We start from the raw sequence: 57,671 nt of genomic DNA, 5'->3' as shown, positions 1-57,671 counted from the left end.
CCCCAACTGGCACGTATCGAACACAGGTTCGATATGCTCGTGGTGTGCCCGTCGTCCCGTACGCCGAGCTGCACGCGCACTCGGCCTTCAGCTTCCTCGACGGCGCGAACCTCCCCGAGGAGCTCGCCGCCGAGGCGGCCCGACTGCGCCTGAGCGCCCTCGCGCTGACCGACCACGACGGTCTCTACGGCGTCGTGCGCCTCGCCGAGGCGGCCCGGACTCTCGGCCTGCCCACCGTGCTCGGCGCCGAGCTCAACCTCGGCACCTCGGGACGGGCCGGCGCCCACGAGGGCCCGGGCGGGACTCCCGGGATGAGCGGCATCCCCGACCCGGACGGCACCCACCTGCTCGTTCTCGCCAGGAGCCCCGCCGGCTACGGCCGGCTGTCCCGCACCCTCGCGCGCGGTCATCTCGACTCCGGCGTCAAGGGACGCATGTCCATCACTCTCGAGGAGGTCGCCTCCGACGCCGGAGGGGAGTGGCTGGTCCTCACCGGTTGCCGCAAGGGAGCGGTGCGGCAAGCGCTGGAAGGTGCCCCCTCCGCCGTCGGGACGCTCGACGGCGAGGCAGCCCGTCGTGAGCTGGACCGCCTGGTCACCCTCTTCGGACGGGACAACGTCGCCGTCGAGATCACCGACACCGGTTCTCCCCTGGACGCGACCCGGAACGACGCCCTGGCGGAGCTGGCCCGGGACGCCGGCCTGCCGCTGGTGGCCACCGGAGCGGTGCACTGCGCTCGGCCCGCCGACCAGCGCCTGGCCGACGTCCTCGCCGCCACCCGCGCCCGGGCCTCGCTGGAGGAGATCGACGGCTGGCTGCCCGCTGCTCCCGCCCATCTGCGCTCCGGGGCCGAGATGGCCGCCCGCCACCATCGTCACCCGCAGGCCGTGCCGAACGCGGCGGCACTGGGCGCGGAGTGCGCCTTCGACCTCCAGCTCGTCGCCCCGAACCTGCCGCCGTACCCCGTACCAGACGGGCACACCGAGGCCAGCTGGCTGCGTGAGCTCACCTACCGCGGGGCGGCCGAGCGGTACGGGCCGCGGGAGGCCGAACGGGTACCCGGTGCCTACGAGATGATCGAGCACGAGCTGGCGATCATCACCGACCTGGGGTTCCCCGGCTACTTCCTCATCGTCCACGAGATCGTGGACTTCTGCCGCAGCCAGGGCATCCTGTGCCAGGGTCGCGGGTCGGCCGCGAACTCGGCCGTCTGCTTCGCGCTCGGCATCACCGCAGTCGACGCCGTCACCCACCGGTTGCTGTTCGAGCGGTTCCTGTCTCCGGGCCGCTCCGGACCGCCCGACATCGATCTCGACATCGAGTCCAAGCGGCGCGAGGAGGTCATCCAGCACGTCTACACCCGGTACGGGCGCACCCACGCCGCCCAGGTCGCCAACGTCATCTCCTACCGGCCGAAGTCGGCCGTGCGGGACGCCGCCCGTGCCTTCGGCTACGACGTCGGCCAGCAGGACGCATGGTCCAAGAGCATCGAACGGTGGGGCTCGCTCCGCACGCACGCCGAGCCCGCCCCGTCCGGCCCGAAGACCCGCGACGGGCAGGCACCTGGGCCGGCCGACGACATCGCCGGCATCCCGGAACCGGTCATCGACGTGGCCGACCGGATGCTGAGGCTGCCTCGGCACCTGGGTATTCATTCCGGCGGCATGGTGCTGTGCGACCGGCCGGTCATCGAGGTCTGTCCGGTCGAGTGGGCCACCATGGAGGGCCGGACCGTCCTGCAGTGGGACAAGGACGACTGCGCCGACGCCGGCCTGGTCAAGTTCGATCTGCTCGGCCTCGGGATGCTCACCGCGCTGCGCCTGGCGTTCGCGTCGGTCAACGCCCACCGGGGACCCGGCGAACCGGAGCTCGGGCTGCACTCGCTCCCGCAGGAGGACCCCGCGGTCTACGCACTGCTGCAGGCCGCGGACACGGTCGGTGTCTTCCAGGTCGAGTCCCGCGCCCAGATGGCCACCCTGCCGCGGCTGCGGCCGGAGAACTTCTACGACATCGTCGTCGAGGTCGCACTCATCCGCCCGGGCCCCATCCAGGGCGACTCGGTCAACCCCTACTTGGAGCGCAGGCGGCGCCGCCAGCCCGTCACCTACCTCCACCCCCTGCTCGAGCCGGCCCTGTCCAAGACCCTCGGTGTCCCGCTGTTCCAGGAGCAGCTCATGCAGATCGCCGTCGACGTCGCCGGGTTCAGCCCCGCCGAGGCGGACCAGCTCCGCAAGGCCATGGGGGCGAAGCGGTCGGACGAGCGGATGGAGGCGTTGCACGGCCGGCTGCTGGAGGGCATGGCCCGCAACGGCATCGGCCCGGACATCGCCGAGCAGATCTACGACAAGCTCAAGGCGTTCGCGGACTTCGGCTTCCCGGAGTCCCACTCCTTCTCCTTCGCCTACCTCGTCTACGCCAGCTCCTGGCTCAAGGTCCACCATCCCGAGGCGTTCTATGCGGCGATCCTCGCCGCCCAGCCGATGGGGTTCTACTCGCCGCAGTCGCTCGTCGCCGACGCCCGCCGCCACGGCGTCGCGGTGCTGCGGGCGGACGTGAACGCCTCCGAGGTCCAGGCGTCGGTGCAGGCCCTCTCCACGCCCGAGCTGCGGGCCGAGGCCGCGCGCCGCCCGGCCATCCCTGAGGTTGCCGGCCTGGTCCACCCCGACCCCGACCTCGCGGTCCGGCTCGGTCTGGCACCGGTGCGCGGGGTGGGGGAGAAGACGGCCGAGCGCATCGTCGCCGAGCGGGACGACGGCGGACCGTACGCCGACCTCGCCGACCTGGCGCGGCGCGTGGAGCTCACCGCCGCCCAGCTCGAGTCGCTCGCCACCGCCGGTGCGCTGCGCTGCTTCGGCCTGGAGCGTCGGGAGGCGCTGTGGGTGGCGGGAGCCGTCGCGGGGGAGCACGGCCGGCGACGAGCGCGAGTGAGGGACGAACGGAGCGCGAGGAGCGGCCAGATGGAGCCCGGCCGGCGACGAGCGCGAGTGAGGGACGAACGGAGCGCGAGGAGCGGCCAGATGGAGCCCGGCCGGCGACGAGCGCGAGTGAGGGACGAGCGGAGCGCGAGCTGGTACCAGCCGCCGCTCCCGATGACCGCCGTCGGGGTGGATCCGCCCACGCTGCCTGCGATGGCCGACGTGGAGGCCGCCGTCGCCGACGTGTGGGCGACCGGCGTCTCGCCGGGAACCTTTCCCACCCAGTTCCGGCGGGCCGACCTGGACGCCGCCGGCGTGCTGCGCATCGCGGACCTGGCGGGCCGGCCGCCGGGGGAGCGGCTGCGGGTCGGCGGGGTGGTCACCCACCGGCAGCGTCCCGGTACCGCGGGCGGGGTGACGTTCCTGTCGTTGGAGGACGAGACCGGGCTGCTCAACGTCGTCTGCTCCGCCGGTCTGTGGGCGCGTCACCGGAAGGTGGCACGCACCTCGGCAGCCCTCGTGGTCCGTGGCACGCTCGAACGGGGCGACGGCGTGACCAACCTCGTGGCCGACGGGCTGGAGCCGCTCAGCCTCCTGGTGCCCTCTCGCTCGCGGGACTTCGGGTGATCCGGTCCCCGGTCCTCGGCCTCACTCGGCCGCGACGGACCTCTCGGCGGTGCGTTCCTCGTCGTCCTTCTCCAGGAGGCGGCGTCTGTCCACCTTGGGCAGGTCCTTCAGTGGTGGGTCGACCTGTCGTATCGCGGCGTAGACCGCCCACGTCACCGCGAGCACCGGGATGGCGATGATGGCGCCGATGAGGCCGGCGAGGAACGTTCCCGCCGTGACGCCGACCGCCACGATCACCGGGTGCAGCGAGACCTGCTTGCCCATCACCAGCGGTTGCAGGATGTGGCCCTCGATCTGACCGATCAGCGCGATCCCGAGGACGACGATGACGAAGTCCAGGAACCCGCCCGCCGCCAGCGCGACGACGCCGGCGATGATCATGGCGAGCGGTGCGCCGATGAGTGGGATGAAGGCACCGATGAACACCAGGACCGCGAGCGGAGCGGCGAGCGGGACGCCGACGATCGTGAGCAGCACGAACGCCATGACGCCGTCGGCGAAAGCCACGATGGCCGTTCCGCGCGCGTAGCCGGAGAACGTGTACCAGCCGGCCGTGGCGGCGAGGTGGGCCTTGGGGCGGTTCTTCGCGGGCAGCTGGTTGAGGAACCACAGCCACATCCACTCCCCACGGGCGAGGAAGAAGACCGTGAGGAACAGGCTCAGGGCGAGGATCATGAAGACGAGCGCGACCGCACCTGCGTTGTTGAGCACCTCGGTCGCGATGTTCCCGGCGTTCTCCCGCACCCATCGCGTGCCCTCGGCGACCGCGCTGTTGATCGCGTCGTAGATCTCCGCCTGGGTGACGTGGACGGGCAGCGGCCCCTCTTCGAGGAAGGTGAGCGTGGAGTCCAGGATGGTCTGCATGCCGTCCTGGAACTCGTCCGCCAACGTCGCCCACTGCCCGACCACAGAGGAGACGACGTAGGTCAGCAGTCCGGCGATGACCAGGAACGACCCGAGCAGCGAGATGACGACGGCGAGCGGGCGGGGCATCCAGCGGGCCAGGCCGCTGACGATCGGGTAGAGCACCGAGGTGATCACCAGCGCCAGGAAGACCGCGATGAACACCATCTGGATGCGGGCCGTGGCAAAGACGACCATGCCCACGACGATGACGATGCCGATGAGGAACCACGCCGCCGTCCCGTAGGTGCGGATCCAGCGCGGGACGCCGTCGGGCGCGGCATCGACGTGCACCGCGCGGTCCGGCATGCGGCGCACGCTCGGCTGTGAAGCCCGAGAAGGCCGGAAGCCGCGCCCGGTCGAGCCGGGCGAGGACGCCGTGGTCGTCGGGACCAGCAAGGTGGGGGAGACGATCTGGTCCACGGACGTGGTGCGCAACGGGCGGACGCGCTGCCGCACGCGACTGATCTGCCGGCCTACCCGGCTCAGCAGCCGCCGTGGGTTCTGCTTCTCCGCCATCGAGGCAAGTGTGCACCACGGCCGCTGGTCACACCGCTAGGCGCGACCACTCCCTCGCCTCACGCAGCTGATTCAGCGCCCCGTCCCGGTCGGCGACCTCCTCGGCCAGCCAGAGCGCCGACTCGACCATCCGCGCGAGTCCCCAGGCGGCCACACGCGCCGGATCCAGTCCGGTGGCGCCGCACACCACGGCGGTTCGCGCCCGGAGCAGCCCGGTGACGTCCTCCTCGCGGAACGGGTCGGCCACCTGCGCGATGAGCGGCACCGGGTCGTACGCCGGGTCGCCGAGCATCGGCTTGGGGTCGATCGCCACCCAGCCGCGGCGGCCGTCGCGGTCCTCGGCCAGCAGGTTGCCCGGGTTGAAGTCGCCGTGCACCACCGTGCCGGCCCTCTCGGCGGGCAGGACCTCGAGGAGATGGGCGGCCTCGGCGAGCAGCCCGGGGTCCGCCTCGAGCGAGGCGGCGTGCCGCCCGGCACGCTCACGCAGCAGTCCCGCGAGGCGTGCCGTGTAGTCGGCCAGCTCCGGCAGCTCGGCGGACCCGGGCGCGGCGGCGTGCAGGCGGCCGAGCAGCTCGCTGGCGACCTCGAGCCGATCCTCGGGCCGCCGCTGTCCGAGCTCGTGGTCCGCCTCGAGCACGTGGCCCGGGCGGACGCGACGCAGCAGCAGGGACCAGGACTCGCGGTGGTGGTCGAGCAGCTCGGGTCCGCCGCGGCCGGACCAGATCCGCAGGCCGTCCACCTCGGCCACGGCCTCCTCGTGCGGGAAGGAGATCTTGACGACGACGTCCTCACCGTCCGCGGTACGGCCCGGCGCGGTCCAGCCGGCGCTTCCGTCGGTGAACGGCGACCCGAGGCTCAGTCCCCACCGGGAGCGGGCGTCCGCGACGAGCCCGGGGAGCCGCTCCAGCCAGGCCGCGCCGTCGGCCGTCCGGCCGATCTGGGAGGCCAGGGCCGGGGTGATCTCCGGTCCGCTCATGAGGCGAGGCGCGCCCCGAGCAGCGTGGCGAGCTCGGCGCTGGAGCCGACGACCGCAGCCGCTCCGGCCTCCTCGCCGGGGCGTCCGTAGCCCCAGGCGGCGAGCACGACGGCGATCCCGTTGGCCGCGGCACCGGCGACGTCGTGGTGCCGGTCGCCGACCATCACCGCGTGGGTGAGATCGGCGCCGGCCGCGGCCAGCTCGGCGAGGGCGCGCGCGATGACACCGGCCTTGACCTCGATCCCGGGGATGTCGTGCCGTTCCTCCGGCGGCGCCCCGCAGATCGCCGTGAAGTACGGCGTCAGGCCGACGTGCTCGAGGACGGGCTCGGCCATGTGCTGCGGCTTCGCTGTCGCCACGGCGAGCGGCACCCCCGCGGCGTGCCAGGACCGGACGAGCTCGAGGATGCCCGGGTAGAGCGGCACGTCGAGCATCCGGCGCCCGTACCGGTCGCGGTACTCGTCGACCATCGCGTCGATGTCGCTCTCGGCTACGCCGGCGATCTCGCGCAGGCCCTCGCGCACGGGTGGGCCGACGAACCGGAGCATGGTGTCCGGGTCGAGGGCGGGGTAGCCGAACGTGGCGAGCGTCTCGGCGATGGACGCGGTGATGGCGGGCGCCGAGTCCGTCAGCGTTCCGTCCAGGTCGAGCAGCACGGCGGTGGCGCGCAGCTCGTCGAGGGCAGGGGAGGTCATCCAGGATCCTCTCGGGGGGTTCTGCACCCAGCCTACGTGGCGCCGGCGTGGCACGCTGGGAGCCACGGCAAGGGAGGAAGCATGGGACGGCTCGGCACGATCGTGAAGGTCGCCGCGGTGGCCGGTCCGACGGTCTGGAAGGTCGTGCAGGCGGTCGGTCCGACGTTGATGAAGCTCCGGAAGGAGAACCCGGAGGTCTTCGCCGCCGTCGAGAAGCAGGTGCAGCGGCTCGGTGAGGCCCGCCGGAAGGGGCGCAGCCCGGAGGGACTGCGGCTGCGGATCGCCGCGCTGCGCGACCAGGTCTCCTACCTGCGCGCCTCCGCCGACGACGAGGCCGAGCGCGCCCGGGCCGAGGCCTGGCGCAACCAGCTCGACCGGATCGAGGCGTCGCTGCCACTGCTCGGGGCGATGAGCGAGAAGACGTCCCGCCGGGAGCGCAAGCACGTCGACCACCGGATCGACGAGCTCTCCGCCGAGATCCTGGCGGCGTTCATCGACGAGCGGGACGAGGACGCCGAACGCGGCACCACGCCGCGCCTGGAGGGCTGAGTTCGTGGTGCCTGCGACGACGCCTCTGCCCGACGTGCCCGGCCTGCCGGCCGGGGTGACGCTCGAGAACGGCGAGGGCGGGCTGCCGGTGCTGCGGGTGGAGACTGCGCGCGCCACGGGGGAGGTCTACCTCCACGGCGGCCAGGTCACCGGGTGGACGCCGGCCGGGCACGCGCCGGTGATCTGGACCAGCCCGCGGGCGCGCTTCGAACCGGATGCCGCCATCCGCGGCGGGATCCCGCTCTGCTTCCCCTGGTTCGGTCCCGGGCGGGAGCCGGAGATGCGGCCCGCGCACGGTTTCGCCCGGCTCGCGGACTTCACCCTGCTCGAGGCGCGCGAGGACGACGGCGACGTCGCGCTGACCCTGCGGCTCACCGACGAGGACGCCGCCGGGCTGCCGGGCACCGACGTGTGGCCGTTCCCGTTCGAGCTCACCTGCCAGGTGAGGTTCGGCAGCACCCTGCGGGTCGCGGTGACCACACGGAACACCTCCGCGCACGTGCGCTCCTACGAGGAGGCCCAGCACGCCTACCTGGCGGTCCAGGACGTGCGGGACGTCCGGATCACGGGCCTCGACGGCGCGCCGTACCTCGACAAGGTCGGCACGCCCGGCCCGCACACCCAACGTGGTGAGCTGACCTTCGCCGGGGAGACCGACCGGATCTACGGCTCCACCTCGGACGTCACGGTGCACGATCCGGGCCTCGGCCGCCGGCTCACCGTCACCAAGCAGGGCTCGGCCAGCACGATCGTGTGGTCCCCGTGGTCGGCCAAGGCCGCCGCCATGGCGGACCTCGGCGAGGAGCACTGGACCGGCATGGTCTGCGTGGAACCCGCCAACGTCCTGCACGACGGGATCGTGCTGGAGCCCGGCGCGAGCCACACCACGACCGTGACGTACGCCGTCGAGCGGAGCTGACCGCGCGGGCCGCCCGGCTAGGCCAGGCCGAGCGAGACCGTGACGAATGCGGCCGGCGGAAGATCCAGGGTGAGCCGCCCGCCGTCGAGCCGTGCGCCGTCGTACTCCTGCGGCGCGACGACGTCGGGGGCCGCCGCGGTGTTGTGGGCGGCGACGTCGTCGGCGACCAGGACCCGGCCGTGCGCGTCCCCGGCCCGGCAGCCGCGGAGCCCCAGCTCGAGCGTCGCGGGGGCGTCCGGGTCGAGGTTGGCGGCCGAGACGGTGACCCGGCCGTCCGTGGTGGAGGCCGTCGTCGAGACGGTCGGGACCTCCACGCCGTCCACCTCGCGCGTGGGCACCGCGCCGACCGGATGGACCCGGAGGGCCCGGGCGTCGTGGTGCGCGGAGCTCATCTCGAAGGCGTGGTAGGTCGGCGTGAGGACCATCCGGGTGCCGTCGGTGAGGACCATGGCCTGCAGCACGTTGACGGTCTGGGCGATGTTGGCCAGCCGCAGCCGGTCGGCGTGGTCGTGGAAGGCGTCGAAGTGGACGGCGGCCACCAGGGCGTCGCGCATGGTGTTCTGCTGGTACAGGAATCCCGGGTTGGTGCCGGGCTCCACGTTCCACCAGGTACCCCACTCGTCCAGGGCGAGCCCGATCTTCTTCGTCGGGTCGTAGGCATCCATGACGGCGGCGTGCCCGGCGATGAGCTCGCGCACGTGCTGGGCGCGGCGGACGGTGGTCCAGTACTCGTCGCGGCTGAACTCGGTGGCGGAGCCCTTGTCCGACCAGGCCCCGGACATCGTGTAGTAGTGGAAGGAGATCGCCTGGAAGAGCTCGCGCGGGTTGCGGTCGCCGAGGCCCGTCGTGACCTGCTTCATGAGCGTCTCGGTCCAGTGGTAGTCACCGTCCGCGGCGCCCGCGGCGATCCGGTAGAGCGGGCGCTCGCCGTGGTTGCGCGCGTAGGTGGCGTGCTGCCGGGCCAGTGGGGCGAACTGCTCGGCGCGGAGGTTCCCGCCACAACCCCAGGGCTCGTTGCCGATGCCGAAGAACCGGACGTCCCAGGGCTCCGGGTGGCCGTTCTGGCCGCGCAGCCGTGCCATGGGGGAGTCGCCCGCCCGGGTCAGGTACTCGACCCAGTCACTGGTCTCCTTCACCGAGCCGGAGCCGACGTTGGCCGAGATGTACGGCTCGGTCTCGAGCAGCTCGCACAGCGCCATGAACTCGTGCGTGCCGAAGTGGTTGTTCTCCTCGACGTCGCCCCAGTGGGTGTTGACCATGCGGGGCCGCTGCTCGCGCGGACCGATCCCGTCCTGCCAGTGGTACTCGTCGGCGAAGCAGCCGCCGGGCCAGCGCAGGTTCGGGATCCGGATCGCCCGGAGCGACTCGACCACGTCCCGGCGGATGCCGCCCTCGTTCGGCACGTCCGAGTCCTCGCCGACCCAGAACCCGCCGTAGATGCACCTGCCGAGGTGCTCGGCGAAGTGGCCGTACAGGTGACGGCTGATCACCGGGCCGGGGACGTCCAGGTCGACGACGGCGGACAGCGAGGGGGTCATGGTTCTCCTTGATGGTTGCGGTCGATGGCCCGCGACGAGGGTTTCACGCCCGCGTCAGGGGACCTGGTCGTGTCGACTCCCGCTCGACGAGCTCGAACGGTGCGACCTCCTGGCGGCCGGGGCTTCTCTCACCCTCCACCCGGGCGACGAGCAGCTCGACGGCGCGACGTGCGGTCCAGTCGTGGTCCGGTGCGACGGTGGTGATCGACGGGATCGTGTACTTGCCCTGGGGGATGTCGTCGAACGCCGCGAGGAGGATGTCGTCGGGAGCCGTCAGGCCGTGGTCTGCGAGACCGCGGAGCACGCCGATCGCCAGCTCGTCGGTGACCACGACTGCCGCGTCCGCGCCGGACTCCCGGAGACGGGCTGCGCTGCGCCGCCCCTCCGCCATGGTCAGCGGCCGGCTCGGCACGATCAGTTCCGGGTCACCGGCGATCCCGGCCTGGTCCAGTGCGGCGACGTACCCCTCGAGCCGTGGACGCAGCGTGTCGTCGGCCTCGTCGGGGTCGACCCCGACGAAGGCGATGCGGCGGCAGCCTCGCGCGAGCATCAGCTCGGTCGCCGCCTTGGCGCCGGCGCGGTTCGGCAGCGTGATGTGATCGATGTCGGCGTGCAGCTCGCGCTCACCCAGCAGGACGATCGGCGGGGTGCCCAGCTCGTGGACCTCGAGCCTCACGGCGCTGAGGATCAGTCCGTCGTAGTCGAGCGCCCGTGAGAGCGCGATGGCGGCCATCTCGCGTTCGGCGCCCGCGCCGGTCTCCTCGACGACGACCCGGTAGCCGTGGTCCGCTGCGGCCGTGGTGACCAACGTGCCCAGGTGCCCGAAGTACGCACTGTCCAACGTCGGGACCGCCAGGCCGATGACCCCGCTGCGGCCGGCGCGCAGGTTCCGCGCCGAGACGTTCATGCGGTAGCCGGAGCGGGCGAGCTCCGCCTCGACGCGGCGCCGGACCTCCTCGCCGACGCCGGGACGGCCGTTGACGACGTTGGACACCGTCATCGCGGAGACACCGACGGCGCGTGCGACATCGTTCATCGTGACCAACAGATGCCTCCCGAGTCCTGGTCTCGCCGCCGGGAACGACACGACGAGTCCCCTCGGGATCGTATGCGCCGAGGTGCGCCGCCCGGCCTGGCTCGACCGGTCCGCCCGCATCCGTGCTTGACCACTGGGTGTGCCGACCGTACGCTCACCACTTGATCGTTAAAGTAGCAGATGCTGCGGCCGCTCACGAGGAGGTGAGAAGGTGACCGCGCACGACGCGCCGGCGGTGCTCGGCCCGAGTGTCGCCGCGTCCCGGGGAGACGGCGGCTCCCCGGTCGACGACCCGCGAGAGCCGCTGAAGAGGACGAGCGGGTGGCGCCGCGCGCTGCGCAACTACTGGCAGCTGTACGTGCTGCTGCTGGTGCCGCTGGTGTGGTTCGTCGTGTTCCGGTACGTGCCCATGGCGGGCAACGTGATCGCCTTCCGGCGGTTCGTACCCGGCGGGAGCCTGTTCGGTGAGCAATGGGTCGGCCTGCAGTACGTCGAGATGTTCATCAACGACCCGACGTTCTGGAAGGTCTTCCGCAACACCGCGATCCTGGGCTTCCTGACGCTGCTGGTGAGCTTTCCGGCGCCCATCATCTTGGCTCTTGCGCTGAACGAGGTCCGATCGTCGCGGTTCAAGCGCTTCGTGCAGACGACGTCATACCTTCCGCACTTCCTCTCGGTCGTGATCGTCGCCGGGATGGTGATGCAGCTGACGTCCTCCAGCGGCACGATCAACCAGATCCTCACCGGCCTCGGCGCCGACCGGATCAACTTCATGCAGGAGGCCGGCTGGTTCCGGACGATCTACGTGACGTCCGACGTCTGGCAGACCGTGGGGTGGGGGACGATCCTCTACCTCGCGGCGCTGACGCAGATCGACGAGCAGCTCTACGAGGCCGCCCAGATCGACGGCGCAGGACGGTGGCGGCAGACGTGGCACGTGACGCTGCCGGGCATCGCCCCGACGATCATCGTGCTGCTGATCCTCAACATCGGGACGTTCCTGGCGGTCGGCTTCGAGAAGGTCCTGCTCCTCTACAACCCCCTCACGTACGAGACGGCCGACGTCATCTCGACGTACCTGTACCGCGTGGGTCTGGAGTCGAGCAACTTCAGCTACGCCACGGCCATCGGGTTGTTCGAGGCCCTCATCGGTCTGACGCTCGTCCTCTCGGCGAACGCGATCTCGCGACGGGTCACCGGAGCGAGCCTGTGGTGACCCCCGTCGGCGCCCGCAGCTCCGCGGGGCGCAAGGTCTTCGTCGCGGTCAACACGACGTACCTGCTGGCCATCGTCGCCGTGACGCTCTATCCGTTCCTGAACGTGGTGGCGCAGTCGTTCTCCAGCGAGGCAGCGATCAACGCGGGGACGGTCAACCTGGTCCCGCGCGGCTTCAACGTCGAGACCTACCGGTTCGTCATGGCGGACGCCATGTTCTGGATCAACTACAAGAACACCGTCGTCTACACCGTGGTCGCGACCGCGATCTCGCTGACGCTGACGACGATGTTCGCCTACGCGGTCTCCAGGAGATACCTCCCGGGCCGCCAGTTCTTCATCGGGGTCGCCGTCTTCACCATGTTCTTCAGCGGCGGCATCATCCCGAACTACGTCCTGATCTCGACCCTCGGCATGAAGGACACCATCTGGTCGGTGGTGATCCCAGGCGCCATCAACGTGTTCAACCTGCTGGTGATGAAGACGTTCTTCGAGAACCTGCCCACCGAGCTCGAGGAAGCGGCGATGATCGACGGTCTCGGTCATTTCCGCACGCTGCTGAGCATCGTGCTGCCGTTGAGCAAGGCGATCGTCGCGACCATGTTGTTGTTCTACGCGGTCGCGCACTGGAACTCCTGGTTCCCGGCCTTCCTGTACCTGAGCGACAGGGAGGCGTTCCCCATCACCGTCTACCTGCGCAACCTCATCGCGGGGGCGGCGAACACCGGCACCGGGGCCGGGGGAGCGTCCGGTCTGGTGAGCATCGCCTCGAACATCAAGGCGGTGACGATGTTCCTGACCGTTCTTCCGATCCTCTTCGTCTACCCGTTCATCCAGAAGCACTTCGTCTCCGGCGTCATGCTCGGCGCCGTCAAGGGGTGAGCGGGGTCCACATGCACGAGCCGTCCAGGACCGGCGCCGAGGGTGGCGCCGCCGTGAATCACCTTCGGAGGAAATGATGAGCAGGTCGAGCTCGGCCTTCTGGCCCATGTCACCCGTGTCCCGCCGCACGATGCTGAGGACCTCGCTGGCCGTGTCCGCCGCGGCGGCCCTCACGGGAGCCTGTTCCGGCGGCGATGGCGGGGGTGAGCCGGGCGATCCCGGTGACCTCTCCGGCGTCGAGGAGGGGGCGATGCCGGACTTCCAGGCCGGGCAGCAGTTCCAGGCGACCCAGGACCTGACCTTCACCATGCTCTTCCCCGAGTGGCCGGAGGTACCGTTCCGCCGCGACTGGATGATCTGGGAGGAGATCGCTCGGCGCACGCGGGTTTCGCTGGACTGCACGATCGTGCCGCTGAGCGACTACGTCAACAAGCGAAGCCTCCTGCTCAACGCGGGCGACGCGCCGATGCTCATCCCTCTGACTTACCCGGGCGAGGAGACCCCCTTCGCGCCGTCCAACTCGATCCTCCCGGTCAGCGACTACATCGACCTGATGCCGAACCTCCGCGCCCGGATCCAGGAGTGGAACCTGGAGCCCGACATCGACCGGCTGCGCCAGACGGACGGCCGGTACTACGTCCTTCCGGGTCTGTACGAGGTGCCCGAGCCGGGCTTCAGCCTCATCTACCGGCTGGACGTCCTCGACGAGCTCGGACTGCCCGTTCCTGAGACGTGGGACGACGTCAGGGCGTCGCTGGAGGCGATGAAGGAGCGCTATCCGGACGTGGCGTACCCGTTCTCGGACATGTACCAGGGCAACGCCACGCTGAGCTTCGCCGCGGTGACCTTCGGTGCGCGTGCGGGGTGGGGGCTCGGCTCCGGGGCGATGTTCGACCAGGACTCCGAGTCCTTCATCTACGGACCGGCCACGCCGCAGTACCGGGAGCTCGTGGACTTCTTCCGCGGTCTGGTGGCGGACGGCCTGATGGACCCGGAGTCGTTCACGCAGGAGACCGAGGTCGCACAGCGGAAGTTCGCCACCGGCAGGTCGCTCGTCACGAGCACCGACGCCGCTACCGTCCCCACGTTCCAGCGGCAGCTGACCGACAGCCTCGGCGAGGGCAACTTCGCCGTCGCGAAGATCCCCACCCCGGCCGGCCCGGCCGGTCCGCTGATGGGCGCTGGGCGGCTCTGGCACGGGTTCGTGCTCCCTGCGAGCGTGCGGGAGAACCCGAACTTCGTCGCGATGCTGCAGTTCGTCGACTGGCTGTTCTACGACATGGCGACGAAGGAGTTCCTCATCTGGGGCGTGGAGGGGACCACGTACACCAAGGACTCCTCGGGGGACCGGACGCTCAGCGAGGACATCACGTACATGGGCATCAACCCCTCCGGGGGTCAGGACCTGGAGGTGGAGTACGGGTTCGGTCTGAACATCTTCGCCGACGGCGGCACCGAGGACCTCATCCGCTCACGGTTGTCGGAGGACGAGGTCGCGTACCAGGAGGCCATGCTCGAGACGCGCGAGGTCGTCCCCGAGGACCCGCCCGCGCCGCTCACCGCCCCGGAGCAGGAGCAGGCGACGCTGCTGAGCACACCGCTGACCGACACGGTGAACACCAGCACGCTCGAGTTCATCCTGGGACGCCAGCCGATGAGCCAGTGGGACGCCTACGTGGACCGGCTCAACAGCAACGGCGTCGACCAGTATCTCGACCTCATGAACAGCGCCTACGAGCGCTTCCAGGAGGAGAACGCCTGACGCCGCGGCGCAACCCGGTACGACGACGTCTCGCGACATGGTCGTGATTTGGACTCGTTCCAGAAAACGTGATGTGCTGACGTCGTGTCAGTTACCGAGGCGCCCCGCCGCGAGGAGCACGTCGCCCTGCTCCGCGGGGCCGGCCTGCGGGTGACGGCACCGCGCCTGGCGGCCCTCGCCGAGCTGGCCGAGCACCCGCACGCCGACGCCGAGACGATCCGCGCGGGCGTCGTCGCGCGTCTCGGCACAGTCTCTACCCAGGCGGTCTACGACGTGCTCCACGCCCTCACCGGCGCCGGGCTGCTGCGGCGGATCGAACCCGACGGCTCACCGGGCCGGTACGAGCTCGCGCGCGAGGACGACAACCACCACCACGCCGTGTGCCGCGCGTGCGGCGCCGTGGAGGACGTCCCGTGCGCCGTCGGGCACGCGCCGTGCCTGTCCCCCTCGGAGGACCACGGCTTCGTGATCGAGGCCGCCGAGGTCATCTACTGGGGCACCTGCCGCGCCTGCCTCGCCGCGGGCGCCGGCACCACCCACGACCCGACCACAGCATCAACCGCACCCATGAAGGAGAACGCATGACGGACGGCAACGGCCTGACGCAGCAGGGATCGACCACGGTCGGCGGCGCACCGGCGCCCAGCGACCGCAACAGCCTCACCGCCGGCCCGGACGGCCCGATCATGCTCCACGACGTCCACTTCGTGGAGCAGATGGCCCACTTCGACCGCGAGCGGGTTCCGGAGCGCGTCGTGCACGCCAAGGGCGCCGGCGCGTTCGGCACCTTCAAGGTGACCGGGAACGTCTCGCAGTACACCAAGGCGGCACTCTTCCAGCCCGGCGCCGAGACCGAGCTCCTCCTGCGGTTCTCCACCGTGGCCGGGGAGCAGGGCTCGCCCGACACCTGGCGCGACCCGCGCGGCTTCGCGGTGAAGTTCTACACCACAGAGGGCAACTACGACCTCGTCGGCAACAACACCCCGATCTTCTTCATCCGGGACGCGATCAAGTTCCCGCACTTCATCCGCTCGCAGAAGCGGCGCGGCGGCTCGGGTCTGCGCGACAACCACATGCAGTGGGACTTCTGGACGCTCAACCCCGAGTCCGCACACCAGGTCACCTACCTCATGGGATCTCGCGGCATCCCGAAGACCTACCGCCACATGAACGGCTACGGCTCCCACACCTACATGTGGGTCAACGCGGCGGGGGAGAAGTTCTGGGTCAAGTACCACTTCATCTCCGACCAGGGGGTCGAGGGTCTGTCCGGTGAGGAGGCCGCGACGATCGCCGGCGCGGACGCGGACTACCACCGCCGCGACCTGTACGACGCGATCGAGCGCGGGGAGCACCCGAGCTGGACGCTCAAGGTCCAGGTCATCCCGTACGAGGAGGGCAAGACCTACAAGATCAACCCGTTCGACGTCACCAAGACCGTCTCGCACCAGGACTACCCCCTGATCGAGGTCGGCACGATGACGCTGAACAAGAACCCGGAGAACTTCTTCGCGGAGATCGAGCAGGCCGCCTTCTCGCCCGCCTCGGTGGTCCCCGGCATCGGGTTCAGCCCGGACAAGATGCTCCTGGGGCGCACCTTCTCCTACCCGGACACCCACCGGCACCGCATCGGTCCGAACTACCTGCAGCTGCCGGTGAACCGCCCGCGTGCCGCACGGGTGAACACCTACGCGTTCGACGGCCCGATGGCCTACGAGCACAGCGGGGACGCCCCGGTCTACGCGCCCAACACCGCGGGCCGGCCGTACTCGGAGCTGACCGGTCCCGCCGAGGACGGCTGGGAGGTGGACGGCGACCTCGTGCGCGCCGCGCAGACCGTGCGCTCGGAGGAGGACACGGACTTCCACCAGGCCGGTGTGCTGGTCCGTGAGGTCTTCGACGACGCCGAGCGGGAGGAGTTCGTCGCGACGGTCTCCGGCCACCTGCTCGAGGGTGTCCACGGCGACGTCCTCCAGCGCGCCTTCCAGTACTGGAAGAACGTCGACGCCGAGATCGGCGAGCGCATCGAGGCCGCCTACCACGCGGCCAAGGGACAGCCGGACCCGGGCAAGGAGGCCGAGGCGGCCGCCGCCACGGCGCACGCCTGATCCTCCAGCGGTCCACGAGGGCCCCGGCGCTGCGGCGTCGGGGCCCTCGTCATGCCGGGCGAGGCTTGACGGCGATCACGGGTACCCGCGACTGGAGCAGGATCTGCTGGGCCTGGCTGCCGAGCAGCAGCTTGCCCACCGGGGACCTTCGGCGCAGCCCGATCACGATGAGCTCGGCGGAGATCTCCGCGGCCAGATCCAGCAGCCAGCCCGCGGCGTCGGGCTCGTTGCGGTCCGGTCTGCGGACCTCGACCGGGACGTCGTCCGCCGCCACCTCGGGGTCGGCCCCCGACATCACCAGGACGGCCACGCCGGTGGAGCGCCGTCGGGCCTCCTCGAGGCCGAAGGCGAGGGCGGCCGCGCCCTCCGGGGTCTCCGCGTAGCCGACGAGAACGGTCACGGTCACTCCTTCGTGGTGATTGTGGCGCCCGGGGCCCACAGACTACGGTGACGCGGGTCCCCAGGCACCCGGCGTGCCCGCCAGTTCCGACGACGTGACGAGGAGGGCCGACGTGGCGAAGGTCGGCAAGGTCGTCTACGGGCTCGTGGTCCTCGTGGTCGTCGGCCTCGCCGTGACGTTCTCGGTGCGTTCGGCCGGTGCCGGCACGGACGTGCGGGCGAACCTCACCCTCATCGCGCCGGCCGGGGCCGGCGGCGGCTGGGACTCCTTCACCCGGGAGGCGCAGCAGGCCATGCGGACCGGCGGCATGGTCAACAACGCCCAGGTCGTCAACATCCCGGGCGCGGGCGGCACCATCGGGCTCGGCCGGGTCAGCACCATGGACGGTGACGCGACCACGCTGCTGGCCACGGGCTCGGCCATGACCGGCGGCATCGAGCTGAACAGGTCGCCGGTCGGCTACGACGACGTCGTGCCGATCGCCGCGATGGCGGAGGACTTCGACGTGGTCACGGTGCCCGCGGACTCGCCGTACGAGACCATCGACGACCTGGTCGAGGCCTGGGCCGAGGACCCGGCCGGCTTCCCGCTCACCGGGGGCTCCGCGGGTTCGATCGACCACCTCGTCCTGGCCGACCTGGCGCTGGAGGCCGGCATCGACCCGGCCGAGATCTCCTTCATCCCCGCCGCCGGCGGCGGGGAGGCCGTCCAGACCATGCTCTCCGGCGCGGCCGAGGCCGCGGCGACGGGGTACAACGAGATCAGCGACCAGGTGGAGGCGGGCCGCGTGCGGGCGCTGGGGATCTCCGCCCCCGAGCCGGTCGAGGGCGTCGACGTCCCCACGCTCGTGGAGCAGGGCTACGACACCGACCTGACGAACTGGCGCGGGTTCCTCGCGCCGCCGGGCATCTCGGCCGAGGAGGAAGAGGCCATCCTGCGGCTCGTCCGGGAGCTTGTCCGCAGCCCGGAGTGGGAGGACGCCATGGCGCGCAACCGGTGGGAGCCGGCGTACCTCGAGGGTGCGGAGCTCGACGCGTTCCTGGCCGAGGACCTGGAGCAGACCCGGCGGCTGCTCGAGGAGCTGGGCCTGTGAGCGCCCGCTGGTGGTCCGGCCGCTCCGGGCTCGTGCTCGCGCTCGTCCTGGCGGTCTTCTCGACCTACCTCCTGCACGGCGTGGTCACCATGCGCGTCACCGAGAACCCTGATCTGCTCGGCCCCGCGTTCTACCCCACGATCGTCCTGGTGGCGGGGTACGTCGTCGCGGCGCTGCTGCTCGTCGAGCAGGTGCGCCGACCCGAGCCGGTGCAGACCGGGGCGCACCGGACGTACAGCGACTGGCGGGCGCTGGGATGGTGCGCCGGTGGGTTCGCCGCGTTCGCCGCGCTGCTGACCGTCCTCGGCTGGGTGCTCGCGGCTGCGCTGCTGTTCTGGTGCGTCGCCAGGGGCGTCGGCAGCCGGCGCGGGCTCTTCGACGTCACCCTCGCGCTCCTCGTCTCCTCGCTGGTCTACCTGGCCTTCGGCGTCGTCCTCGGTCTGAGCCTGCCGTCCGGCGTCCTGGGAGGTCTGTGATGGAGGCCCTCACCAGCCTGGCCGAGGGCTTCGGCCACGCGCTGACGCCGATCAACCTCCTGTGGGTGGTCGTCGGCTGCCTGCTGGGCACGGCTGTCGGGGTGCTGCCCGGGCTCGGCTCGTCGATGGCCGTGGCGCTGCTGCTGCCGATGACGTTCGCCCTGGACCCGACGGCGGCCTTCATCGTCTTCTCCGGCGTGTACTTCGGCGGGCTCTTCGGCGACTCGACCACCGGGATCCTGCTCAACACACCCGGGCAGGTCTCGGCGATCGCCTCGACGTTCGAGGGCCATCGCATGGCGAAGGCCGGCCGGGCGCCGCAGGCCCTGGCCACCGCCGCCATCGGCGCCTTCATCGGTGGCGTCGTCTCCTCCGTGGTCGTGGTCTTCCTGGCCCCGGCCCTCGCGGACTTCTCCGCGAACTTCGGCCCCGCCGAGTTCTTCGCCCTGGCCCTGTTCGCCTTCGTCGCCACCTCCTCGGTGGTGTCCGACTCGGCGCTCAAGGGACTGGCCGCCCTCGTGCTGGGGCTGGGCATCGCGGCCGTCGGGATCGACCCGATCACGGGTACCGAGCGGTTCAGCCTGGGCGTGCCCCAGCTGTTCGACGGCATCTCCCTCGTCACGGTCACCGTCGCGCTGCTCGCCCTCGGCGAGGTGTTCCACATCGCCTCCCGGATCCGGCGCGAACGAGCACTCACCGACATCGAGACGACCGGACGCCCGTGGCTGAGCCGAACGGAGCTGCGCGAGGCGGCGCCCGCGTGGGCGCGAGGCACGGCGATCGGCCTCCCGTTCGGCGTGGTGCCCGTCGGCGGGGCGGACGTGCCGACCTTCATCGCCTACGACGTCGAACGGCGCCTGGACCGCCGTCGCGACGAACCGCAGTTCGGCACCGGGGCCATCCGCGGCCTCGCGGCACCGGAGGCGGCGGGCAACGCGACCACCGGGACGTCGATGGGGGCGCTGCTGGCGCTCGGCCTGCCCGTCTCGGCCACGGCGGCGATCATGCTCGCCGCGTTCCAGCAGTACGGGCTCCAGCCCGGCCCCCTCCTGTTCGACCGGGCGCCGGACCTGGTCTGGGCGCTGCTCGCGAGCTTCTTCATCGCGATGGTGGTCCTGCTGATCCTCAACCTGCCGTTCGCGCCGTTGTGGGCCAAGCTGCTGCTGGTCCCACGCCCCTACCTCTACGCCGGCATCGCGGTCTTCTGCGCGCTGGGCGTGTACGCCACCTCGGCGTCGGTCTTCGACCTCTTCCTGCTGCTCGGCCTCGGCCTGCTCGGCTTCGCGATGCGCCGCCACGGCGTGCCGCTCGCGCCGCTGCTCATCGGGATGGTCCTGGGTCCGCTGGCCGAGCAGAGCCTCCGCGAGGCCCTGCTCAGCTCGAACGGGGACGCGGGCGTGCTCGTGGCCGGCCCGATCACCGCGGTGCTGTACGTGGTCCTCGTCGTCGTGCTCGCCGGCAGCGTGGTCTCACGGGTCCGGCGCCGCGCGCGGCGTGACGTGTGACGCCGACGCCGCACCCTTCACGGCGTCGCTAGGGTTGGAGACTGCGACACGTCACACGCCCGTAACCGGGGGTAACTCTCCAGACATCCGACTCCCGCTACTGTCCCACCCAGTGCTATGTCACATCGTCCACGGTGACGTGACCCGCCCTCCCGAGATGAGGACCACACCATGACCAGTCAGCGACGACTCGCCGCGGTCTTCGCCGCCTCGACCGCCTTGGTGCTCGCCGCCTGCTCCGGCGGCGGGGGAGGCGCGGGCGGCCCTGACGGCGGCGCCGTGGAGACCGACGAGAACGGCTTCGCGTCGTACACCGGTGACCCCCAGGAGGGGGGCGTCGTCACCGTGCTCGGCGGCGTCGACTTCTCCCACCTCGACCCCGCCATGGGCAACGACGGCAACGTCAACAACCTCTACCAGCTCATCTACCGGAACCTCACCACCTACCGGTACGAGCCGGGGAGCGAGCAGCCGGAGCTCGTGCCCGACCTGGCCACCGACCTGGGCACCTCCAACGACGACGCGACGGTGTGGACCTTCACCCTCAAGGAGGGCGTCACCTTCCAGGACGGCAGCCCGATCACCGCCGAGGACGTGAAGTTCGGCATCGAGCGCGCCTTCGACCCGTCCCTCGCCATCGGCTCGGACTACCTGCAGACCTACATCGAGGGCGCCCTGGACTACCCGGGCGTCTTCGAGGCGCCGGAAGGGCTGGACTCGATCCGCGTCGTGGACGAGCGGACCATCGAGTTCCACCTCAACCAGCCGCTCGCCGCCTTCCCCTACGTGCTCGCCACCCCGCCCGGCGTGCCGTTCCCCGCCGACCAGGTGACCAGCCCGCAGCAGATCCAGGAGGAGCCCATCGCCTCCGGGCCGTACCGGGTGGAGAGCTACGAGCGCGGCGAGGCGCTGACCCTGGTGCGCAACGAGGAGTGGGACCGTGAGACGGACGAGGTCCGACCCGCCCGGCCGGACGGGTTCGAGTTCCTCCTCGGCCTCGACCAGAACACGATCGACCAGCGCATGCTCTCCGGGCAGGGCGAGGATGCCAACGCGCTGGCCTCCAGCACGAACCCGCTCCTCGCGGCGACCCTCTCGCGCGTCCAGCAGGATCCGCGCCTGATGGAGCGCACCATCCAGGACCTGCCGACCTGCACCATGTACATGGCGATGAACACCACGGTCGAGCCGCTGAACGACCCGCAGGTGCGTCAGGCCATCAACTACGCGGTCGACAAGACCAGCGTCGTCAACGCCACGGGCGGCCCGCTCCTCGCGACCACCGCGCACGACATGCTGCTGCCGAGCGTCCCTGGCCGCGAGGAGTTCAACCTCTACGAGACCCCGGACGACGCGGGAGACCCGCAGCGCGCGCGGCAGATGCTCGCCGACGCCGGACACCCGAACGGCTTCGACCTGACCATGGACGTCCGGGCCATCCCGAAGTGGCAGGCGCAGGCCGAGGCGGTCCAGCAGTCCCTCGCCCAGGTCGGCATCAACGTCCGGCTCAACGTCATCGACGCCGCCACGTACTACGAGGCGATCGCCACCACCAGCCAGCAGAACGACCTCGCCATCACCGGCTGGTGCTCGGGCGGCTGGTACTCCGGCGCACCGCTGCTCGGGCCGCTGTTCGACGGCGACCGGATCACCGAGACCGGCAACACGAACATCGCCCAGCTGGACGACGAGCACATCAACGCCCGCTTCGACGAGATCGCCCAGATCACCGACCTCGACCAGCAGAACGCCGAGTACGCCGAGCTGAACCGCGAGATCATGGAGCTCGCGCCGGTGGTGCCCCTGGTCCGCGAGACGCCGCTGCAGATGGTCGGCGAGAACATCGGCGGGGCGTTCGCCCACCCGGCCCGCACGGGCTACATCGACTACGGCTCGGTCGGTCTGCTGGACCCGGAGGGCTGACGCGGTATGGCCGTCTCGGCATCCACCACGCTCGAGGAGATCGAGACCGGGAAGGGGCCGGACGACGGACGGCGCCCGGGCGCGCCGACCTGGCGTGGCATGCTGCGCCGTCCGTCGGTGGTTCTGTCGGTGGGGTTCCTGGTCCTCGTCACCGTGATGGCGCTCTTCGCGCCGCTCATCACCATGGTGAGCGGGTGGGGGCCCTACCAGTTCGACGAGAGCGCCATCGAGCCCGCCGCCGGCGGCCTGCCGCACGGCCCGCTGGGCGGCATCAGCGCCGAGCACTGGTTCGGCGTCGAGCCGCAGAACGGCCGTGACCTCTTCGCGCGGATCGTCTACGGGGCCCGGGTCTCTATGCTCATCGGCCTGTCCGCGACCCTCATGACCAGCCTGCTGGGGGTGAGCCTTGGCATGCTCGCCGGCTTCTTCGGCGGAGTGGTCGACCAGGTGATCTCCCGCGTCATGGACTTCCTCATGGCCTTCCCCGCGCTGATCTTCATGATCGCGGTGCTCTCGGCCATCCCGCAGGGCAACCGGCCCCTGCTGCTCGTGCTGGTGCTGAGCCTGTTCAGCTGGCCGGCCACCGCCCGCGTGATCCGCGGGCAGACGCTCTCGCTGGCGAACCGTGAGTTCGTGGAGGCCGCCCGGGCCTCCGGCGCCACCCGGCCGGCCATCGTGTTCCGCGAGATCCTGCCGAACCTCTCCGGCACGGTCATCGTCATGGCGACCCTCTCGGTGCCGACCTTCATCGCCACGGAGGCGGGGCTGTCGTTCCTGGGCGTCGGCGTCACCCCGCCGACCGCCTCGTGGGGCCAGATGATCTCCACGGCCGTCCCGTGGTACGCCGTCGACCCGATGTTCTTCGCCATCCCCGGCACGTTCCTCTTCCTCACGGTGTTCTCCTTCACCGTCCTCGGGGACAACCTGCAACGCTTCTGGGCGAGCGGGGGGCGGTCGTGATCTTCTACGTCGTGCGGCGCCTGCTGGCCGCGCTGCTCATCCTGCTCGCCGTCGTGTTCTTCACGTTCGTCGTCTTCTTCGTCCTCACGCCCGACCCCGCGACCAGCATCTGCGGGCAGACCTGCACGCCGGAGCGGATCGAGGCGATCCACCACCAGCTCGGCCTGGACCAGCCGTTCTTCGCCCAGTTCCTCACGTTCCTCACCGGCATCGTCGCCGGCCGGACGTACGGCTCGGGTGCCTCGGCGGTCTTCTGCGAGGCACCGTGCATCGGCCACAGCTTCCAGACCCGCGAGGACGTGCTGTCCATGATCCTGGACCGGCTGCCGGTCTCGGTCACGGTCGCCCTCGGCGCCGCCGTGCTGTGGCTGCTCGTCGGGGTCTCGGCCGGCATGGTCAGCGCGGTCCGTCGCGGCACGTGGTGGGACAAGGGCGCGATGATGGTCGCGCTCGCGGGTATCTCGCTGCCGAACTACTTCGTCGCGCTCGTGCTGCAGTACCTGCTGGTGGTGCAGCTGCAGTGGCTGCCCTTCCCTGCCGTGGTGCCCTTCGGCGAGGACCCCGTGGCCTGGTTCCAGGCGTACCTCATGCCGTGGCTGGTCCTCGCCCTGATGTACGCCTCGATGTATGCGCGCCTGACCCGGTCCAACATGCTCGACACGCTGGACGAGAACTTCATGCGCACGGCCCGCGCCAAGGGCCTGCCGCGCCGGCCCATCCTGTTCCGCCACGCCCTGCGTCCGTCGCTCACGCCCGTGGTGACGCTGCTGGGCATGGACTTCGCCACCCTGCTCGGCGGCGCTCTCATCACCGAGACGGTCTTCGGCCTGAACGGAATCGGCAAGCTCGCCTACGACGCGATCGGCACCAACGACCAGCCGGTCATCATGGGCGTCACCCTGGTGGCGGCCTTCGCCGTCGTCCTCGCGAACATCGTCGTCGACCTCACCTACACGGTCCTCGATCCCCGCGTCCGGGTGGGGGGTGCCCGATGACGTCCGATGCCGGCGAGAAGGCCATGCTCGAGGTCGAGGACCTCACGGTCACCTTCCGGGCCACCGCGAGCACGGTCGTGCAGGACATGACCTTCCGGATCGACAAGGGCGCCACGCTCGGCCTCGTGGGCGAGTCCGGCTCCGGGAAGTCGATGACGGCGCTCGCCACGATGGGCCTGCTGCCGCCGGGCGCCGAGCCGGCCGGGTCGGTGCGGTTCTGGGGTGAGGAGCTCCTCGGGCTGCCGGACCGCGCCATGCGGCGCATCCGTGGCGACCGGATCGCGATGGTCTTCCAGGACCCGTTGTCCTCCCTCAACCCCTACTACACCGTCGGTTTCCAGATCGCCGAGGCCTACCTGGCGCATCGCGGCGGGAACCGCCGCCAGGCGATGCGGCTCGCGGCCGAGGCGATGGACCAGGTCCGCATCCCCGACGCCGGCCGCCGCGTGCACCACTACCCGCACCAGTTCTCCGGCGGGATGCGTCAGCGCGTCATGATCGCGATGGCCCTCGTCTGCGAGCCGGACCTCCTCGTGTGCGACGAGCCGACCACGGCGCTCGACGTCACCGTGCAGGCGCAGATCCTGCGCCTGCTCGCGGACGTCCAGGAGACCACCGGCGCCGGGATGCTCTTCATCACCCACGACCTCGCGGTGGTCAGCCAGGTCGCGGACTCCGTCGTCGTCATGCGACACGGGCGGGCCGTCGAGCAGGGGACCGCGGAGCAGATCTTCTCCCGGCCGGCCGAGGAGTACACCCGGCAGCTCCTGGACGCCACACCTCGCCTGGACGACGACGTCGACCTGCCGGAGCCGATCCGGGAGGCCCGATGAGCACCGCCGCCACCCCGTTGCTGCGCGCGCGGGACCTGGTCAAGGAGTTCCGCGTCGGACGACGGCGGACCTTTCGCGCCGTCGACGGGGTCAGCTTCGACCTCGCCCGCCGCGAGACCCTCGGCATCGTGGGGGAGTCCGGCTCCGGGAAGTCGACGACCGCCCGCATGGTCGCCCGGCTCATCGACCCGACCGCCGGGACTCTCGAGTTCGAGGGGCAGGACGTCACCGCGGCCGGCGGGTCGGGGCTGCGTGCGTTCCGCGGCGGGGTCCAGGTGGTCTTCCAGGACCCGTACTCCTCGCTCAACCCCCGCCACACCGTGGAGCAGATCGTCTCCGCGCCGCTGCGCTACCAGGGCCGGAAGGTTGCCGGCGGGTACCGGGACGTCGTCCGTGACGCGATGGCCCGCGTGGGCCTGAACCCGGACCACGCCGACCGGTACCCCGCCCAGTTCTCCGGAGGCCAGGCGCAGCGCATCGGGATCGCCCGGGCACTCGTGGTCGAGCCGCGCGTCGTCATCTGCGACGAGGCGGTCTCCGCGCTGGACGTCTCCGTCCAGGCCCAGGTGCTCGACCTCCTGCTGGACCTCCAGCGGGAGCGGGACCTGTCCTACATCTTCATCGCGCACGACCTCGCGGTGGTGCGGCAGATCGCACACACGGTCGCGGTGATGAGCCAGGGCACGGTCGTCGAGCAGGGCCCGCGCGAGCAGATCTTCACCGAGCCCCGGCACGAGTACACCCGAACGCTGCTCGAGGCCGTCCCACGCATCGACCCGGCGTGGGAGGCGGCCCGGGCCGCGGGCGAGACGCACGAGAGAGAGGACACCAGGTGAGCGACACCCCGAAGGACGCCGCGACCGGACCGGCGCAGGAAGCCGGGCCGAACGGGACCCCGACGCCGGCCGCGGACGACCTCGTCACCACCGAGCACACGCTCGACCTGCCCGGCGGGCCGCTGCGGTACCGGGCCACGACCGGGCGGATGGTGGTCGGGGAGGAGAAGCTCGACGACGGCGTCTTCCGCGGATGGGAGGCCCGCGCCCAGGTCTTCCTCACCGCCTACACCGCGCTCGGGGACGGCGGGGCACCCGATCCCGCGCGGCCGGTGGTGTTCGCGTTCAACGGCGGCCCGGGGTCCTCCTCCGTGTGGCTGCACCTCGGGCTCTTCGGGCCGCGGCGGGTGCTCTCCGGGGACGTCGAGGACCGCACGCCACCGCCGTACGGCCTCACCGACAACGCCGAGACGCTCCTCGCGCACGCCGACCTCGTCTTCATCGACCCGATGACCACCGGGTACAGCCGTGCCGTCGTCGGTGGCAAGCCGGCCGAGTACCACGGGTTCAGCGGGGACCGGGACCTGGTGGGCGAGGCCATCCGGCTCTGGCTCACCCGCAACGACCGGTGGCTCTCGCCGAAGTTCCTCGCCGGGGAGTCCTACGGCACCACGCGCGCCGCCGCGCTCGCCGGGCACCTCGCGCAGCGCCACGGCATCGCGTTCAACGGCGTCATGCTCATCTCCGCCGTCCTGGACCTGGGCACCGTGTTCTTCACCGAGGGCAACGACGCCCCCTACGTCCACTACCTGCCCACCTATGCGGCCGTGGCGCACTACCACGGCAAGCACCCCGGGCGCGCCCTGGCGGACGTGGTGGCGGAGGCACAGGCGTTCGCCGACACCGACTACACCCTCGCCCTGGCGCGCGGCAGCCGGCTGGGGGAGCGCGAGCGGCAGCAGGTCGCCGGGCGGCTCGCCGCGTTGACCGGCATCGACATCGACCACGTGCTGCGCTCGGACCTGCGCCTCGAGCACAAGGCGTTCTTCGCCGAGCTCCTCCGCGACCAGGGGCTGATGGTCGGCCGGCTGGACTCGCGCTTCACCGCCCACCCGGGCCACCTCACCCTCGCCGAGATGGAGGCCGACCCCTCCTACCACCACATCCAGTTCCCCTACACCGCGGCCGTCAACCACTACCTGAGGGCCGAGCTCGGCTACGACAGCGACCTGACGTACGAGATCATCACCGGCCGGGTCCAGCCATGGTCCTACAAGGAGTTCGAGAACCGCTCCGTCACCACGGCGGAGGACCTCGCCTCGGCGATGCGCGCGAACCCGGACCTGAAGGTCTACGTCGCCTTCGGCTACCACGACGGCGCCACCCCGTTCGCGGCCTCCGAGCACGTCCTGGCCCACCTGCGGCTCCCCGCGGAGGCCCACGGCCGCATCGTGCGCCGCTACTACGAGGCGGGGCACATGATGTACGTCCACGAACCCTCCCGGCTGGCCCAGTCGCGGGACCTCGTCGACTTCGTCGCCTGGGGAGTGGGCACCGGCCCGCGGCCCGAGTCGGACGGCCCGGCGACGACGGCGGGCCGGCTGTGAGCGCACCCTCGGTGACCGGGGCCGGCGCACGCCTCCGCGAGCTGTACGAGCAGGAGTGGGCCTGGCGCGTCCGCGAGCTCGGCGACCAGTCGATGGGCGTGGCCGGCCCGGTGGAGAGCTTCCTCCCGGACGTCTCCGCCGATGCCCAGCAGCAACGGGAGCAGCGGTGGCAGGCGGTGCTCGACGCCGTCACGGCGATCCCCCGCGAGGAGCTCACACCCACGGAGCAGGTCGACCTGGACGTGTACTCTGACCAGCTCCGCACCCTGCTGACGCGCCAGCGGTTCCGGATGTACACCCGGCCCGTCAACGCCGACTCCTCCTTCTGGTCCGACCTCGCGATGCGCTCGGCCCGCCGGCAGCTGGAGACCGAGGAGGACGTGCGCGCCTACCTCGACCAGCTGGCACAGATCCCGCGGTACTTCCGTCAGCAGACGCAGAACATGCGGGCGGGTCTCGCCCGCGGCTTCGCCCCGCCGCGGGTCACCATGGCCGGGCGGGAGGCACCGGTGCGCACCGTCGCGCAGGCCACGGACCCGGCGGACGTGCCCTACCTCGCCCCGCTGGCGACCCTGCCCGCGAGCATCCCGGAGGCGACCCGCCGGACCCTCGCGGCGGAGGCGGAGCGGCTGGTCCGGGACGCCGTCGTCCCGGCGTACGGGGAGTTGCTCGCCTTCCTCACCGAGGAGTACCTGCCTGCCCTGCCCGAGGCGATCGCCGCCCATGACCAACCCGACGGCGAGGCGTTCTACGCCGCCCAGCTGCGCGAGTTCACCACGACCGACCTCACTCCGCAGGAGATCTTCGACATCGGCACGGCCGAGGTCGCCGCGATCCGGGCCGAGATGGCGGAGGTGGCCGCCGAGGTCGGGTTCGCCGGCGACGTCGACGGGTTGCTGGCCCACATGCGCACCGACCCGCGCTTCTACGCGACCACGCCCCGCGGCCTGCTCGCCGAGGCGGCGTACGTGTGCAAGAAGTTCGACGGCGTCGTCCACCGCTACTTCGGGCGCCTCCCCACCCAGCGGTTCGGCATCGAGGAGCCGCCTGCGGACGTCGCGCCGTACTACACCTTCGGGCGGGGCGCGCCGGACCGGTACATCCTCAACACCTACAACCTGCCGGCCCGGCCGCTGTACTCCCTGCCCGCGCTGACCCTGCACGAGTCGGCACCAGGTCACTCCTTCCAGACCTCGCTCGCCCTCGAGCTCGACCAGCCGGACTTCCGCCGCCAGATCTACATCTCCGCCTACGGCGAGGGCTGGGCCCTGTACTGCGAGCGGCTCGGCGTGGAGATGGGCATCTACGAGACGCCGTACGAGCACATGGGCATGCTGAGCTTCCAGATGTGGCGGGCGGCGCGGCTGGTGGTCGACCCGGGCATGCACGCCCTCGGCTGGAGCCGGGAGCGTGCCCAGGACTTCCTGCGCCGGAACACCGCCATCGCGGAGCACGAGATCGTCACCGAGATCGACCGCTACATCGCATGGCCCGGCCAGGCCGCCGCGTACTACCTGGGGCAGCTGACCATCCAGCGGCTGCGGCGCGAGGCGGAGGAGACGCTCGGGGAGCGGTTCAGCCTCCGGGACTTCCACGACGCGGTGCTCGGCCTGGGCAGCGTCCCCCTCGACGTCCTCGAGGCGGAGATCGGGCGGCACGTCGCGGCCCGCGCCGCCGGGTCTGGCGCGCGAGGCGGCCATGCCGGCGGCCGGTGACGAGCACCTCCCGCGCTCCATGCGCGGCTCCGCCCCCGGGTGGCGCACCAGGGCGAGCCTGACGTTCCCGTTGACGACGTGCGGTGCCGGCGTCGCCGTGGCCGCACTCGGGGTCTCCGAGCTGGCCGGCAGGCCCGCGGCCGGGGCGTTCGTCATCGGCATCGGCGTGCTGTTCGTCATGCTCGGGCTGCCGAGGCGGCCTGGCCGGGCGAGTCCCCGCGACGTCGTGCACGACGGCGAGACCGCGCTGGCGGTCCCGCGGCGCGGCGTGGCCGTCCCTCGGTCGGTCGCGATACTGGTGCTGCTGGTGGCGTCGATCGGCATGCTGCTGGAGGGCGACTGGGGGAAGCTCTGGGGACTGCCCTTCGCACTCGTCATGGTGGCGGCGGGTGGCGTGACCCTCCTGCACCCGCGCGCCCGGCGGCCCGAGCCGATCGTCCTGACGCGGGAGGCCGTGGTCCTGGGCCCGGGCAGCGACCCGCAGCGGGTCCGGTGGGACGAGATCACCGCCGCCGAACGGATGTGGAGGCGCGTCTGGCCGTGGTGGAGCAGGCCCTCGCTCTTCCGGAACGTGATCGTGCTGCGCGGCCACGACGGCGGGGAGCTCGCCACGATCCCCATCGAGCGGCTGGCGACCGACCCCGCACAGACCGTCGAGCTGCTACGGGAGCGGCTCCGGCGAGCCGTCACCTGAGCGAGACCCTGAGCCGTCCCGCCGTGATCCCGGGGGCCGAACCAGGGGAGCACCCGATACCCCGCGCGCCTCCCCGCGGGTTGGCTGGTGACCCATGGAGTCCTGGGTCGCGAGCGTCATCGCGGAGCTGTCCGAGCAGTTCGGCCCCGTGCTGCTCGCGGTGGGTGGCCTCGTCGCGTTCGCCGAGTCCGCGCTCGGGCTGGGGTTCGTCTTCCCCGGGGAGTGGGCGGTCCTCACGCTCGGGGCGGCAACGGCCACACCCACCGAGCTGGCCCTGACCGTGGGCGTCGTCGCGGTGGCCGCCAGCGGGGGCGATCACGTGGGGTACCTCATCGGTCGCCGGGCCGGGCCGTCGCTGCGCCGCTCCCGGCTGGTGCGACGCGTCGGCTTGCGTCACTGGGACCGGGGGAGCCTGCTGCTGCAGCGCTACGGGGGACTGGCCGTCGTCGTGTCCAGGCTGCTGCCGGCGGTGCGGACCCTCGTCCCGGCCGCGGCGGGGGCCGGCGGGCTGTCCTACCTCCGCTTCGCCGTGGGATCGGTGCTCGGGGCGGTGCTGTGGGCGGTGGTGTGGGTCGGCGCCGGCGCGGCGGCCCGGACCGCCCTCCCCGAGGTGGCTGCCGCCCTCGGGGCGGCCGGGTGGTACGCGCTCGGCGGGCTGGTCCTGCTCGCGGTCCTGGCGATCCTGGTGGTCCGGAGGCTGCGCCGTGACCGCTGCGAGGTCGCGGCAGAATGACTCCTCGTGATCCATCCGAACTTCCTGCCGATGGTCCTCGCGAACGGCGGACCGGGCTGGCGCATGAACGACAACAACCTGCTGCGCTGGCTGTTCTGCCTGTTCGGCGTGCTGTGGGTCGTCGCCGCGGCCGTGCCGCTCGTGAGCGACGGCGCGGACCTGCGCGGATCCGTGGCCGCCGCCGCCTTCGGCGCCGTGATCATCCTGCTCGCCGTCCCGCAGCGCGAGGGCAGGGCACCGATCGGCGAGGCCCTGGTGGAGGGTGAACGCGCGGTCGCCATCCCGGTGCGGCCAATCCCGATGCGGATCGCCGTGCTCCTCGTGGGCATCGGCGCCCTGGCCGCGGTGGGAGGGTTCTGGTTCGGCGTCCCGGCGGTGACCTCCGGTGACGCCGCGGCCGGGGTGCTCGCCGTCGTCGTGGGCGGGCTGGGTGGGCTGGCGCTGGTGGCCCTCGGCGCCCTGAACCTCCATCCGCGGGCGCGCCGGCCCAGGGCGGTGCTGCTCACCGCCGACCGGATCGGCTGGATGTGGGCGGGCTCGCGGCACTGGGCGCGGTGGGACGAGCTGGGCGCCGCCGAAGCCTGGTGGACGCCCCTCGGAGGCCGGATCCCGCGCTTCTTCCGGAACCACATCGTGCTGCGCCGCCCGGACGGCCCGCCCGTGGTGGCGCTGCCGGTCGAGACGCTCGCCTGCGTGCCGGAGGAGGCGCTCCGGCTGATCCAGGAGCGCGTGACGGCGGCGCGGTAGGCGCCGGCGCGGATGCGCGGGTGCCGGGACGCTCAGCCCTTCACGGCACCGGTGAGCCCACCGACGATCCGGCGCTCGAACAGGCTGAAGAAGATCAACGCCGGGATCATCGACAGCGCGGTGAACGCCAGCACGCGGGCGGTGTCCACCGAGTACTGCGAGGCGAAGACCTGCACCCCCAGGGGCAGGGTGTAGTTGGCCGCGTCGTTGAGGATGAACAGCGGCAGCAGGTACGCGTTCCAGCTCGCGACGAAGGCGAGGATGCCGGTGGTGATCACCCCGGGCAGGGACAGCGGCACCACCATCCGGAAGAAGAAGCCCAGCCGGCTCGCGCCGTCGATCGCCGCCGCCTCTTCGAGCTCGTCCGGGATCGCCCTGAGAAACGGCACGAGGATGATGATGGTCACCGGCAGGGCGAAGGCGACCTGCGGCAGGATGATGCCGGCCAGCGAGCTGATCAGCCCGAGGTCCCGGATCAGGATGTACAGCGGGGTGATCGCGACGGTCAGCGGGAACATCAATCCCGTGGCGAAGAGCGCGAAGAGGGCGTCGCGGCCGCGGAAGTCGTAGCGGGCGATGGCGAAGCTCGCCATCAGGCCGAGCGCGACCACGCCGACGGTGGTGGCCAGCCCGACGACCGTCGAGTTGCCGACCTGTCGCCAGAACGTGCCCTCGGCGAGCACGTCGAGGTAGTTCGCCACCACCCACGGGCTCGGCAACCCCGAAGGGTCGGCGGTGATCTGGGAGTTCGTGCGGAACCCACCCACGATGACGTACAGCACCGGGACGAGGCAGATCCCGACGAAGGCGAAGGCGACGAGGTAGGTCGCCAGCCTGCTCAGCGCGCGCGAGCCGGTCATCGCCTCGTCCCTCCGGTCAGGGCGCCCGCGGTGTCACGGCGCAGGACCGCGCGCTGGTACAGGAGGGCGACGACGAGGCAGATGAGGAAGAGCACGACGGCGACCGCGTTGCCGTAGCCGTAGCTCCCCGCGTTGCGCCCCTCGGTCACCATGTAGGTGGCCATCGTCGACGTCCCGACCGTCGCGCCGACGTACTGGCCCCAGACGATGTAGACGAGGTCGAAGAGCTGGAGCGAGCCGATGATGGACAGGAACGCCCAGATGCGGATCGTCGGCCCGAGCAGCGGCAGGGTGATGCGCCGCTGGATCTGCCAGTACGAGGCGCCGTCGATGGCGGCGGCCTCGAAGAGCTCCTCGGGGATCGACTGCAGGCCGGCCAGGAAGAGGATGACGGCGAAGCCGACGTACTTCCAGGAGATGATCGCAAGCAGCGTCCAGATCGCCACGTCCGGGTTCGCCAGCCAGTCCACCCGCAGCGCGTCCAGACCCATCTTGCCGAGCAGGCTGTTGACAGCGCCGGTGGTCTGGAGCATGAGGTTGAACCCCGTGCCGACCACGACCTCGGAGAGGACGTAGGGGACGAAGATCAGCACCCGGATGAGGGATCGCGCGCGGATCCGCTGGTTCAGCAGCAGGGCGATCGCCAGCGCGGCCGGACCCTGCGCGACCAGCGACATCACCACCAGGAAGCCGTTGTGCCGCAGGGCGTCGTGGAAGTCCGGGTCGGTGAGGATGAGGACGTAGTTCTGCAGGCCGACGAACTCCGTCGGGGGCCCGTAGCCGCTCCATTGGAAGAACCCGTAGTACGCGGCCATCGCCACCGGGAAGATGACGAACGTGACGAAGACGATGGCCGCCGGGCCGGCCAGCAGGGCGATCTCACCGCGCGTCCGCCACCGTCCGTGACGGGACCGGGACGGTCCCGCCACGGACGGCGGTGCCGGCGCGCGGGACGCGACCGCCCCGGGAGCGACAGCCAACGCCTCAGCCCCGGGCGGCAGCGTCGTTCACGGCCTGGACCACGCCCGCCGGGTCGGTGTTCCCGGCCAGCAGGTCCACGATCGCCTGGTTCAACGCGTTGCCCACGTTCTGCCCGTACATCGTGTCCAGCCACACGCTGACGTACGGCGCCTCGTTGTAGCTGGCGAGGATGTCCTGCAGGGCCGGGTCGGTGACGGCACTCTGCGCGTCGACGTTCGCCGGGATGGTCACGAACGCCTCGGCGTAGGCCTCCTGGTGCTCCTGCTGCATGAAGAAGTTGAGGAACTCGGCGCACTCCGGCGGTGCCTCGACGAAGCAGGAGTAGCCGTCGACCCCGCCCATCATCGCGGCCGGGTCACCGGCGCCGCCCTCGACGGCCGGGAACGGGAACCAGCCGAGGTCCGCCAGCGGCTGCTCGTCCGGCGTCAGGCCGGCGATGACGCCCGGGTTCCACGCACCCATGAGCTCCATCGAGGCCTGGTGGTTGGCCAGCAGGCCCGCCGACGAGCTCGCGCCCTGCTGGGCGGAGGTGGTGAGGAACCCCTCGTTGAAGGGCTCCTCGGCGGCGAAGGCCGCGAGCTCCTCGGCCGCTGCCACCCAGCACTCGTCGTCGAACGTGCGGCTCTCGGCCGCGGCGTTCACCGTCTCCTCCGAGCACAGGCGCAGCGCGAAGAAGTAGTACCAGTGGGCCGCCGGCCAGGCGTCCATCGCGCCCAGGGCGATCGGTGCGACCCCGGTCTCCCGGACCGCGTCGACCGCCTCGACCAGCTCGTCCATGGTGGTGGGCGTGGACTCGATGCCCGCGTCGGCGAACAGCTCCTGGCTGTAGAAGATCCCGCCGGGCAGCACGGAGGTGGGCATGCCGTAGACGCTGCCGTCGATGCTGAACGCGCTGATCGACGGGCCGATCGCCTCCTCGACCTCGGGGTCGACCAGCTCGGTGAGGTCCTGCGCCTGCCCCGCCTCCACGACGTCGGCCAGCTTGCCGCCGCCGCGTGCCATGAAGATGTCCGGCGCGTCGCCGGAGTTCAGCGCGGTCTGCAACCGGCCGTCCATGTCCTCGTTCTGGATGGACTGGATCTCGATGGTGACACCCGGGTTCGCCTCCTCGAAGGCGGCGACCGTCTCCTCCCAGTACGCCTGACCGGGTCCGGTCGTCGAGTTGTGCCAGAAGCTCATGGTGACGTCGCCGTCGCCGCCTCCGCCACCGCCACCTGCCTGCGAGCCGCCGCTGCACGCGGTCAGCAGGAGCGCGAGTCCTGTGCCGATCACCGCCACTGCCGTGTGACGCTTCGTGGTCATCGCGAGGCCCCTTCGTCATCGAGTTGGAACGCAGCAACTTCACAGGATCCGAAGGGTCGTGTCAATCGTTATCGATAACGATTTAGACACGGCCTTCGACCCGTACTGACAGCCGCCTCGTCGGGGGCGATACGGTCGGGCGGTGACTTGGGAGAACGGCACCTGGGGAGAGCGGCGGGCAGGGCGCGTCACCATCGGTGACGTCGCCCGTACCGCCGGGGTGTCCGTGGCCACCGTCTCGAAGGTCATCAACAACCGCCACGGCGTGGCGGAGGCGACGACCGCCCGGGTCCGTGACGTCATCGAGCAGCTCGGCTACGAGTCCTCGCTGGTGGCCACCTCGCTGCGCCGAGGGCGTACGGACGTCATCGGTGTGCTCGTCGCCGAGTTCGAGCCGTTCTCCACCGAGGTGCTCAAGGGGGTCTCGCAGGCCCTGTCCGGGACCGGCTACGGTCTGCTCGCCTACTCGGCGATGGTCGGGGACCCCGAAGGTGCCGGATGGGAGCGGCGCTCGCTGGCCCGCCTTGCGGGCACTCTCATTGACGGCGCGATCATCGTCACGCCCACCGTCCAGGTGCCTGCGACGCCGGTGCCGGTGGTGGCGATCGATCAGCACACCGGTCCGGCGGAGACCGCGACGATCGACTCGGACAACGTGGGCGGTGCACGCGCCGCGACCGACCACCTGCTCGGGCTGGGGCACCGTCGCATCGGGCACCTACGGGGCAGGGTCGACCTGGCGTCGGCGCATCAGCGCGAGCGGGGCTATCGCGAGGCCCTCGAGGGAGCCGGGATCGCCTTCGACCCCGATCTGGTGCGCGACGGGGGGTACCGGCCCGAGCCGACGGACGGCGCCGTCCGCGAGCTGCTGGCTCTGTCGGAGCCGCCGACCGCGATCTTCGCGGCGAACGACCTGTCCGCACTTCGCACCATCGAGGTGGCACGTGATCTCGGCCTGCGGGTACCTCAGGATCTGTCGGTGGTCGGGTTCGACAACGTCCCTGAGACGGCCGCGTCGACGCCGCCGTTGACCACCGTGGCGCAGCCGCTGCACGACATCGGTACGGGCGCTGTGCAGCTGCTCATCGAGATGCTCGCCGGCCGCGAGCTGAAGACGCCGCACCGGCACCTGCCTGCCCGCCTCGTGGTCCGGGACAGCACCTCCGGACCGCGGCGGACCGGAGCGGTGCTGAAGCCGGTCGCCCGCGGCCGTGCCTGATGGCCTCGCGGTCCGGCGATCGGAGCGACCTCCGGGCGCACGTCAGTCCCGGAAGGTCTCGATCTGTGCCCCGAGCTCGATGAGCCGCTCCTGCAGCTGCTCGTAGCCCCGGGCGATGATGTCCACGCCGCGCAGCACCGAGGTGCCCTTGGCGGCGAGCATCGCCAGCAGGATCACCACGGCGGGCCGCAGTGCGGGCGGGCAGCTGATCTCGGCGCCGGACCAGTGGGTCGGGCCGGTGATGTCGAGACGGTGCGGGTCGAGCATGCGGACGTCGGCACCCAGCCGGGTCAGGTCCGTCAGGTGGATCGCGCGGCTGTCGTAGACCCAGTCGTGGATGAGCGTGTGCCCCTCGGCGGAGGCGGCGATCACCGCGAAGAACGGCAGGTTGTCGATGTTGAGGCCCGGGAACGGCATCGGGTGGATCTTGTCGATCGGGGCCTTCAGGTCGCTCGGGTGGACGGTGACGTCCACCAGCCGGGTCCGGCCGTTCGCCGCCGGGTACTCGGGGGAGAGGGTGTAGCGCAGGCCCATCTCCGAGAGGGTCGCGAGCTCGATCTCCATGAACTCGATCGGTACGCGGGCCACGGTGATCTCCGAGTGGGTCACGATCCCGGCGGTGAGCAGGCTCATCGCCTCGACCGGGTCCTCGGCCGGGGCGTACTCGACGTCGGCGGCGATGTCCTCGAGGCCGTGGACCCGCAAGGTGGTGGTCCCGATGCCCTCGACGCGGACTCCGAGCAGCTCCAGGTAGAAGCACAGGTCCTGGACCATGTAGTTCGGGCTGGCGTTGCGGATCGTGGTGACCCCGGGGTGGTGCGCCGCGGCCATGAGGGCGTTCTCCGTGACGGTGTCGCCGCGCTCGGTGAGGACCACGGAGAGCTCGTCCGGCCGGTCGGCCTTCACGGTGGCGTGGTAGCGCCCGCCGGTGGCGACGACGTCGAGCCCGAAGGGACGCAGTGCGACCATGTGCGGCTCGACGGTCCGGGTGCCCAGGTCGCAGCCCCCGGCGTACGGGAGCTGGAACTGCTGCTCGCGGCCGAGCAGCGGGCCGAGGAACATGATGATGGAGCGGGTGCGGCGGGCCGCGTCGTCGTCGATCGCGTCGAGGTCGAGGTTCGCGGGCGGGACGATCTCGAGGTCCTTGCCGTCGGCGGACCAGGTGGCCCGGACGCCGATCGAGCGGAGGACCGCGACGATCCGGTCGACCTCGACGATGCGGGCCACGCCCCGCAGGGTGGTCCGTCCCCGGTTGAGCAGGGACGCGCACAGCAGAGCGACGGCGCCGTTCTTGGAGGAGTTGACGGTGATGGTCCCGGCGAGCTGGTGGCCGCCGGTGACTCGGAGGTGCTGGGCGCGCGGCGTCCCGATGGAGAGCAGGTCCGCCTCGAGCGCGCGGTTGATGCGCGAGAGCAGCTCGACGGAGAGGTTCTGGCTGCCGCTCTCGATGCGAGCGATGGCGCTCTGGCTGGTGCTGAGGCGCTCCGCCAGCTGGCTCTGGGTGATCCCCTTGCTCTGCCGGGCGCCGCGGATGAGGGAGCCGATCTCGGCGAGGGTGGTGGTCTCGTCAGTCGCAGTCACCGCAGCAGGGTATCTCGGATCTGAGATATTGGAACAGTGACGCGCGCCACGGGCGGGTCGTGCGGGGCATGAGCATACGTCCAGTGAGATGCGTCGGCTAGGTTGATCCAGACGACGGTGTCCGGATGGGAGCCTGGGATGAGCGAGTCGTTCGACGAGACGTATGACGTCGTGGTGGTCGGCAGCGGGGCGGCGGGCCTGACCGCTGCGCTCGGTGCCGTGGACGAGGGCCTGAGCGTCCTGGTCCTGGAGAGCACGGACAGGTGGGGCGGCAGCTCCGCGATGTCCGGCGGAGGGCTCTGGCTGCCGAACAGTCCCGTCATGCGCCGCGAGGGCGTCCACGACACGCGCGAGGAGGCGCTCGACTACCTCGAGCGCACCGTCGGCGACGAGGGCCGCGCGACGTCGCGGGAGCGCAAGGAGGCGTTCGTCGACGGCATCGAGGACTACGTGACGACGACGGAGCGCTACGGCCTGCGGTTCGTCCGGTCCGCGGACTACCCCGACTACTACCCCGAGCTCCCGGGCGGGAAGATCGGCCGCGCGGTCGAGGTGCGACCGTTCGACACGAATCTCCTTGGCGGGCTCGCAGGGTCGCAGCGGGCCGTCATGCCGATGCCGGCGATGACCGACGACGTCTGGCAGCTGCAGCGCGCCTGGTCGACGGCCGACGGGTTCGTCCGCGGGGCCCGCGTCGTCCTGCGCACCCTCGGCGGCATCGTCACGGGCAAGCGCCTGAAGGGCCTGGGCGGGGCGCTCACGGGTGCGCTCGGTCACGCGCTGATGGTCCGGGAGGGCGTCCCGCTGTGGCTCGACACCCCGGCTCGGCGCCTTGTCACCGACGGCGACCGGGTGGTCGGGGTCGAGGTGCTCAAGGGTGGCCGGACGATCGCGGTCCGGGCGCGGCGTGGCGTGATGCTCGCCTCCGGCGGCTTCGAGCACAACCAGGAGTGGCGGCGCAGGCACCAGGGTGTGGACGGCCACCCGGCCGGCAACCCCGGCAACGTCGGGCAGGGGCACGTGCTGGCACAGGAGGTCGGAGCAGCGTTCGAGCTCATGGACGACGCGTGGTGGGGAGCCGCGGTGCACCCGGTGGAGGGCGGGCAGGCGGGCTTCCTGGTGGGGGAGCGCGCGCTGCCGTACTCGCTGATCGTGGATGCGCACGGGCGTCGCTTCGCCAACGAGGCCGAGTCCTACGTGGACCTCGGCCACCACATGCTCGAGCGGGAGGCCGAGGGGGACAACGGCGCCTTCTGGTTCATCGTGGAGCGGCGCTACCTACTGCGGTACCTGCGCACCTTCGCCCTGGACCCCCGCGTCAACGATGCGATGAAGGAGCAGGGGATCGCGGTGGAGGCGAAGACCCTGTCCGAGCTCGCCCGCCGGCTCGGGTTCGCGACCGCCACGTTCCGCGCGACCATCGAACGCCTCAACGGGTTCGCCCGCTCCGGCCGTGACCAGGACTTCCACAAGGGCGACTCCGCCTACGACCGCTACTACGGCGACCCGACGGTCCGGCCGAACCCGTGCCTGGGCCCGATCGAGCGGGGGCCGTTCGTCGCCTACCGGCTGGTGATCGGTGACCTCGGCACCAAGGGGGGCGTGGTCACCGACGCCGACGGCCGCGCGCTCCGGGAGGACGGGTCCGTCATCGACGGGCTGTACGCCGGGGGCAACGCCTCGGCGTCGGTCATGGGCCGCACCTATCCCGGGCCCGGGTCGACGATCGGCCCGGCGAGCGTCTTCGGCCTGCGCGCGGCGCGGCACATGGCGCGGGTCTGAGACGGGCGCCCGCGGTGAGTACCGCCGGGTGCGGGGAGTTGTCACCATTGTTCGCCGTGCGTGCGCCTGAGACCGTGGCTCCCTGCTTCCGTGAGACGAGGGGACCCAGGGCAATGAAGCGCATGACGTATGCACGAGTGGGCACGGTCGCTGCGTTGGCAGTCGGCATGACCGCGATCGCGACGCCGGCAGGTGCCGCGTACCAGCCGCCGACCGCGGGGCCGGACATCCGATGGCTGACGAACGGGCCGGACGCCTATGCGTCGCTCGAGGGGAACGACAGCATCCGAGGGCGCGAGGGCGCGGACAGGCTCTATGGCCAGGGCGGGCGGGACTGGCTCGAAGGGGGCGGGGGCAACGATCGCGTCTTCGGCGGTACCGGCGGCGACGAGCTCTTCGGGAACGGCGGCGACGACTACGTCAACGGCGAAGGTTCTGACGACACCATCGTCGGGAACGGTGGCGCGGACCGCCTCTACGGCGGCTCGGGGAACGATCGGATCCTGCTGGACCGTGACGGTGACCGCGACGTCGTCGACTGCGGACCCGGTTTCGATCGCGCCCTGGGACTGGAAGCGGGGCTGGACGTGGCCTACAACTGCGAGTACCACGGCTGATCGACGGGTCGACACGCCGCCTCTTCGGAGCGAAGGAGCGGCCAGGTCACGGACGAGGTGACGTCCGCGCACCCGACGGGTGGAGGGCGGCGCGGACGGAGGTCCAGGAGACCAAGCGGGCCCGCACGTCCTCCCGGGTCTCCTCCGCCAGGGCCTGCTCGTAGGCCCGGTCCAGCACGTCGTCGACGATCACCCGCGTGCCCGTGGTGGCCGACTCGACGGCGGCCTCGACCATGACGAGGCTGAGCACGTTCTCGTGCACCTCGCCCATCGGCGTCGGGCCGCCGTCGAGCGCGGTGAGGAAGTCGGACAGGGAGCCGGCGATCCCTTCGCCCGGCTCGTCGTGCCCCGGCAGCTCGGCCGGGTCCACCGGCGGCTGGCGATCCACCACCGGGTCGTGGTCGCCGTCCCAGCGCGCCGTGCCGCTCGCGCCCGAGAGGCGCCAGGATCCGTTCCAGGACGTCTCGGCGCCGGGGCTGCACCAGCTGCCGGTGTAGACATAGCGCAGGCCGCCGGTCATCTCGAAGACGGCGCTCGCCGCCGCGTCGCCCGAGTACCAGCTCCACGGCGGGTTGAACTCCTCGCAGTAGACCGAGACCGGTTCGGCGCCCAGGAGGAACCGAGCCGTGTCGAACGGGTGGATGGCCATGTCCACCAGGAGCGGGTGCGGCATCTCCTCGCGGAACCCGCCGAACCGGGGCGCCTTGAAGAACTCCGTGGTGAGCACGCCGAGCTCGCCGAGCGTGGCCGCCTGGTCGCGGAACGCGAAGAGCTGGCGGTTGTAGCGCCGGGACTGGCTGACCACGAACAGCTCTCCGGTGACCTCACTCGCGGCCACGAGGGACAGGGCGCGGGAGACGGTCTCGGCCACCGGCTTCTCCCCGAGCACCGGCAACCCGGCGGTGAGTGCCGCCGTCGTCACCGGGTGGTGCGCGCGCGGGACGGTCACGTTGACGACGGCGCGGGCGCCCGTCTCGGCGGCGAGGGCGACGGCGTCCGTGCCGACCGGGACGTCGTCGGCCCCGGCGTCGGCGAGGGCCTCTCGTGCCGCGTCGAGGTCGAGGTCGACCACGCCCGCCAGCTCCGCGCGCGGCTCGGCGAGGATCGTCGCCAGCCAGGCGCGCCCCATCCCGCCTGCTCCGACGAGGATCAGCGGTGTGCTCACCGCACCTCCTCGGACTGTGCCTCCTCGTCCTCGGACTTCAAGGGGCCCTCGTAGCCGTGCCCCTGGTAGAAGTCCTCGGTCTCGTACCGCAGCAATGTCGGCGTGGTGCGCTCCGGCCGCAGGGTCACGGCCCACTCGACGGCGTTCGAGATGACCCTGCGGACGCCGTCGTGGAAGTAGGTGGGGTACTCCTGGTCGCCGGGGCGGAAGTAGAAGATCTTGCCGAAGCCGCGTCGGTAGGTGATGCCGGACCGGAACACCTCGCCGCCGGAGAAGGAGGAGATGAAGACGATCTCGTCCGGGGCCGGGACGTCGAAGAACTCTCCGTACATCTCGTCCTCGTCGATGATCATCGGGTGCGGGATGCCCTGCGCGATGGGGTGCGTGGGGTCGACGGTCCAGACCAGCTCGCGGTCGTGCTCGGCGCGCCACCGCAGGGTGCAGGTGGTGCCCATGAGGCGGGTGAAGACCTTCGACCAGTGACCGGAGTGCAGGACGATGAGTCCCATGCCCTCCAGCACGTGCCGCTGGACGCGCTCGGCCACCTCGTCGGAGACCTCGCCGTGGGCGGCGTGGCCCCACCAGGTGAGGACGTCCGTCTCCCGAAGCACCTCCTCGGTGAGACCGTGCTCGGGCTCGTCCAGCGTCGCGGTCCGCACCCGGACCCGTTGCCCGAGGTTGGCCTCGATGCCCTGGGCGACGGCGCCGTGCATGCCGTCCGGGTAGCGCTCGGCGACCTCGGGCTCGAGCTGCTCGTGCCGGTTCTCGCCCCAGACGGTGACGCGGATCGGGTGGCTCATAGGTGTTCTCCTTCTCGTGTTGCGGTGGCGATGGCGGGTCTGGTGGTCACTTGACCGCGCCGCCGGTGACGCCGGCGGCGACGTACTTCTGGGCGATGACGAGCAGGATGACCGCGGGGATGGAGGCGAGCACGGCGGTCGCCATGACCGAGCTCCAGTCGGCCACGTAGGCGCCGAGGTAGTTGTAGATGCCCAGGGTGACCGGGCGGACGTCCTCGGTGGTCGTCAGGGTCAGCGCGAAGAGGAAGTCGCTCCAGGTGAACAGGAACGTGAACAGCCCTGCCGTGATGAGGGCGTTGCGGCTCACCGGCAGGACCACCGAGACGAACGCGCGTACCGGGCCCGCGCCGTCGACCAGTGCGGCCTCGACGATTGCCGGGGGCAGGGACTGCATGAGCGCCCGGCAGATGAGGATCGCGAACGGGATGCCGGCGGTGGAGTCGGCGAGGATGAGCCCCGGGATCGAGTTGAGCAGCCCCAGCTCCGCGTAGGCGTTGTAGAGCGCGTTGGCGATGACGATGCCGGGGATCATCTGGCTGATGAGCACGGCGAACAGCACATAGTTGGCCCAGGGCAGCCGGAACTGTGCGAGTGCGTACGCCGCCGGTACCGCGATGACCAGGGACAGCACCACGCTGCCCAGGGAGACCAGGAGGCTGGTGAGGAGGTTGCCGCCCTGCTCGGCGAGCGCCGTGCGGTATCCGCTCAGGTCGGGGGAGAGAGGGAGCCAGGTCGTCTCGATGGTCGCGCCGTTCGGCTGCAGCGAGGCGTTGACCATCCAGTAGATCGGGAACAGCAGCACCGCCATGACGGTGACGCCGATCGCGGTGTGGAGCCAGGGACGGGTCACGGTGGTCATCGGGCCTCACTCATCCACGGCGCGCCGGTTCAGGCGCAGATAGACGACGGCGAAGACCAGGGAGATGAGGATGAGGATGTTGCTCACCGCGGCCCCCTGGCCGAAGTCGAACGTCGTGAAGGACAGCTGGTAGGACTGCGTGGTCAACGTCTGCGTGGCGTTCGCCGGCCCGCCGTTCGTCAGGCCGAGGATGATGTCGAGGACCTTGAGCGTGTAGACCACGCCGAGGACCAGGACCACGGTGACCACCGGGCGCAGCATGGGCCAGGTGATGTGCCGGAAGGCTCGCCACCGGGTGGCGCCGTCGAGCGCCCCGGCCTCGTAGAGCTCGTCGGGGATGCCCTGCAGGCCGCCGTGGAGGATCACCGCGTTGAACGGGATGCCGATCCAGATGTTGACCGCGATGACGGTCAGCAGCGCGAGGTCGGTGTTCGTCAGCCACGGGATGCCGGTGTCGGTCAGCCCCGACGCCATCAGCGCCCGGTTGAGTGCGCCGGCGTCCGTGTCCAGCAGCCACTTCCACACGGCGCTCGCCACGATGAGCGGGATGAGCCAGGGGAGCAGGAGCAGTGAGCGCAGCAGCCCGGAGAGCGGGAAGCGGCGCCGGAAGAACAGTGCGAGACCGAGGCCGAGGGCGAACTGCCCGGCGATCGACCCGACGGTGAACAGCACGGTGTTCGTCAGCGCGGTCCGGAAGAGCGGGCTGCCGATGACCTCGCGGTAGTTGGCCAGGCCGGCCCACGGCGCCTCGCCCGTGAAGAACGTGGTGATCGTGTAGTGCTGGAACCCCATGAGCACGTTCTGGACCACGGGGTAGCCGAAGAAGAGCGCGAGATAGAGGATCGCCGGCCCGAGGAACAGGGCTGTGACGGCCCGCCGGTGGCGACGGCGGCCGGTCGCCCGGCCCGCGCCGTCGGCCGTGCGGCTGCGGGCACGGGTGCCGCCCGCCGCTGTCGTCGTGGTCGTCATACGTACTCCTCGGCTTCGGCGAGCGCCTCGCGCGGCGAGGCCTGTCCGGACAGGGCCAGCTGGACGGCGGTGTAGAGCGCCGTGGCCGTCGTCGGCCAGTCGGCACCGAGCCGGGCGGTACGGGCGCGGGCGTCCTCGATGAGCCGGACGAACGTGTCCATCTCCGGCCGGAGCCGGCGGTACTCGGCGGCCAGGGCGGGCTTGCCCGGCACGGTGTAGCGACGCCGGCCCATCTCGAGCTGGCTCTCGTCCGAGAGGAAGGCGGTCAGGAACTCGCCGGCGAGCTCCTCCTTGGCCGTGTTGCCGGTGGCGGGCACGGTCCAGACCTCGCCGCCGAGCGGGGCGGCCGGGGTCTGGGACGGGACGCGCACGGGCAGGGGCACGACGTCGTAGGACAGGTCCTCGATGGTCGACATCTCGGGGATCTGCCAGGGCCCGTTGATCATCATCGCCGCCCGACCGGCGATGAACTGGTCCTTCACCTCGACCTGCCCCCAGTTCAGGACCGAGGAGGAGGCCGACCCGTCGGCGACGAGGTCGGCGAGCAGCCCGAGGGCCTGGGCCCCCTCCGGGCTGGCGATGTGGCGCTCGTCGGCGCCGTTGGTCCAGAAGAACGGCAGGAACTGCCACGCGCCCTCGTAGGTGGCGTTACCGCAGAAGGCGATCCCGTACCGGCTGCCCTCGGTGAGTGCCGCGGCCGTCTCGCGCAGCTCCTCCCATGTTGCCGGCGGGTCGACGCCGGCCTCCTCGAGGGCACGGACGTCGTAGAAGAGGGCGATGGTGTTCACCGTCGGGGCCAGGCCGTAGACGCGTTCCTCGTGCGTGCACGCCGCAGTGATGCCCTCGGCGTACCCGTCGGTCGGGATGCCGAGCTCGTCGAAGGGGCGCAGCGCCGTCGTGGCCGCGATCTGCTGCAGGTTGGGGTTGTCGAGCATCAGGACGTCGGGCAGCGTGCCCGAGGAGCCCTGCTGGAGCACGCGTTGGACCAGTGCGGCACCGTCGACGGACACGCGCTGGAGCGTCACGCCGACGCGGTCGGCCGCGGCCTGGAGTGCATCGCCGATGATCGAGCTGTCGGGCTCATTGGCGTAGGAGTCGAGGATCCGTAGCGTGCGTGGCCCGGCCTGCGCGCTCTGGCCGCAGGCGGACAGCAGTCCGGCGAGGGAGCCGAGCACACCGGCGGTCGTCACGGCACGCCGGGAGACCGGGCGGCTCGGCAGCGGCGGGAACCGGCCGGCCCGCGCTGCGGGAGCGGTGCGGCCGTTCATGGTGCCTCCTGCGGCGTCGATACGTATCGATCTCGCATGTGCGGAACCTTCCTCGTCCGTGTCGGTCGATGTGGGTGCGTCAGCGGCGGGTGGATGCCCGGCGCACGAGGGTCGCGGGCACGAGATCGACCTCTCGGGCCTCCGGCGCGGTGCCGTCGAGAAGGGCGAACAGACGCTCCATGACGCGCCGCGACACGTCCCTAGGTTGGGTCGAGACGGCGGTCAGGCCTTGCTCCTGGGCTTCCGCCTCCGTGCTCAGGGCGACCACGTCGACGTCGGTACCGGTCCGCAGACCCAGGTCCGAGAGCGCGCGGACCGCCTCGGGTATGGCCGCCAACAGGATCAGTCCCGGACGGTCGGTGCGGTCGGCGCACGCGTCCGCGAGCACCGGGCGCACGTCGTGGTCACCGGGGACTCGGTGCCACCTGAGCTCGACGTCCCGGGCCGCGGCGGCCCGCTCGACGCCACGAGTGAGGCGCGGGACGTAGTTGTAGTTCGTCTCGACGACGTCCCGCGGCCAGCCCAGCACGTCGACCGTCCCGTGGCCGAGGTCGGCGAGCTCGTCGACGAGCAACGCGCCCGCCCCCTCGAAGTCGAAGTCCAGGCACTCCAGGCCGTGAGTGTCCTCGGGCACGCCGATGAACACGACCGGCAGAGGGAGCGTCCGGGCGATCCGTGCGCGCTCGTCGTTCGTCCCCACCTCCATGACGACGACGGCGTCGCAAAGCGAGCGGCCCACGACCCGGCGAAGCCCGTCGGGCCCCTCGTCGGCGGTGACCAGGAGGACGTCGTGGTCACGCCGGCGGGCGGCGAGCGTGATCTCCTCGACGAACGCCATGAGCCGTTGCGCCGTCGAGGCCGACCGGAACGGCATGATGACGGCGATGGCGTCCGTCCGGTGCCCGGCCAGGGCACGGGCGCCGGCGTGCGGGTGGTAGGTGAGCTGGGCGATCGCGTCCTCGACGCGGCGGCGGGTGGTCTCCGAGATGGGGCGCTTGCCGCTCATCACGTACGAGACGGTGCTCTGGGAGACGCCCGCGATGCGGGCGACGTCCTTGCTCGTGGGGGCCTTCCGCACCGGTGCACCTCCCCGTCGTCGCGGCCGGTCGGCGCCGGTCCCGACCCGGCGTCGATACGCATCGACGGTCGAGCGTAGGGATAGTGCAGGGCCGACGCAAGCGGCGATCGGGCCGCCCTGACCAGCGCAGCCGTACAGTCCGACTGGGGGCATGGAACTCGATGCGGATTGACCTGCCAGAACTTGGATGACAAACTCACGCATCAACATCTGAGTCTTCAAGCATGGTGACGACTCAGCTCACGCAATCGCTGCGGACGTCGTGCACGCAAACGGATGCGTCGGCGAGGAGTTGCAATGGCTCTCGAACCAGCTGCTGCAGGGGAACATCGCGGCAGTTGCGGGCACGTCTCCAGGTCTTGCGAATCGGAGGCGACCTGATGACGGCGCGAGTTGCGGTCGTCACCGGGGGTGCTCGGGGAATCGGGCGGGAGATCGCCTGCCGACTCCTTTCCGACGGACATCGTGTCGCGATCCTGGACGTTCTCGAATCCGCGACCAAGACCGCCGGCGAACTCAGTGACCGCGGTCGGTGTCTCGGCCTGCGCGTCGACGTCTCCGACGAGGGGGCGGTCGCTGACGCCTTCACGGCAGTGTCCGGGGCGCTCGGACCGATCGGGGTCGTGGTGAACAACGCCGCACTCACCGCCGTCCACCGCCCGTGGGAGAGCGTCACCGGTGACCAGTGGGACAGGACAATGGCGGTAAACGTTCGCGCCGCATTCCTGTGCGCACGGGCCGGCATCGAACAGATGCGGCCCCAACGCTGGGGGAGGGTCGTGAACCTCTCGTCCGTGACGTTCCTGTCCGGGCAGCGCCACCTCATCGACTACGTGTCGTCGAAGGGTGCGATCGTCGGCCTGACCCGCTCGCTCGCGCGCGAGGTCGGCGCCGACATGATCACGGTGAACGCAGTCTCGCCCGGCTCCATCCGGACCGAGATCGACGTCGAGAACTTCCCCGACCAGGCGGCCGTGGCCGCGCAGCAGGCTGCTGTCCAGGCGATCCCCCGGCGCGGCACGCCCGCGGACATCGCGGGGGTCGTCTCATTTCTCTGCAGTGAGGACGCCTCCTTCATGACGGGTCAACTACTCAACGTCGACGGCGGCTGGTTGATGCACTGAAGCGACCGGGCCGGCTCGTCCCGGCGTAAGACGCGAGACTTGACGCGGTAGCTCGGGTGGTAAAGTCTAAGTGCACCATGCGAACTACGACCGATGGAGGCCAGATGTCGCGCAGAGGTTTTCGGCTCACTCGCCGGCGGTCTGTCCTGGCCGTCACCGGCGCCGCGGTTGCTCTCGCTGTGGCGGCCTGCTCCGGGGGCGACACGGGTTCCGGCGATGACGACGTTCAGAGCCTCGATCCTGACGAAGTGTCCGGAGAGATCACCGTGTGGTCTTGGTCGACCAACGCATCCGACCTCGCTGACCTGTTCATGGAGGAGTACCCGAACATCGAGGTCGAGATGGTGGACCCAGGTGGCGGGACCACGACGATGGAACGGCTCCTCACGGCATTCCAGTCCGGCAGCGGTGCGCCGGACGTGGCGATGATGGAGTACAACTTCATCCCGCAGTTCGCGCTGACCGGCGACATCATCCCGATCGATGATCTCGGCGGCGCCGAGATCATCGACGACTACATCGACAGCATCGCCAATCAGCTCACCGTGAACGATCAGGTGTACGGCACGCCAATCGACGCGTCGCCCATGGCCTTCCTCTATCGGGCCGACATCCTCGAGGAAGCCGGCGTCGAGCCACCCACCACCTGGGACGAGTTCGCCGACGCCGCTGCGAGGCTCCAGGAGCACGATGCCGGCACGTACCTGGCGAACAACCCGATTGCTGACGGGTCGTTGCGAAACCTGCTCTGGCAGACCGGGCAGAGCCCCATTGCGATCGACGGCGAGAACATCACGATCGACTACGACAGGCCCGAGTATCAGCAGGTGCTCGGCTATTGGCAGCGGCTCGCCGAGGAGGGGGTCACCGGCGACTTTCCGAGCGGATCACCCGAGTGGAACGCAGCCATGGCCGACGGCACGCTGGCCGGCTGGATCGGCCCTGCGTGGGCCCCGGTCATTCTCGGCTCGGCGGCTGAGTCCAGCGCCGGGGAATGGCGCGTCGCTCAGATGCCGACCTGGGAAGAGGGGGAGCGTGCTTCCGCCGAGTGGGGAGGTAGCGCTTACACGGTGACGTCACAGAGCGACAATCCGGAAGCCGCGGCCGCGTACGTGACCTGGGTCAACCACGCACCCGAAGCCTACGAGCTGCTTTACGAGCTCACCGGGTCGTTCCCGGTTCTGACCGAGTACGTGGAAGATCCTGATTTCGTGGCCGAACCGTTCGAGTTCTTCGGCGGCCAGCCAGTGAACCAGGTGTTCGCCGAAGAATTGCAGGCCGTACCGGGGAACTGGCAGTGGTCGCCGTTCAACTCCATGGTGAACCAGGTGACCGATGAGGCCTTCACCGCCCTTCGAGAAGGCGAGATGACCCCCGACGAAGCCACGTCATTGATCCAGGAGGAACTCGTCGCCTACGCGGCCGAGCAAGGCTTCTCCGTCAACGAGTAGTGCCCGGACGGCGGCGGCCCGGGTGGAGCGGGACACCGCCTGCACCATCCGAGTTCGGACGATGGGAAGGAGATCGGCACGTGGCCAGCGCTTCCGCGAGGCAAGGTGCAGCGCGCCCGATGGGCGGCAAGCGCCCCCACCCCTCCGCGGTGCGTGCAGGCAGTGCCCGACGCGCCGGTTGGTGGACACCGTACGTCCTCGTCGCGCCGTTCTTCATCGCGTTCCTTCTCTTCACCGTCGGTCCGTTGCTGCTGGCGGCGTACAACTCGTTCTTCGAATCGCGGCTCGTTGGTGGAACGAGCTTCGTCTGGTTCGAGAACTACGCGGAGGTATTCACCGACGACAGGTTCTGGGAGGGCTTCGGAAGGATCCTCCTCTACGGTGCGGTGTTCACTCCGCTCACGATCGGGCTCTCGCTCTTCCTCGCCCTGATCGTCGACGCCGGCGTGGTCCGCCATGGCGGCTTCTTCCGCACGCTCTACTTCGTCCCATACGCCATCCCCGCAGTGGTCGCCACGTTGATGTGGGGCTTCCTTTACGGGCCGACGATCAGCCCGCTCAGTGACGTCGCATCCTGGCTCGGTCTCGACTCCTTCAACCTTCTCGATCCGTCGGTGGTGCTGTTCTCGATCGGAAACGTCGCGGTCTGGACGTACACCGGATACAACATCCTCGTCTTCTTCGCTGCTTTGCGGTCGATCCCGGCGGAGATCTACGAGGCCGCCGTGCTCGACGGTGCAGGCGGGTGGCGCATCGCCTGGAGCATCAAAGTTCCAATGATCAAACCGGTGCTGACGATGGTCGCGATCTTCTCGATCATCAATACCATCCAACTGTTCACCGAGCCGATGGTGCTTCAGCCGCTGGCGCCGCGAGCGATCGAGTCGAACTTTACGCCGAACATGTACGCGTACTCCCTGACCGCCGGCGGTCAGCAACTGAACTACGTCTCCGCCCTTTCCTTCGTGCTCGGTGCCATGGTCATTCTCATGTCGGTTGTCTACGTACGCGTCACCAACCGGCGGGAGGCCGACCGATGAGGCCCGGGTCGAGCGGCCGCGCCACGCCGCGGCCGAACACTCTCGCCACGATGACGTTCATCGGTTTCGGCGTATACGTGCTGATGCCGATCTACTGGCTCCTTGTCAACGCCACGAAGTCGACCTCGGACCTGTTCGCGACCTTCGGGTTCTGGTTCTCCGATACGCCCCAACTCTTCCAGAACGTGCGCGACGTGCTCAGCCATGGCGACGGCATCTTCCTCCGGTGGATGGGTAACACGGTCTTGTACTCGTTCAGCGCTGCGGCCGGCGCGACCCTTTTGTCCTTCATCGCCGGATACGGGTTCGCCAAGTGGCAGTTTCGCCTGAAGAACGCGCTCTTCTGGACCGTTCTCGCGGCCATCATGATTCCTGGTGCCGCGTTGGCGGTGCCTACGTACCAACTGCTTTCCGGGCTTGATCTGATCAATACGCCGTGGGCGGTCATCCTGCCCTCCGTCGTCAACCCGTTCGGCCTTTACCTGCTGCGCATCTACATTGACAGCGCGGTTCCGGACGAGATGATTGACGCGGCCCGGATCGATGGCGCCGGTGAGGTCCGAATCCTCCGCAGCGTGGTGGCCCGCGTCGTCAGCCCGGGCCTCGCGACCGTCTTCCTGATCAGCTTCGTCGCGACCTGGAACAACTATCTCTTGCCACTTCTGGTGCTCACCGAGCCGGAGCTGCAACCGGTGACCCTCGGCCTGACTAACTGGAACCGGCAGTCGCTCGTCCCGACCACCGGGAGCGAGGTCCTCTACAGCCTCGTGGTCACCGGATCGCTTCTTTCAATCATTCCGTTGGTCATTGCCTTCGCATTCATGCAGCGCTTCCTACGCAGCGGCCTGACCATCGGCGCCGTCCGCTGACCCTCCAACGGTCGTGCGCGAGTCGACGTGCGGCCCTCAGGCATCCCCATGGCAGTCGAAGAGAGGTACTTCCTGTGAGCACCACGATCGCATCGTCCTCGGCCGAGTTCGACCGGAGGGCTCGGCGCAGGCTGCCCGGTGGCGTCAACTCCAACGTCCGGCTCGCGGCACCACGGATCTACTTCGAGCGCGGGGCAGGGGCACGTCTGTATGACGTGGACGGGAAGGACTACGTGGACCATCTCCTCGGGCAGGGCCCGAACATTCTCGGGCACGCGCCGGAACCCGTGCAGAGCTACGTTTCGTCGGCAGTGCGCCGGGGCATGGTGTACGCCGCCGAGCACGAGGAGGAACTGATCGCCGCCGAACAGGTCTGTGACATCCTCGACTGGCCGGACATGGTCCGGTTCGGGGTGTCCGGCACGGAGAGTGTGCAGGCGGCCTTCCGACTTGCCCGGGCCTTCACCGGTCGGCGCCGCATCGTTCGGTTCGAGGGGCACTATCACGGATGGCTGGACAATACTCTCGCGGCCTTCCCCGCCGAAGGGGGATGCATTCCCGCTTCTGCAGGTCAGGTCGGCGACTATCTCGAGGACACGGTTATCACTCCGTGGAACGATCTCGACGCGGTCCGTCAGCGCCTGGCCGCGGACGACGACATCGCGGCAATCGTCACCGAGCCGGTGATGCTCAATGCCGGCGCGATCGAACCGTGTGCCGGCTATCTCGAGGGCCTGCGCGGGTTGGCGGACGAGTTCGGCGTCGTGCTCATCTTCGACGAGGTCATCACGGGGTTCCGAGTGGCGCTGGGCGGCGCCGCACAACGCTACGGCGTCACGCCGGACCTTGCCGTCTATGGCAAGGCCGTTGCGGCGGGCTGGCCGGTCAGCCTGCTCGCTGGACGCGCTGACCTGATGGAGCGCTTCGGTACCGGCGAGGTGAACCACTCCGGCACCTTCAATGCGTCGGTCATGGCCGCGGCCGCGGTTCGGAGCGCGACTGCCACACTGCGGGACACCGATCCGTACGACCACATCGAGAAGCACGGGCAACAGCTCATGGAAGTGATCCGGGACGCGTCGAACCGGCATCGTCTCGGGCTGCATGTCCAAGGCCTGGGGATGGCGTTTCACACGTCCTTCGGACCCGAGGCACCGATCACCGACTACCGCGGTGTCGCGCGTACCGACGGAGCCAAGTACGGACGCCTGGCCCGTTTCCTGATCGAGCACGGCGTCTGGGTTGCCGAGCGGGGCGTGTGGTACGTCAGCGCCGCACATGGCGACCAGGACCTTCACGACGCGGAGAGCCGCATCGACGCTGCCTTCCGTGCGTTCGCCCGTAGTGAGGTCGCATGAGTTCTCGGGTGGGTGTGCTGGGCTTCTTCCACGAGTCCAACACGTTCGCGGGCCGGCACGTCACAGAGGCGGATGTGCGTGCAGCGTGCCGCCATGGTGGAGCGATCGCGGCGGAGCACGCCGGTGCGGGCACGGTTGTCGCGGGCTACCTGGACGCGGCGCCGAAGAGTTGGGAAACGGTGCCGCTGGTATACGTCGAGCTTGTGCCGTGTGGACCGCTGGAGCCGCCGGCCGCGGCGCGTATCGAAGTGATGCTGCGCACCGCGGTACGCGATGGCGGCCCGTTCGATGCCCTGCTGATCTGCCTGCACGGCTCCGCAGCGAGCACAATGGAACCCGACCTGGACGGGGCACTGCTCGCGGCTATCCGTGCGGACGTGGGTCCGGACGTACTCCTCGGTGTCACGCTCGACCTGCACGCGAACGTCACCACTCGGCTGGTAGACGCCGCCGACGTGATCGCCGGTTACCGCACCAATCCACACATCGACGCGCGCGTGCGGGCCGCCGAAGTCACGCGGGCGATCGAGGGCTGCCTCGAGGAGGGTGTGCGACCGAGCGTCGTCGACATACCGGTGCCGGCCACGGTGCATATTCTCGCGCAGGGGACGAGCACGGCGCCTATGGCGCCGTTGATGGCGGCCGTGGATGACGCGGCATCGGCGGAGGGTGTCCTCGCAGCGTCGCTCTTCCAGGGGTTCCCTTGGGCCGACACCCCGGACATCGGTATGCGTGTCGTGCTCACGACTCGCGGAGACCGTACCGAGGCGGAGCAGCTCGCGGTCGGAATCGCGCAGCAATGCTGGGGAGCCCGGGAGGATTTCGTGCCCCGGGCCCTGAGCCCCAGGGACGCCCTCGGCGCGCTCGGCCACGGCACGACTCTGCTCCTGGACATCGGCGACAACATCGGCGCCGGCGCACCCGGGAACAGTACCCGCCTGTTGCACGCAGCGATCGACGCCGGCGAACGAGCGACCGTAGCGGTCTTGGCCGACCCCCGGGCGGCTGTGGTCGCCGCGGCGGCCGGCGTGGGGGCCGTTCTCGAGCTCACTCTCGGCGAGCCGCCGCTGCCGGTGGCCGCAACTGTGCTCGCCATCTCCGACGGACGTTACGAGGACACAGGACCTACGCACGTGGGCCATCGATACTTCGACGCCGGGACCAGCGCTGCGCTCGAGCTGAGCACCGGTCAGCACGTCGTGGTCTGCAGCCGCCCGGTGATGCCGTCATCCGTCCAGCAGCTCCGCGCGCTCGGACTGCATCCGCGTGACCACCGTCTGGTCTGCGCCAAGGGGGTGCACTCCCCGTTGGCGAGTTACGGCCCGCACGCGGACCACGTCGTCTTCGTGGACACACCCGGTGTCACGGCGAACGACCTCAGCCGGTTGACCTACCGAAATCGCCCGATTCCACTGTTCCCGTTCGAAGACCCTGACCCCGCCCTCACGCCTCGGAAGCGCACACGATGAAGATCACAACCATCGAGACCATCTATCAGGGCGCTGACTCCGCCATGCCCGCCCTCGTCTTCGTGCGCGTACGGACCGACGAGGGGATCCACGGCACCGGCGACACCTTCTACCTGCCCCAGACCTGCATCGCCGTCGTCCACGAGCACATCGCTCCCGCATTGCTCGGTAGCGACCCACGGGACGTCGAGGCGCACTGGCGTTCGCTCTATCAGGCGTACGCGCGGTTCGGTGGGCGCGGGGCCGAGCTGCGAGCCCTCTCTGCGGTCGACGTGGCGCTCTGGGACATTCTCGGCAAGTCCCTCCGAGCCCCGGTCCACCGCCTGCTGGGAACGGCACACCACACGGTACCCACCTACAACACCTGCGGTGGCCCCCTCTACGCTTCGGTTCGCGGCGGGTCCCAGGCTGGGTTCGGCAGCTCCCGTCGATACGGGAAGCTCGACGACTTCGACGCCTTCCTCAACGCTCCCGGACAGCTTGCACGTGAGCTGGTAGACGAGGGCGCCAAGGGGATGAAGATCTGGCCGTTCGACCGGTACGCACAGGAGAAGGGTGGTCGGGCGATCGCCGCCGAGGACCTTGCCGCTGGCGTTGCCGTGGTCCGAGAGATCAGGGAGGCGGTGGGCGATGCGATTGATGTGATGGTCGACGGACACGGACTCTGGGAGCTCACTCCGGCGATACAGATCGCCCGGGCCCTCGAGCCCTACGACATCACGTGGGTCGAGGACCTGGTTCTGGCCGACAAGCCGCACGTGCTCGCGCGCCTACGAGCCGCGAGCACGGTGCCGGTCTCGGTCTCGGAGTATCTCGTTACGCGGGACGCCTACCTCCCGATCCTCCAACAGGAGGCGGCCGACCTCGTGATGATCGACCCGACATGGGCCGGCGGGATCACGGAGAGTCGCAAGATCGCCGTCCTCGCCGACACCTACGGACTGCCGGTCACGTATCACGACTGCACCGGGCCGTTCACGCTGCTCGCCGGGATCCACCTTGCCGCCGCGACCCCGAATCTGCGCTACCAGGAGTCCGTGCGTGCCTATCTGCGGGTCGTCTACCCGGAGATGGTCACGGACGTGCCGGAGGTGGACGACGGTGTGATCGCCGTGCCGCAGGCGCCGGGCCTGGGCACCGAGCTGCTCGCCGGGATCGAGGACCGTCCTGGTGCCGAGGTGCGGGTGACCGCCTTGTAGGTCGGTGCGTCAGCTCAGTGGGACGGTGCTGATCATCAGCACGGTCCCGGCGGGCAACGTTGTGGTGAGTTCGACGTCAGGTCCGGTGGCCAGGACGGTCTGGGTACATTCCAGGTCGTGGTGGTCGTCCACCCAGTGCAGGTGGTACCGAACCGGTGCGTCGTCGGCCTGGCCCGAAATCGCGAGCCGCAACGGAGCCGAGGCTCCTTCGAAGCTGCTGACCACCACGACGGTGCCGTCGTCGCTACGGCCAGCGGCCGCGACGACGTTGGTCCCCTCCGGCTGTTCCACCGTCGCGCTGACGCGCACGTCACGGGAGAAGAGTTGCGCGCAGGCGAGCATCCCGAAGTAGTTCTTCTGCGGGATGCCGAACTCGTCGAACAGCCCGAACCACTGTGTGTCCCCGCTGAAGTAGTGCGCTTCGTCGACGTGTGCGTCCTGCAGCATGATGAGCGACGACGCGGCGAAGGCGCCACCTCGCGCGCTCCGGTTGCGCAGGTGCATCGCCTTCGCCGACGCGCCGCCGGTGGTCCACTCGCCAGCCCAGTTCCACTCGGTGAGGTAGCTCTCGACCTGTGTCAGGCCGCGCTCGTCCAGGAGGTTGCGAACAGTCCTCGCACGGCGGACGAGTGCTCCCGGGTCAGCGGCGTAGTGGTGCCAGGAGAAGAAGTCGAGAGGCAGGTCGTTACTCGTCACGTAGTCCACGAACGCGGGACCAAGTTCCCCGTCCACGTGCGCCACGACCGGTCCGCCGACCCGGAGGCCAGGGTCGTACTCCTTGATCGCGCGCACGGCGACGGCGTAGAGCTCGAGGTACTGCTCCTGGGTCCCCGACCACATCTGTTCGCCGACATCTGGCTCGTTCCAGATCTCGAAGTGTCGGATCCCGAAGTGGTGCCCGTCGGCCCATCCATCGTTCAGATGACGGATGACGCCGATGCAGATCCGTGCCCAGTGCGTGTAGTCCTCCGGAGGAGCCGTCTCGTACTTGCGGTCTGTCCATTCGATACTCGTGCCGAGGCGGTAGACAACCTTCCCGGTCAGGGGCGTCACGGACTGCAGATAGTCATCGGTGCGGTCGAAGCGATAGCTGGCGGGATCGTGCGGGTCCGCCGAGAAGTCCGGAAAGATTGATGGAATGTCCACCACGACCGGTCCGGGCCAGCCGGCATCGTGCAGCCTCGTGGACGGGAGATTGAGCCTGCGGTGCCATGGCGTGAGGTCGATGAGGCCACCGAAACAGATCGGCCCGTTGTTCACGCCGTGGAGCGGCGTGAATGTGCCTACTTTGGTGGCGAGATCGATATCGATGGAGATCGTCGACGTGCGGGAGTCGGGCATGGCTCGATGGCTCCAGGCGCGCATAGGGACGTAACGGCACCGGCAACAGGTGCCGTGGAGGCAGGAAATGGTGATGCACTGCGTCGGCTTGACTTACATAGCAAACTCAGAGCGTGTATTGCGCACTAAGCGTGCCAGGTCGAGCCCCTGGGTGGCAACGTCTGGCTCATGCTGACGGGACGACGTCCCGGCCCTCGCCGGCAGGAAGGAGTTCCGCGACCTCGGAGCAGGCCTGCATCAGCCGCGCACCGATCCGCTCGACTGCTCGAGGCGTCATTCGGGTGGCGGGCCCGGAGATGCTGATGGCATGCCGCGCAGCGGCTCCGGTGGGCGGGATGGTTGCCGCCACGCAGACGGCCCCGAGCTCGTTCTCCTGGTCGTCGATCGCGTAGCCGCGTGCACGCACCCGTTTGAGCTCGGCCTCGAGCACTGTCGGGTCCACGATGCTGTGCTCGGTCATCCGCGGTGCCGGAGTGTGTGCCAGCGCGGTACGTGCTGCGCTCGGGCCGAGTTGAGCGAGCAGTGCCTTGCCGAGCGCGGTGGAGTTGGCCGGGTGCCGCACGCCCGGCTCGACCGTCATTCGGAGGCTGTGTGAGCTCTCCAAGATGTGCAAATACTGCACTTCATGATCGATGAGCGTGCCGAGATTCACCGTTTCCCCGAACTCGTCCCTCAAGGCCGTCATCTGAGGTGTTGCCAGTGAGACCACGTCTGTGCCGCGATGAAGTGCTGCGGCAGCCGCGTAGAGACGTGGGCCAGGTGCGAACGTCCGGGTTTCGTCGTCCTTCACGACGAACTCATGCTCGACGAGTGTGTTCAGAATGCGGTAGACCGCAGCCTTCTCGATTCCTGTTGTCTGGGCGAGTTCGCCAATGGTCTGCGGCTCACCCCAGACGACCCCCTCCAGCACGTCGAGCGCCTTCGCCACCACGCCCACGGTGTGCTGCCGCCCCTGCGGTCGCCCTGCGACCTCTTCGTCAGTTCGCATACCGAAATGGTAGCTCGCACGCCTCGTCGTGGGCTCGCGAGCGGAAGGACAGTGGCGTACGGCGCGCCTGGTCGCGAGGAGGACCCGAGGTTACGGGCGTGCCGTCATGCGGGTGACGACAGCTGTAGTACGGGCGGACAACGCAGCCAGTCACGGTTCGTTACGCCGACACGACGTCACGACTGACCGGGACCATGTGCCCGGCCGGCTTGCTGACTAAGGTGATCGCCTCGTTATCGACCGGGAGTGAGTAGGCGCCGTCCGCGTCCCGTCGTGACGACGTCCCAGGCCGTTGGACACCGCGACGCCGTGGACGCCCGGTGTCCGGCGTCGCATCGACGAACAGCAGCCGTACAGCGCGGCGAGTGGTCGGGGAACCTGAGGCGTCGACCACCTAGCGAAGACCGATGATCGTCCACTGGTCGGCGGCCGGGAACAGATCGATCATCGTCGTGCCGCCCACCCGGAGCCACTCGTTGAAGGCCGGCGCGGCGGTGACGCCCTCCCAGAGCGGAGACCGGGTGACTCCGTCGGGGCCGATCCGGAGGATCTCGTAGCTCTCAGCCTCGCCGGAGCCGAGCGCGCGAAGCACTGCGGTGGTGCCGTCCGGCATCGCCTGCATCGGGTCCTCGTTCGCAGCGTTGAAGACAAGTGGCGCGGTCGACGACTTGAGAGCCTGCTCCCAGAGGATGTCGCCCGTCCGGGGATCGATGGCCGTCATGAGGTTGTGCCTGCCGAGATCGGTGCAGGTGAGGAAGGTCAGATGCTCGGCGTCGACGTCGAGCCTGGGGTCGCATCCGTCGAGATCGGGATTGCGGGTGCGTCCGTCCGGCACGGTCACGTCCTGCTCCCAGATCGGCTCGCCGTCGCGGAGGTCGACCGCGAGCACCTCGCCGAGCTGACTGCTCTGCGCCACGTCGCCCGTGACCGCGACGCCGGTCCCGGGGACGACCTGCAACGGCGGAGAGCCATTCCGGTCCCACAACACGTCGCCGGATGCCAGGTCGACGGCGACCGATCGCCAGCCGTCCCCGTTCCCGGACCGGACCGTCGTCAGCAGCGTCTCGCCGTCGTCGCCGAAGAACAGGTCGTGTCCGGTCTCGACCTCCCCGGCGATCATCGTGGTCCACAGCCCCGAACCGTCGAGGTCGTGGGCGATGAGTTCCGATTCCTCCGATCCCGGGCGGACGGTGACGACCATCTGCTCGGTGACCGCGAGCGGCGTGCCGACAGGTCCGAACAACTCAGCC

50 protein-coding genes (1 of these 50 running past the window's edge) are annotated in these 57,671 nt (G+C 70.3%); 31 read left to right on the top strand and 19 right to left on the bottom strand.

Annotated elements, in window-relative coordinates; translation table 11 throughout:
• Positions 1-44: 44 nt before the first annotated feature.
• The gene (locus tag ACFQQL_RS17280) at positions 45-3,542 is read left to right on the top strand and encodes an error-prone DNA polymerase (protein WP_382396403.1); all 3,498 of its coding nucleotides are present in this window, start codon (positions 45-47) and stop codon (positions 3,540-3,542) included.
• A 21-nt stretch (positions 3,543-3,563) separates the two neighbouring features.
• Here ACFQQL_RS17280 and ACFQQL_RS17275 read toward each other — a convergent pair whose 3' ends face one another.
• The 3 genes from ACFQQL_RS17275 to ACFQQL_RS17265 are packed head-to-tail and all read right to left on the bottom strand — an operon-like array spanning position 3,564 to position 6,635.
• Positions 3,564-4,964: an AI-2E family transporter gene (locus tag ACFQQL_RS17275; protein WP_382396402.1), complete on the bottom strand. Its 1,401-nt coding sequence runs from the start codon at positions 4,962-4,964 to the stop codon at positions 3,564-3,566.
• Between the two features lie 28 nt (positions 4,965-4,992).
• Positions 4,993-5,940, bottom strand: a complete 948-nt coding sequence (locus ACFQQL_RS17270; RefSeq protein WP_382396401.1) for an aminoglycoside phosphotransferase family protein — start codon at positions 5,938-5,940, stop codon at positions 4,993-4,995.
• Complete coding sequence (locus ACFQQL_RS17265) at positions 5,937-6,635, bottom strand: HAD hydrolase-like protein (protein ID WP_382396400.1); 699 nt, start codon at positions 6,633-6,635, stop codon at positions 5,937-5,939. The genes ACFQQL_RS17270 and ACFQQL_RS17265 overlap by 4 nt, the downstream gene beginning before the upstream one ends.
• Positions 6,636-6,716: 81 nt before the next feature.
• Between ACFQQL_RS17265 and ACFQQL_RS17260 the strand changes: the two genes are divergently transcribed.
• Positions 6,717-7,184 carry a hypothetical protein gene (locus tag ACFQQL_RS17260; protein WP_382396399.1) on the top strand — a complete coding sequence of 156 codons (468 nt, stop codon included), beginning with the start codon at positions 6,717-6,719 and terminating at the stop codon, positions 7,182-7,184.
• A gap of 7 nt (positions 7,185-7,191) precedes the next feature.
• Entirely contained in the window at positions 7,192-8,103 is a 912-nt protein-coding gene (locus ACFQQL_RS17255) for a D-hexose-6-phosphate mutarotase (RefSeq protein ID WP_382396398.1), read from the top strand.
• Between the two features lie 17 nt (positions 8,104-8,120).
• Here the strand turns inward: ACFQQL_RS17255 and ACFQQL_RS17250 are convergent, their stop codons facing one another.
• A complete protein-coding gene (locus ACFQQL_RS17250; RefSeq protein WP_382396397.1) occupies positions 8,121-9,641 on the bottom strand; it encodes an alpha-N-arabinofuranosidase in 1,521 nt (506 codons plus the stop codon).
• A gap of 43 nt (positions 9,642-9,684) precedes the next feature.
• A complete protein-coding gene (locus tag ACFQQL_RS17245; protein ID WP_382396396.1) occupies positions 9,685-10,677 on the bottom strand; it encodes a LacI family DNA-binding transcriptional regulator in 993 nt (330 codons plus the stop codon).
• Between the two features lie 304 nt (positions 10,678-10,981).
• On the opposite strand from ACFQQL_RS17245, the gene ACFQQL_RS17240 reads away from it, so the two are divergent.
• The 5 genes from ACFQQL_RS17240 to ACFQQL_RS17220 all read left to right on the top strand — a co-directional run bounded on the left by ACFQQL_RS17240 (position 10,982) and on the right by ACFQQL_RS17220 (position 16,644).
• Positions 10,982-11,893, top strand: a complete 912-nt coding sequence (locus ACFQQL_RS17240; RefSeq protein WP_382396495.1) for an ABC transporter permease — start codon at positions 10,982-10,984, stop codon at positions 11,891-11,893.
• The gene (locus ACFQQL_RS17235; RefSeq protein WP_382396395.1) at positions 11,890-12,774 is read left to right on the top strand and encodes a carbohydrate ABC transporter permease; all 885 of its coding nucleotides are present in this window, start codon (positions 11,890-11,892) and stop codon (positions 12,772-12,774) included. The genes ACFQQL_RS17240 and ACFQQL_RS17235 overlap by 4 nt, the downstream gene beginning before the upstream one ends.
• A gap of 76 nt (positions 12,775-12,850) precedes the next feature.
• On the top strand, positions 12,851-14,536 hold the full coding sequence (locus ACFQQL_RS17230; protein ID WP_382396394.1) for an ABC transporter substrate-binding protein: 1,686 nt from the start codon (positions 12,851-12,853) through the stop codon (positions 14,534-14,536).
• A gap of 84 nt (positions 14,537-14,620) precedes the next feature.
• Positions 14,621-15,121 (top strand): Fur family transcriptional regulator, encoded by a 501-nt coding sequence (locus ACFQQL_RS17225; RefSeq protein WP_382396393.1) that lies wholly within the window; start codon positions 14,621-14,623, stop codon positions 15,119-15,121.
• Entirely contained in the window at positions 15,118-16,644 is a 1,527-nt protein-coding gene (locus ACFQQL_RS17220; protein WP_382396392.1) for a catalase, read from the top strand. The genes ACFQQL_RS17225 and ACFQQL_RS17220 overlap by 4 nt, the downstream gene beginning before the upstream one ends.
• A 49-nt stretch (positions 16,645-16,693) precedes the next feature.
• Here ACFQQL_RS17220 and ACFQQL_RS17215 read toward each other — a convergent pair whose 3' ends face one another.
• Positions 16,694-17,044, bottom strand: a complete 351-nt coding sequence (locus tag ACFQQL_RS17215) for a universal stress protein (protein WP_382396391.1) — start codon at positions 17,042-17,044, stop codon at positions 16,694-16,696.
• Between the two features lie 112 nt (positions 17,045-17,156).
• Here ACFQQL_RS17215 and ACFQQL_RS17210 point away from each other — a divergent pair, with 112 nt between their 5' ends.
• The 13 genes from ACFQQL_RS17210 (at position 17,157) to ACFQQL_RS17150 (ending at position 31,101) form a co-directional block, all read left to right on the top strand.
• A complete protein-coding gene (locus tag ACFQQL_RS17210) occupies positions 17,157-18,137 on the top strand; it encodes a Bug family tripartite tricarboxylate transporter substrate binding protein (protein ID WP_382396390.1) in 981 nt (326 codons plus the stop codon).
• Positions 18,134-18,613, top strand: coding sequence for a tripartite tricarboxylate transporter TctB family protein (locus tag ACFQQL_RS17205; RefSeq protein WP_382396389.1), 480 nt, complete (start codon positions 18,134-18,136; stop codon positions 18,611-18,613). The genes ACFQQL_RS17210 and ACFQQL_RS17205 overlap by 4 nt, the downstream gene beginning before the upstream one ends.
• Positions 18,613-20,118: a tripartite tricarboxylate transporter permease gene (locus ACFQQL_RS17200; RefSeq protein WP_382396388.1), complete on the top strand. Its 1,506-nt coding sequence runs from the start codon at positions 18,613-18,615 to the stop codon at positions 20,116-20,118. The genes ACFQQL_RS17205 and ACFQQL_RS17200 overlap by 1 nt, the downstream gene beginning before the upstream one ends.
• A 171-nt stretch (positions 20,119-20,289) precedes the next feature.
• The gene (locus ACFQQL_RS17195) at positions 20,290-22,041 is read left to right on the top strand and encodes an ABC transporter substrate-binding protein (RefSeq protein ID WP_382396387.1); all 1,752 of its coding nucleotides are present in this window, start codon (positions 20,290-20,292) and stop codon (positions 22,039-22,041) included.
• A 6-nt stretch (positions 22,042-22,047) separates the two neighbouring features.
• Positions 22,048-23,001: an ABC transporter permease gene (locus tag ACFQQL_RS17190; RefSeq protein WP_382396386.1), complete on the top strand. Its 954-nt coding sequence runs from the start codon at positions 22,048-22,050 to the stop codon at positions 22,999-23,001.
• Positions 22,998-23,996, top strand: coding sequence for an ABC transporter permease (locus ACFQQL_RS17185; RefSeq protein ID WP_382396385.1), 999 nt, complete (start codon positions 22,998-23,000; stop codon positions 23,994-23,996). Before ACFQQL_RS17190 ends, ACFQQL_RS17185 begins: the two co-directional genes overlap by 4 nt.
• Positions 23,993-24,829, top strand: coding sequence for an ABC transporter ATP-binding protein (locus ACFQQL_RS17180; RefSeq protein ID WP_382396384.1), 837 nt, complete (start codon positions 23,993-23,995; stop codon positions 24,827-24,829). The genes ACFQQL_RS17185 and ACFQQL_RS17180 overlap by 4 nt, the downstream gene beginning before the upstream one ends.
• A complete protein-coding gene (locus ACFQQL_RS17175) occupies positions 24,826-25,665 on the top strand; it encodes an ATP-binding cassette domain-containing protein (protein WP_382396383.1) in 840 nt (279 codons plus the stop codon). The genes ACFQQL_RS17180 and ACFQQL_RS17175 overlap by 4 nt, the downstream gene beginning before the upstream one ends.
• On the top strand, positions 25,662-27,212 hold the full coding sequence (locus tag ACFQQL_RS17170) for a S10 family peptidase (RefSeq protein WP_382396382.1): 1,551 nt from the start codon (positions 25,662-25,664) through the stop codon (positions 27,210-27,212). The genes ACFQQL_RS17175 and ACFQQL_RS17170 overlap by 4 nt, the downstream gene beginning before the upstream one ends.
• Positions 27,146-28,927: a DUF885 domain-containing protein gene (locus ACFQQL_RS17165; RefSeq protein WP_465254072.1), complete on the top strand. Its 1,782-nt coding sequence runs from the start codon at positions 27,146-27,148 to the stop codon at positions 28,925-28,927. Before ACFQQL_RS17170 ends, ACFQQL_RS17165 begins: the two co-directional genes overlap by 67 nt.
• The gene (locus ACFQQL_RS17160; protein ID WP_382396380.1) at positions 28,911-29,621 is read left to right on the top strand and encodes a hypothetical protein; all 711 of its coding nucleotides are present in this window, start codon (positions 28,911-28,913) and stop codon (positions 29,619-29,621) included. Before ACFQQL_RS17165 ends, ACFQQL_RS17160 begins: the two co-directional genes overlap by 17 nt.
• Positions 29,622-29,715: 94 nt before the next feature.
• Positions 29,716-30,354 (top strand): DedA family protein, encoded by a 639-nt coding sequence (locus ACFQQL_RS17155; RefSeq protein ID WP_382396379.1) that lies wholly within the window; start codon positions 29,716-29,718, stop codon positions 30,352-30,354.
• Between the two features lie 6 nt (positions 30,355-30,360).
• On the top strand, positions 30,361-31,101 hold the full coding sequence (locus ACFQQL_RS17150) for a hypothetical protein (protein WP_382396378.1): 741 nt from the start codon (positions 30,361-30,363) through the stop codon (positions 31,099-31,101).
• 32 nt (positions 31,102-31,133) lie between these two features.
• Here ACFQQL_RS17150 and ACFQQL_RS17145 read toward each other — a convergent pair whose 3' ends face one another.
• From ACFQQL_RS17145 to ACFQQL_RS17135, 3 genes are read right to left on the bottom strand one after another with little or no spacing between them, the layout of a single operon-like run.
• Positions 31,134-31,961: a carbohydrate ABC transporter permease gene (locus tag ACFQQL_RS17145; protein ID WP_382396377.1), complete on the bottom strand. Its 828-nt coding sequence runs from the start codon at positions 31,959-31,961 to the stop codon at positions 31,134-31,136.
• On the bottom strand, positions 31,958-32,941 hold the full coding sequence (locus ACFQQL_RS17140; RefSeq protein WP_382396376.1) for a carbohydrate ABC transporter permease: 984 nt from the start codon (positions 32,939-32,941) through the stop codon (positions 31,958-31,960). The genes ACFQQL_RS17145 and ACFQQL_RS17140 overlap by 4 nt, the downstream gene beginning before the upstream one ends.
• A gap of 4 nt (positions 32,942-32,945) precedes the next feature.
• Positions 32,946-34,244 carry an extracellular solute-binding protein gene (locus ACFQQL_RS17135; protein WP_382396375.1) on the bottom strand — a complete coding sequence of 433 codons (1,299 nt, stop codon included), beginning with the start codon at positions 34,242-34,244 and terminating at the stop codon, positions 32,946-32,948.
• Between the two features lie 142 nt (positions 34,245-34,386).
• Between ACFQQL_RS17135 and ACFQQL_RS17130 the strand changes: the two genes are divergently transcribed.
• The gene (locus ACFQQL_RS17130; RefSeq protein ID WP_382396374.1) at positions 34,387-35,463 is read left to right on the top strand and encodes a LacI family DNA-binding transcriptional regulator; all 1,077 of its coding nucleotides are present in this window, start codon (positions 34,387-34,389) and stop codon (positions 35,461-35,463) included.
• A 42-nt stretch (positions 35,464-35,505) separates the two neighbouring features.
• Here ACFQQL_RS17130 and ACFQQL_RS17125 read toward each other — a convergent pair whose 3' ends face one another.
• Positions 35,506-37,044 carry a UDP-N-acetylglucosamine 1-carboxyvinyltransferase gene (locus ACFQQL_RS17125; RefSeq protein WP_382396373.1) on the bottom strand — a complete coding sequence of 513 codons (1,539 nt, stop codon included), beginning with the start codon at positions 37,042-37,044 and terminating at the stop codon, positions 35,506-35,508.
• 138 nt (positions 37,045-37,182) lie between these two features.
• Between ACFQQL_RS17125 and ACFQQL_RS17120 the strand changes: the two genes are divergently transcribed.
• Positions 37,183-38,826, top strand: a complete 1,644-nt coding sequence (locus tag ACFQQL_RS17120; RefSeq protein ID WP_382396372.1) for an FAD-dependent oxidoreductase — start codon at positions 37,183-37,185, stop codon at positions 38,824-38,826.
• Positions 38,827-38,948: 122 nt separating this feature from the next.
• Complete coding sequence (locus tag ACFQQL_RS17115; RefSeq protein ID WP_382396371.1) at positions 38,949-39,443, top strand: calcium-binding protein; 495 nt, start codon at positions 38,949-38,951, stop codon at positions 39,441-39,443.
• A 46-nt stretch (positions 39,444-39,489) separates the two neighbouring features.
• Here the strand turns inward: ACFQQL_RS17115 and ACFQQL_RS17110 are convergent, their stop codons facing one another.
• The 6 genes from ACFQQL_RS17110 to ACFQQL_RS17085 all read right to left on the bottom strand — a co-directional run bounded on the left by ACFQQL_RS17110 (position 39,490) and on the right by ACFQQL_RS17085 (position 45,582).
• Positions 39,490-40,608 (bottom strand): Gfo/Idh/MocA family protein, encoded by a 1,119-nt coding sequence (locus tag ACFQQL_RS17110; RefSeq protein WP_382396370.1) that lies wholly within the window; start codon positions 40,606-40,608, stop codon positions 39,490-39,492.
• Positions 40,605-41,408 (bottom strand): ThuA domain-containing protein, encoded by an 804-nt coding sequence (locus ACFQQL_RS17105; protein WP_382396369.1) that lies wholly within the window; start codon positions 41,406-41,408, stop codon positions 40,605-40,607. The genes ACFQQL_RS17110 and ACFQQL_RS17105 overlap by 4 nt, the downstream gene beginning before the upstream one ends.
• Positions 41,409-41,454: 46 nt before the next feature.
• Positions 41,455-42,267 carry a carbohydrate ABC transporter permease gene (locus ACFQQL_RS17100; RefSeq protein ID WP_382396368.1) on the bottom strand — a complete coding sequence of 271 codons (813 nt, stop codon included), beginning with the start codon at positions 42,265-42,267 and terminating at the stop codon, positions 41,455-41,457.
• 6 nt (positions 42,268-42,273) lie between these two features.
• On the bottom strand, positions 42,274-43,236 hold the full coding sequence (locus ACFQQL_RS17095; RefSeq protein WP_382396367.1) for a carbohydrate ABC transporter permease: 963 nt from the start codon (positions 43,234-43,236) through the stop codon (positions 42,274-42,276).
• The gene (locus ACFQQL_RS17090) at positions 43,233-44,504 is read right to left on the bottom strand and encodes an ABC transporter substrate-binding protein (protein WP_382396366.1); all 1,272 of its coding nucleotides are present in this window, start codon (positions 44,502-44,504) and stop codon (positions 43,233-43,235) included. The genes ACFQQL_RS17095 and ACFQQL_RS17090 overlap by 4 nt, the downstream gene beginning before the upstream one ends.
• Positions 44,505-44,583: 79 nt before the next feature.
• A complete protein-coding gene (locus ACFQQL_RS17085; RefSeq protein ID WP_382396365.1) occupies positions 44,584-45,582 on the bottom strand; it encodes a LacI family DNA-binding transcriptional regulator in 999 nt (332 codons plus the stop codon).
• Positions 45,583-45,962: 380 nt separating this feature from the next.
• Here ACFQQL_RS17085 and ACFQQL_RS17080 point away from each other — a divergent pair, with 380 nt between their 5' ends.
• From ACFQQL_RS17080 to ACFQQL_RS17050, 7 genes are all read left to right on the top strand, one after another.
• Positions 45,963-46,706 carry an SDR family NAD(P)-dependent oxidoreductase gene (locus ACFQQL_RS17080; RefSeq protein WP_382396364.1) on the top strand — a complete coding sequence of 248 codons (744 nt, stop codon included), beginning with the start codon at positions 45,963-45,965 and terminating at the stop codon, positions 46,704-46,706.
• Positions 46,707-46,810: 104 nt separating this feature from the next.
• Entirely contained in the window at positions 46,811-48,157 is a 1,347-nt protein-coding gene (locus ACFQQL_RS17075) for an ABC transporter substrate-binding protein (RefSeq protein WP_382396363.1), read from the top strand.
• Between the two features lie 80 nt (positions 48,158-48,237).
• On the top strand, positions 48,238-49,197 hold the full coding sequence (locus ACFQQL_RS17070; RefSeq protein ID WP_382396362.1) for a carbohydrate ABC transporter permease: 960 nt from the start codon (positions 48,238-48,240) through the stop codon (positions 49,195-49,197).
• A gap of 50 nt (positions 49,198-49,247) precedes the next feature.
• Complete coding sequence (locus tag ACFQQL_RS17065; protein WP_382396361.1) at positions 49,248-50,066, top strand: carbohydrate ABC transporter permease; 819 nt, start codon at positions 49,248-49,250, stop codon at positions 50,064-50,066.
• Between the two features lie 74 nt (positions 50,067-50,140).
• On the top strand, positions 50,141-51,424 hold the full coding sequence (locus ACFQQL_RS17060; RefSeq protein WP_382396360.1) for an aspartate aminotransferase family protein: 1,284 nt from the start codon (positions 50,141-50,143) through the stop codon (positions 51,422-51,424).
• Positions 51,421-52,893, top strand: a complete 1,473-nt coding sequence (locus ACFQQL_RS17055) for a M81 family metallopeptidase (RefSeq protein WP_382396359.1) — start codon at positions 51,421-51,423, stop codon at positions 52,891-52,893. Before ACFQQL_RS17060 ends, ACFQQL_RS17055 begins: the two co-directional genes overlap by 4 nt.
• Positions 52,890-54,092, top strand: a complete 1,203-nt coding sequence (locus ACFQQL_RS17050) for a mandelate racemase/muconate lactonizing enzyme family protein (RefSeq protein WP_382396358.1) — start codon at positions 52,890-52,892, stop codon at positions 54,090-54,092. Before ACFQQL_RS17055 ends, ACFQQL_RS17050 begins: the two co-directional genes overlap by 4 nt.
• Before the next feature lie 9 nt (positions 54,093-54,101).
• On the opposite strand, the gene ACFQQL_RS17045 is transcribed toward ACFQQL_RS17050, so the two are convergent.
• The 3 genes from ACFQQL_RS17045 to ACFQQL_RS17035 form a co-directional block, all read right to left on the bottom strand.
• Positions 54,102-55,433, bottom strand: a complete 1,332-nt coding sequence (locus tag ACFQQL_RS17045; protein ID WP_382396357.1) for a GH39 family glycosyl hydrolase — start codon at positions 55,431-55,433, stop codon at positions 54,102-54,104.
• 166 nt (positions 55,434-55,599) lie between these two features.
• The gene (locus ACFQQL_RS17040; protein WP_382396356.1) at positions 55,600-56,421 is read right to left on the bottom strand and encodes an IclR family transcriptional regulator; all 822 of its coding nucleotides are present in this window, start codon (positions 56,419-56,421) and stop codon (positions 55,600-55,602) included.
• 394 nt (positions 56,422-56,815) lie between these two features.
• Positions 56,816-57,671, bottom strand: partial view of an outer membrane protein assembly factor BamB family protein gene (locus ACFQQL_RS17035; RefSeq protein WP_382396355.1) — the 3' portion only. Its footprint extends 854 nt past the window's final position; 856 of the gene's 1,710 nt are visible here — the last part of the coding sequence; its start codon lies off the right edge, out of view — the gene reads right to left on this strand; it ends in the stop codon at positions 56,816-56,818.

Source organism: Georgenia alba (genome assembly GCF_042665525.1).
GTDB classification, from domain to species: Bacteria; Actinomycetota; Actinomycetes; order Actinomycetales; family Actinomycetaceae; genus Allobogoriella; species Allobogoriella alba.
This window is presented reverse-complemented; position numbering and strand designations above follow the sequence as displayed.

What these genes read in the sequence shown, in the direction of transcription:
- ACFQQL_RS17135 (WP_382396375.1), bottom strand. Translation starts at nt 34,244, where the DNA reads ATGACCACGAAGCGTCACACGGCAGTGGCGGTGATCGGCACAGGACTC.
- ACFQQL_RS17180 (WP_382396384.1), top strand. Translation starts at nt 23,993, where the DNA reads ATGACGTCCGATGCCGGCGAGAAGGCCATGCTCGAGGTCGAGGACCTC.
- ACFQQL_RS17260 (WP_382396399.1), top strand. Translation starts at nt 6,717, where the DNA reads ATGGGACGGCTCGGCACGATCGTGAAGGTCGCCGCGGTGGCCGGTCCG.
- ACFQQL_RS17230 (WP_382396394.1), top strand. Translation starts at nt 12,851, where the DNA reads ATGAGCAGGTCGAGCTCGGCCTTCTGGCCCATGTCACCCGTGTCCCGC.
- ACFQQL_RS17200 (WP_382396388.1), top strand. Translation starts at nt 18,613, where the DNA reads ATGGAGGCCCTCACCAGCCTGGCCGAGGGCTTCGGCCACGCGCTGACG.
- ACFQQL_RS17095 (WP_382396367.1), bottom strand. Translation starts at nt 43,236, where the DNA reads ATGACGACCACGACGACAGCGGCGGGCGGCACCCGTGCCCGCAGCCGC.
- ACFQQL_RS17075 (WP_382396363.1), top strand. Translation starts at nt 46,811, where the DNA reads ATGTCGCGCAGAGGTTTTCGGCTCACTCGCCGGCGGTCTGTCCTGGCC.
- ACFQQL_RS17065 (WP_382396361.1), top strand. Translation starts at nt 49,248, where the DNA reads ATGACGTTCATCGGTTTCGGCGTATACGTGCTGATGCCGATCTACTGG.
- ACFQQL_RS17115 (WP_382396371.1), top strand. Translation starts at nt 38,949, where the DNA reads ATGACGTATGCACGAGTGGGCACGGTCGCTGCGTTGGCAGTCGGCATG.
- ACFQQL_RS17045 (WP_382396357.1), bottom strand. Translation starts at nt 55,433, where the DNA reads ATGCCCGACTCCCGCACGTCGACGATCTCCATCGATATCGATCTCGCC.
- ACFQQL_RS17190 (WP_382396386.1), top strand. Translation starts at nt 22,048, where the DNA reads ATGGCCGTCTCGGCATCCACCACGCTCGAGGAGATCGAGACCGGGAAG.
- ACFQQL_RS17275 (WP_382396402.1), bottom strand. Translation starts at nt 4,964, where the DNA reads ATGGCGGAGAAGCAGAACCCACGGCGGCTGCTGAGCCGGGTAGGCCGG.
- ACFQQL_RS17055 (WP_382396359.1), top strand. Translation starts at nt 51,421, where the DNA reads ATGAGTTCTCGGGTGGGTGTGCTGGGCTTCTTCCACGAGTCCAACACG.
- ACFQQL_RS17050 (WP_382396358.1), top strand. Translation starts at nt 52,890, where the DNA reads ATGAAGATCACAACCATCGAGACCATCTATCAGGGCGCTGACTCCGCC.
- ACFQQL_RS17120 (WP_382396372.1), top strand. Translation starts at nt 37,183, where the DNA reads ATGAGCGAGTCGTTCGACGAGACGTATGACGTCGTGGTGGTCGGCAGC.
- ACFQQL_RS17265 (WP_382396400.1), bottom strand. Translation starts at nt 6,635, where the DNA reads ATGACCTCCCCTGCCCTCGACGAGCTGCGCGCCACCGCCGTGCTGCTC.
- ACFQQL_RS17080 (WP_382396364.1), top strand. Translation starts at nt 45,963, where the DNA reads ATGACGGCGCGAGTTGCGGTCGTCACCGGGGGTGCTCGGGGAATCGGG.
- ACFQQL_RS17145 (WP_382396377.1), bottom strand. Translation starts at nt 31,961, where the DNA reads ATGACCGGCTCGCGCGCGCTGAGCAGGCTGGCGACCTACCTCGTCGCC.
- ACFQQL_RS17175 (WP_382396383.1), top strand. Translation starts at nt 24,826, where the DNA reads ATGAGCACCGCCGCCACCCCGTTGCTGCGCGCGCGGGACCTGGTCAAG.
- ACFQQL_RS17250 (WP_382396397.1), bottom strand. Translation starts at nt 9,641, where the DNA reads ATGACCCCCTCGCTGTCCGCCGTCGTCGACCTGGACGTCCCCGGCCCG.
- ACFQQL_RS17155 (WP_382396379.1), top strand. Translation starts at nt 29,716, where the DNA reads ATGGAGTCCTGGGTCGCGAGCGTCATCGCGGAGCTGTCCGAGCAGTTC.
- ACFQQL_RS17160 (WP_382396380.1), top strand. Translation starts at nt 28,911, where the DNA reads ATGCCGGCGGCCGGTGACGAGCACCTCCCGCGCTCCATGCGCGGCTCC.
- ACFQQL_RS17245 (WP_382396396.1), bottom strand. Translation starts at nt 10,677, where the DNA reads ATGAACGATGTCGCACGCGCCGTCGGTGTCTCCGCGATGACGGTGTCC.
- ACFQQL_RS17195 (WP_382396387.1), top strand. Translation starts at nt 20,290, where the DNA reads ATGACCAGTCAGCGACGACTCGCCGCGGTCTTCGCCGCCTCGACCGCC.
- ACFQQL_RS17220 (WP_382396392.1), top strand. Translation starts at nt 15,118, where the DNA reads ATGACGGACGGCAACGGCCTGACGCAGCAGGGATCGACCACGGTCGGC.
- ACFQQL_RS17090 (WP_382396366.1), bottom strand. Translation starts at nt 44,504, where the DNA reads ATGAACGGCCGCACCGCTCCCGCAGCGCGGGCCGGCCGGTTCCCGCCG.
- ACFQQL_RS17270 (WP_382396401.1), bottom strand. Translation starts at nt 5,940, where the DNA reads ATGAGCGGACCGGAGATCACCCCGGCCCTGGCCTCCCAGATCGGCCGG.
- ACFQQL_RS17100 (WP_382396368.1), bottom strand. Translation starts at nt 42,267, where the DNA reads ATGACCACCGTGACCCGTCCCTGGCTCCACACCGCGATCGGCGTCACC.
- ACFQQL_RS17105 (WP_382396369.1), bottom strand. Translation starts at nt 41,408, where the DNA reads ATGAGCCACCCGATCCGCGTCACCGTCTGGGGCGAGAACCGGCACGAG.
- ACFQQL_RS17040 (WP_382396356.1), bottom strand. Translation starts at nt 56,421, where the DNA reads ATGCGAACTGACGAAGAGGTCGCAGGGCGACCGCAGGGGCGGCAGCAC.